Raw genomic sequence first — 45,139 nt, 5'->3', positions numbered from 1 at the left:
CAAACAGCTATGGTGAATGGCAAGAACAGCCAGACTTCTCCGAGCCCCCTCTGGCATTGAGCGGTGCGGCAGCTCACTGGAACGCGCGAGAGGACGACAGTGATTACTATACCCAGCCGGGCAAACTATTTCGTTTGATGAGTAAGGAACAACAGGAGGCCCTGTTCGGCAACACCGCCCGTGCAATGGACGATGCTCCGGAGATGATCAAAATCCGTCATATCGGCAACTGCCTGAAAGCCGACCCGGCCTATGGTGAAGGGGTGGCCAAGGCACTGAGCATTTCGTTGGATAAAGTTCCACGATAGATAAACATCAGCGATCAACCGCATCTATTCGGACTGGTAAAAGCTGCACCGACTAACTATGTAGCTTTTACCAGTCAATTTGTGAAGCGGAAAGGGGAATATTCAATCAATACCAGGAAAAGTTGACTGAGCCTTTATGGTATTTAAGAACTCCCAAGCCTTTCTTAAAAGGGCGTTGGCTACTTTTGTTATTGGTGACCTATATCAAAAATGTGGCGGAGCAAATCAAGGGTTTGCGGTGAAGACTACCCTTCGGCCAGGCTCCATTTTCCAGTCGGACAATGCCCCCCAGACTTTTCTTAATCTTCTGTCAGAATTTTTAAAAGGATGTGTTTGTGTTGACCCTGAACAGGTTTGTTGGTAAACAGCGACAATAATGAATAGGGCATTTTTTGTGTGTTGCCTCAAAAAACTTAGGGTCTTTTTTGTGGATCTTGCCGATTATCGAAAACCGAATGAATTATGATTTCAAAATCTTCAATCGTATAAAAAATCGAAAAGGGGAAACGCCGAATCGGGCAGCCTCGAAAATTTGAATACCTTTTTTGATACATCTTTGGATTTTTCGAAATGTTTTTTACAGCAGCTTCAATACAATCCAGAAACTCTGACCCCAGACCTCTTTTTTGCTCTTCGTACCATAAAATTCCCAGGTCGATTTCAGTCAACGCACGGTCAGTATAGCGGGTGATCATTTGAATCCGTACTTTGCCCTTAACTCATCGTGAACTGCTTGGCAGTCATAGGTTTTTAGTTTGCCTGCTTTGTATTCGGCATATCTTTTGTCAAGTTCTTGTTTTTGCCATTCCGGTAACGGTTGCTTTCCAGTCTCTTGAGCGATGGAATCCCATATATCGCCCACCAGTAGCAGTTTTTCAGAAAAATTGAGTTTGTTAATTTCCTGTCTTATTTTTTCCTGACCCATTAATATTTCCCTCTCATTAGAAGAACTTGTTAATTATACCGTTCAAGCGGTTATTTTGGCAACAACACATTTTCCATAGCCACAGAGACCTTTTGCTGAGATCCATAAGAAGAGGCTACAAAGTGATCCAGACCCGTCAATTCAAGGTAAAGACATATTGGTCGGATTCCGCATGGGCTGCATAAAGAAAATGAAAAATGAGCCCCCAAAACCAATCGATGAAGAAACGCCGTACCGACTGGGCTTTCAAAAAATTCTATTACCTCAGGTGCAGCGTCTATGGCATTTTTTCGTTTTAACCAATGCCGTGGCGTTGATCGGGGAATGCCGAGTTTTTCAACAATTTTACGCTGACTGTCAAGCGGATTATTTTCCAGGGGTATGGCTATTTTTCAGGTCAGGGTAATGCCTGTTATTTTTGCGACATAATTTTTAGTCTCCGTCGGCATCTGGCTTTGCCGGGAGTCCAGGTTCCCCATCCCCCAGTTGTAGGCGGCCAGGGCAAGGGGGGTGCTTCCTTCGTACCGGTCCAGCAACTGCTTCAGGTACCGTGTTCCTCCCATTACATTCTCAGTAGGGTTCAAAGGGTCTTTTACCCCAAGTTCCCTTGCGGTATCCGGCATGAGCTGCATCAGGCCCATGGCCCCTTTGGGAGAAACCGCATCGGGATTAAAGCTGCTTTCCGCTTGGATAACCGCCTTGATAAGACCGGAATCCACCCCAAATGTTTCAGCGGCTTTCTGGATGATTCCTTCAATGTCAGGGCTGTCAGCCTGTTTGGCCTCTTGGGTTGTTGCGGTAACAGTTCCATGGGTTTCAATTTCCTGAAAGCCGTTTTCTGACGGTGCCTGTCGGATCTCTGACAGAATTTCCCGACCAACCGCCTGGTTGGAAAGCATCTGTCCAAACCCGTCCATGAAAGGGTCACAAAAAGGCTGATCGTCCCCGTCTTCGGACAGTATCCCCAGAAGGCTTTCATTTATCTGCATCATCATATTCTGGGATAATACCAGGGACATCCCTGCGTCCAGGGAATCTGCGGCCGGGTCCGGTCCTGCTGCCTGGGTGCGGTCTGTCACCTGTTTGAGAAGATCTGAAAAAAATGCTGATCCGCAACTCGCATTGTTTTGCAGCCCTGTTGTTCCCCATGCCTCCCTGGAAACCGGGTTTAACCCGGGGGAGCCCATTAAAGCGTCAAATGTTGTGTCAAATTGGGTCGTCATGATTTTTTCACCTGTAAATTGTTCCGGCCTGATTCGTCATTGAACGCCGGGCGTCTTTCAAACCTGTTACCTCTCGGAGAATAGCAAGAAGCATACCTTTAATCCAGGCAGGGGGGATTAGCCCAGAAATTATGAATTTGACCCGCACACAATTGTGCGGTGCCCACCCTAGCGGCTGGGCTTTCTTTGAATTTTTACAGGCCATACTTGATAACCACAATTAAAAAATTGCTTTTCACCGACACTGGATCAGGCGTACACTCCATATGTTTTTTACCACTATGGAACAAGTTGTAAAAAACATTGGGAGATGCTTTAATGCGCTATCCATAGAGAAACTTAAACCACCTTGATATGGGAGGATATCATGTCCGGATCAGCAGTTGAAAATTTAGGAGAACAACTTAAACAGCTTCTCGGTGAGTCCGTTCCCGTCCAGGCCGTCTATCATATTAATGCAGCCATGGAACTTGCCGGGATGCTTGAAACAAAAGGATTTACGTTTCAATTAAAAGATATGTGCCCCAAAAGCCTGACTGAAACCAACTGGCGTGCGACATTTTCAAAGGAAGGTGAGGCATTTTCAGCCGAAAACCCACAATCAGCCGTGGCCGTGTGCATGGCAGCCGTTGATGCGCTTGGTCCTTTGTCCGGAAATAAAAACTAAAAATGAACTTTCAGGATCTTTCCAGATCCAGAAGGGCCTGCTTGATATCAAGGCCGCCGGCAAATCCGGTTAATTTCCCGTTTTTGCCGATCACACGGTGGCAGGGAATGATGATGGGTATGGGGTTGCACCTGTTGGCAAGGCCCACGGCCCGGAAGGCTTTTGGGTTGTGAATCTGTTCCGCAATCTCACCATAGGTGACCGTGGCCCCGTAAGGAACAGTTAAAAGTGCCTGCCAGACTCGCCTCTGGAAATCCGTTCCCTGGGGCTGCAGATCAAGGTCAAATTGTTTTAACCGGCCTTCAAAATATTGCACCAGCTGGGATACAGCATCGGGAAAGATGGTGTTGTCCTCTACCCAGCCTTTCCCGGGCGCTTTTCCTTCACCTTTGACCGGGAAACGGATCTGTTCAAGCGCTGTGTTGCCGGCCAGCATCAAAGGACCGATCTTTGAATGAATATATCTGTATTTCATTCGATCAATTCCCGGGCCTTGATTGCCAGGTTTTCCCTGAAAATTTTGGAGTTGTGCCGGATATCCACCGGAAATTTATACTCAATAAAAATATATTCAATGTCAGCGGTCAAAGGATTTCTACGGGCCAGGTCAGACAATTCCCGGATAAATTGTTTTTCATCGGATATTTTCTCAAAAGGCTCCACAAACACCACCGGAATCTGGCGGTTTTTAGGGCCGACGCCTGTGAGCGCACTGCGGTAGACCTTTTCATGATTGTTGAATATGGCTTCCACGGGGATGGTGAACAAGGTCTGTTTTCCCGTTTCAACCCGGTGGGCTTTTCTGCCGCAGAACCAGATCCTGCCCTTTGAATCCTTCCAGCCCAGATCCCCCATCCTGTGCCATGCTGTGCCGTCCGGGTCCGGTATTTTTGCCATGAGATCAGCATTGGAATTATTAAAATAATGCTCGGTAACAAGATCTGCTTTTACCGTTATTTCTCCCACCTGACCTTCAGGCACCTCCAGGTTATCCCGGATCTGGGTGATGGGCTCGTCACAAATCTTGATCAATTTTATTTTTGTATCTGCAATGGGCCGGCCCACGCACATGCCAAATCCCTGTTCCGAGAGTTTTCTGGTTTCCGACAAAATCTCATGGGAACCGATGGATATGATGGGAACCGCTTCCGTGGCCCCGTACGGGGTATGGATCTGGGTATCATTGGACAGCATGGATGAAAACTGTTCAATATTGGCCGGACTGACAGGGGCGCCTGCAGACACCACACGGCGCAGGGACGGCAGTTTGATCCCGTTTTCCTGACCGTATTTTCCTACCCGCTTCAAAAGGGCCGGGGAGGCAAACATATTGGTCACACCATGGTTCTCAATGGCCTCGATAATTTTTACGGGGTCCACCAGGGCAGGTTTTGTGGGATCCATATCCGGGATCACTGCGGTCATGCCCAGGGCAGGATCAAACAAAGCAAACAAAGGAAAGGTGGGCAGGTCTATCTCATCAGGCGCAATTTTAAAATGTGACCGGATCTGACGGATCTGGGCTTCAAAATTTCCATGGGTGTATATCACGCCCTTGGCAGGCCCTGTGGAGCCCGTGGTAAATACAATGGCAGCTGTCTCGCTCTCCGTGGTCTGGGCCGGTTTGAAAGGAGCGGCCGGGAATTTGTTCATCAGCTGGTTCAAGGTGTACCCGCCCCAGAACCATTTTCTGCCCACAGTCACCCATCGTTTCACTGTTTTAAAAAATCCGGGACGCAAGGTTCGAAGCACATGGGCCTTTTCAATGCCGATAAAGGCCTTGGGCCGGCTTTGGGCAAGGCATTGCAGCATCCGGCCAATCCCCATGCCAGGATCCACCACCACGGGCACCGCCCCGACCTTAAACATGGCAAACACCGTAAGAAAAAATTCCATGCCCGGGGGTACCATTAAAATGGTGCGGGTTCCCCGGCCAATGCCGATGCTGGTAAGCCCGGCTGCAAGGCTGTCGGACTGCTGGTCAAGCTGGCGAAAGGTCATCTGGCTGTAAAGAACCCGCCCGGCATTATCCCGTGAGGCAGGGTAGACCACGGCCTGTTTGAACGGATAGATTTGTGCGGATTGTTTCAGGCTTTGGGCAATATTTGTATGGCGTGTCATAAAAACATCTTTTTTATTTTATACAAGGTTCCCTTGACCAGGCCTTCGGGGGCCTTGGGCATGGCTTTCTTTAGCGGGGCTGTCTGTTCCTGGGCTTTTCCCAGGGCTTCCTTGGCAGTCCGGAGCATCTCTTCTGCAGTCTGATCAATCTTTTCCTGGCCTGCAGTCGGGTTGACCTGGAACAGCACAAAGGTTTCTTTAATGGGTTTTTCCAATTTTTCAAAGGATTTTTTTAAAGACTGCATTTCCTTATCCCATACCTTTTTCTGGCCGTCGGCAATCCTCTCCTGGTCCGGGTACTTGGTTCCCACAGCATCAATGCGGGCAATTTCAGCCTCAAACAAATCCATTTCCCCATCATAGGCCACCAGGGCATCGTAAAGTTCAGGCATGCGGGCAAAACAAAAGGCGAGCATCTCCTGGGGCAACGTGACATGGGAAAGGGTGACGGGAAGGTAAACCCGGCTGTCTTTGGTACCGGAACCTGAAAAAAATTTGGTGTATGCAAAAAATCCGCCCCCGCCAAGGATACCCGGAATGAGCAGAAGAATAATCAGCTTTTTGAACAAAGATTTCTTCTTGGGGACGGCTTTATCCGATTCGGTGTCGTCGTCTCCCTTGTCCTGGACCTGAACCGGTTTTACCTGGGCGGCCGGTTCCTTGGGTTCATCCTTTTTTTTTTTTGTAAATAGTCCCATAACACCCCTATTTATCTGTAATGGACCTGAAAGTCAAAATCCAAAAGAAAATGTCAGGACAGAAATTTTTGAATCAGTTCAAGGGTGGGACCGGGCTTATCTTCGAACAGATAATGGCCGGCATCCTCAAATACATGGGCAGGGGTCCGGGGAAATCTGTTTTTAAATTCCTCAAGAAAATGAATGTCAAAAACAAAATCCCGGGTTCCCCATAAAAACATGAGCTGGGCCGGGTCAAGAGCAGAAAGGTTTTGATCCACCTTCTGAACCCTGACATAACTTCTGTCTTTTGCTGTAACCGGTATATCCTGGACAAATTTTAAGGTGGCAATGCGATTTGCCCAACTGTTGTATGGGGCAACAAGACCCTTTTTCACAGATTGGGGCAGCCGGGTTTTCGGGGCAAGATACAGGGCCCCCCGGGCAAATATGTTGGCACCTAAAACAGCAGGCACGGCAAAGGGTGCAAGATATTTAACAGCCCACAGCGCTGCCGGAAAGCGTTTGGATGCCGGCAGAAGAAAGCCCGAGGTGTTGGTGATTACAATTTTATCCACACGATCCAGGTTGTCCAGGGCCCAGGCAAGCCCGATCATCCCGCCCCAGTCATGCACGATCAACGACATTTTTTCATTAATATCCAGTCGGCGGATAAGGGCATCCAGGTCTGCCACCCGTTGATCCAGGGTGTAATCATAGTCTTTTGCCGACGGCTTGTCTGAAAAACCGCACCCGATGTGATCCAATGCAATTGTCCTGAAACCATGGGACAGGCCTGTGATCAGATGACGAAAATAAAAGGACCAGGTGGGGTTGCCGTGTACCATGAGCACAGGCGCGCCTTTGCCCTGATCCACATAATGCATTTGGTTCCCGTTGATCCGGGCATAATGGGATTCAAAGGGATAAAGGTTTTCAAAACCTCTGGTGGAAGTCATCTGCCCGTTTATTATTCTTGTTACCATTCCACCCCCAGAAAATAGCAGTTAAGTCCGGAACCCACCCCTAGAAAGGCCACAAAATCGCCGGGAACAAGAAATCCGCGTTCGTCGGCAATGGCTGCGGAAATGGGCAGGGACACAGATCCCACATTGCCCAGAAAAGGAAAGGTGATAAAATCCTTTTTCCGGTCAATTTTCATGGCAGAGTAAAATTTATGGTGATGTCCCTCCCCCACCTGGTGGGCAACAAATTTATCCGGCTTATCCGGGGGAAGATTGAGCTCTGTGCGGAATAACTTATAGGTTTCCATGGCCAGCTCTGTGCCGTGGTCAAGCACTTTCTGGGCATTGGTGCGCATGATCACCCTTGAATCCGTGGGCATGCCCTGATGTTCAAATCCCCAGTAACAAAGGTCCCAGTGACGGATGGAATTGTTCACCACCCCGCCTTTGACGGCATGGCGCGGGGTTTGGGGCCTGCCCAGGGTCCCGTCGGTGAGCAGAATGGCTGCGGACCCGGAGCCGCCGGTCATGGTGGCTACAGCCTGTCTGTAAAATTCAATGCTCTTGTGGGTGTTGATCTCTTCAATGGTGGCGTCCACAATCTGCCGGGCTGACTCGCAGGAGACCACAAGTCCGGCCTTAATATGCCCGAGCTGAATCTCATTGGCCACATGAACCATGCCTGTGATCATGCCAAGACAGGCGGATTTCACATCATATACATGGGCCCTTGGCCCCACCCCGATCGTGTCTGCCACGGCACAGGATGTGGCCGGTTCAAACCCGTCCTGGCACACCCCGCAAAAACACAGGGCACCCAGCTCCTTGGGACTGATGCCTGCTTCGTCCAGGGCCCGCTGGCCTGCCACGGCCGCATGCTCAGCCAGGGTGTGGTCTTCATCCCAGTACCGGCGTTCCCGGATCCCGGTCAATGCCTCAAGCTGGCCCGGCACAAATCCCACAGTCTCAAAAAAAGGGGATAGTCTTTCATCAATTTCCCGGCTGGTCACGATGTGGGGTGCCAGCTCATATCCAAAGGATTCAATAAACACCTTGTCGTACTTCATTATCTTCTCCAGTATGCCTCAAGATCCTGGCGGGTCACCCCTTCCAGTTTCATTCCCATATCCTTGTAGAACACAATCTCAAGGTCATCGGAAAACATATGGGCATCCGCCGTCACAAAAGGTTGGGGTTCATACCCGATTGTTTTTATTTCAATGTCGTAAAGGGCTTTTTTCGTAGCCCGGGTCACAGGTCCCCGGCACTTCAGATCACTTTCGTTTTTCTCCAGCACATCATAGCAGATGCCGTCATGGGGCAGAACCCAGCCCATGCGCTGGACAAAGACCCGCAGGGTATGGGCACAGCATTCATACATCAGGGTGCCCGGCATCACCATGTCATCAATAAAATGGCAGGTCAGAAACCAGTCATCGGGATGGATATCTGCCTGGGCAATGATCCGGCCCATGCCGAACCGCCCGCCGGCTGGGTCCAGGTCAAGAACCCGGTGGATCAGCCCCATGGGCCCGCCGGGCAGCCATTGATTTCTTCCGGTGCGCTTTCCTTTAAAATCTGCTCCAAACGCGGTTTCAAGATCCCCTGTGCGAAGGGCATCCACCTGTTCATCATTCAGGCCCAGCCGTTTCACCGGGGCAAACCAGGCCGGCGGCGGTCCCTGGACAGCCATGTCCTTATCTTCTTTTTTCAGGATAATGCCCCCGGAATTTTCCACCTCCTGTTCGGTGAAAAACCCTGCGCACCCATCGCGCATGGAGATAAAGGGCAGCTGATTAATATATCCCTGGTAATGGAAAAAGAAAAGATAGATCTCCCCCTGCCTTAAAAACCGGTCTATCTCAATGTGGTATTCAATGGTTTCACCCGGCACGGGCAGGCTGCGGTGGAAGGTCACCCTGGCGTCAAGCAGCCGGTATTTGCGTTTTCCTTTGACCACATGGTCAATGCCCAGCCAGGAGCAAAGGAAAAGATCGGCCTGGCCCGCTTCAATAGAGATGGAGACCGGGGCTTTGCCGCCGTCCAGGTACCAGGCATTATCATGCACATCATGCTGGGTGACCACTTTCCCGGAAGTCAGGGACAGTTTTTCCCCGTGCACGGATACAATCCGGTCCACCAGCATCAACGGTTCAGCCGGCAACCGTACCCGGACCGGGTAGGTGTCAATAATATCGAAATCAGGCCCCAGCACGTTTCCGGCTTTTCCCACGGCAAATTCAAGGCATTGGTCCCGGTCCATGAATGGTTCGGGCTTCTGTGCAATATCCCGGGGCAAACAGACCGGTTCCGGACCGGTTGACCCATGCCACCCCTTTGGCACTGCGCCGGCAATGGCGGCAAGCTGTTCGGCCATGGCCCGGGTGTTTTGGGCGGATAATTCCAGGAAACGTTCGTGGGCCCTGGCCGTCACTTCCTGGGTATGGGCCAGCAGTCCCGGGAGCGTGTCACAGGGAAAGGCAAGTGGCGTATTGGGTGGTTCGGGACAACGATCAAAAAAATTTTCCTGCGGGAATGGTTCAAACGCTTCTTTGGCAATCAAAGCCCGGGGAAACGGCGGGCGGGTCAGAGGAATCCGGATGCAGGTGGATGACTGCCCGCTTTTCTCCGGGGCGGGCGCAACTTTTGGAAACGCCCCGCCCTGCCCTGAATGATGAAAGCCTGACAATACAACATGTCCTGCAATGCCATCCCGGGTCAGGCATCCTGCCACAGCGGTTTTGGGGGCGCCGGGATAATTGTGCAACGGCCCTGGAAACCTTTGGGCGTAAAGGCACAATGCCGCGGCTGTAACGGTAAAAAGGCCTGCGGCAGCCCCGGTATGACCGGATAAAGCAGATGGGCAGAAAACCGGCAACGCATTGGGTTCAAACCCAGACACCTCCCCTGCCCCCAGAAAGTGAGACCCGCTGTGCGTCACTGCGCCAAGCCCGATATCATTTAAATCCATACCCGCGTGATCCAGGGCCTTTTGTAAAGAAGTCCGGACAACTGTTGACCGCGAGGCTTGTGCCTGATCACCGGTTTCCCCGGCAAGGGCCGCACCGCCGGCACGTCCCACGCCATTGACCACGGCATAAATCCGGTCATTGTCCCGCTGGGCTGCATCCAGGGGTTTGAGCACCAGGGCCACAGCCCCTTCCGAAGGCAGGGCCATGGGGTCCGCACCGGTCAGGACCAGGTCCCGGGTAAAGCTTCTGATGTCAGCGGCAAGATCCACGGCTGCACATAAGAAGGTGTCGGTCTCCCCTGCGGACAGGGATTTAACGGCAATATCAATGGCTGTCAGCCCCGACGCTTCGTCCGCAGACAGGGTAAAGCAGGGGCCGCCCAGTTTAAATGCCCGGGCCAGGCGGGACGCCACAATACCGCCCAAAGCCCCCAGTGTTGAATCAAAATTTAATGACGGCCCGATGGTATCCAGCAAGTCTTCAGGGACATTGCTTCCCTGGCCTTGCCCCTGAATCTGGACCTGCCACCTTAAATGATAGTCCGTGGCCCCGAAATCAAATTCAATGCCCACGGCACACCCCATGTTTACCCGGGGCGAGTGCGACTCATCCGGTTTCAAGGAGATACCGGCATCTGCCATGGCTGCCATGGCTGCTTTTAGCATAATCAGATGCTGGGGCAGAATTTGGTTCATCTGGTTGGGGGGGATATTAAAATCTTTGAGATCAATATTCAAATCATCCATGAACAGAGTTAAAGCGCCGCAGATATCAGGGGGAAGATGGTCAAACCTGCGCCACCGGGTTTCTCCGGAGCGGCCCACAATTGTTTTCTCCCCGGAAATGAGATGGGAAAAATCCCCAAGGCAGTCAGCGCCACCCGATATCAGGCCCATACCCACAATGGCGCAGGGCACACTTTTTTCGGCCGGGACCGGCGCAACACCCTTGGCATGGCTGCGTGATCCGGCCGTAAAAGACTCCACAAGGATCTGGGCATTGATGCCGCCAAACCCAAAGGCAGATACCGCTGCCCGCAAAGGCTGGCCCTCGCCGGCAGATACCCAGGCACAAGGCTGATCCTGGACCCTGACACCCGTGCCATTTAACGGGGAGTCGTCGGGCAGGGCATTGAAATTGTTTGATGGGGGCAGCAGGCCCTGGTTCATGGCCATGACCGTTTTGATGAATCCGGCAGCACCCGCACCGGTCAGCAGATGGCCGATGTTGGACTTCACCGAACCCATGGACAGGGCCGTGTCCATGCACTGGTATGTTTCAAGCATCTTCATGATACTCTGGACTTCCACCTGGTCCCCCTTGGGGGTTCCGGAACCGTGGCACTCCATGTACTGGATGTCACCAAAGGACCAGCCAGCCATGCCAAAGGCACTGGACATGGCCCTAACCTGGCCTTCACTGGCCGGGGCCACAAGGTTGCCTTCAATATCGTTGCTCACCCCCCATCCTTTGATCACGGCGTGGATGGTGTCTCCGCAGGCCAGGGCATGGTCCAGGCGTTTGAGCAGAACCAGGCCGGCGCCCTCCCCCACCACCAGGCCATCGGCATCCCGGTCAAAGGGGGCGCACCGGCCCGTGGGTGACAGGGCCTGGAGCTGGGTAAATCCCACCTGGGTGTAAAGGGACTGGGGCCGGGATACCCCGCCGGCCACCATGGCATCCACCCGTCCTGAGAGCAGTTGTTCGCAGGCAAGCTTTATGGAGAACAGGGAAGAGGCACAGGCGGCATCCAGGGTGAAACTGCCGCCGGTCAATCCCAATACCCTTGCCAGAATCGATGCAGGTGCCGACAGCATGCCGGCACCCCAGGCCTGTTGCCAGGAGGGCATGTCAGGATTTGGAGACAAAAAAAGATCCCGGGTCAGCCGGGATGCCCCCGGCGTGGGCAGGGCAATGGCAGCAAGCACAACCCCTGTGCGCTCCCGGTTTTCTTTGGAAAGCCGGGCATTGGCCATAAGCTCAAGGCCGGCGGCAAGGGCCAAATGATGCACCGGGTCCAGGGCGTGGAAAAAATCACGATCCAGACCATGCCCGGCCATGTCCCCACCGGAAAAGTCAACATTGGACGGATTGAATACGGATTGGGAAATAAGCCCGGCAAACCGGCTGCGGGCCCGGTCCGGCAACGGGGTTCCGGCGCGGTTGTCCACCATGATGTCAGGCAGCCCCCCCCACCGGTCCCGGGGGACCGGGATCACACTGGATTTTTTCGCCATGACATTGGCAATGAACTGCCGGGTATCACAGGCCCCGGGAAAAATACCGGACATGCCGACCACGGCTATATCTGCGCGTTTCAAAATCATGGAGCCCATATAGTTGACCCGGGAAAAGATTGCAAGACAGCTTTGTAAAATTTGTGTAAAAAGCCCTATTTCAGCATCAGTTCCATACCGTTGAAAACCGAACGAAACAGAAGAAAACAGGTAAACACGGACAGCCCTGCGCAAACCAGAATATCGATTTTTCCTGATGTGCGGCGCTCCTCATACCCGAGGAGAAATGCCAGGATAAAGCCTGCGGCAAACCCGCCGCCATGGCCCCAGTTGTTGATGTTGGGCAGGATCAGTCCAATAATCACCAGGCTTAAAATCCAGGACTTGGTCTGATCAAAAACCATCTTTCCCCAGATACCGCCCCGGGACCAGCCAAAATAAAGCAAGGCGCCGATCAGTCCGCAAAGGCCGGCAGAGGCCCCGATGGTCAAAGGCACACCGCCCAGGCAGGAGAGAAAAAAACCGCCGGCACCGGAAAGGATATAGATGGACAGCATCCGGTAAAGCCCGAATTCCTTTGCCGTAAGCGGAGCAAGGGTGTGAAGCGCCATCATGTTGAAAAGAATGTGCAACAGGCTGCCGTGCAGCCAGTTTGCGGTGAAAATGCTGTACCAGTCATGAAAATAGGCCAGGGGAACGGTCCCGGAGGCACCAAGGAAAACCAGGGCATCACTGGACGGTGCCAGGGCGTTTAAGGGATTCAGGGTAAAATGAAGCCCTTGGGAGAACAGCAGGGACACGGCATACATGATCACGTTGATCCAGATCATCGCCTGGATCGTAAATTTTATCCGCTTATCTGTCATAGCAAAAAAAGTGTCTGTTTTGGGGGATCAGTGAATGGTGATATCCTTTATCTTCACGGCAGCCAGATACTCTTTGACCGCCCCCAGGGTCAGGGCAAACATCTTGGTTCCGGCAAGGATAACCACGGGGTCATCCGGGGCCCCGCAGGCATTGGCAAACACAGGCCCCATGACATCGGTGGGATCGGTTTTTTCGGCCTGGTGTTCCTGCATCTGCTGCACAAAGGTATCCAGGCGCTCCTTGAGTATGGCAAAATAATCAATGCGATTGCCTGTGGTGGTTTCCGTCAGGGTTGACACATTATTGGCAATCTGGCGGATCTGTTCCCAGAATGTCTGGGTCAAAGGGGCTTTGTTCATATCTGTTGCCGGCATGAAAAAGGCAAGCCCCCACCCCACACTCAGGATTTTAAGAATGGCCAGTTCATATTCCAGACGGGTCAGGTCAGTGGGGTGTCCTTCGGGGATTGAACCTAAAAGCGATTTAATGTCAGCCCTGTCAATGGCAAAGGCTGAAAGATTTTCAGCCACCTGGTCCACGGTAAGGGTTCCTGCCGGGTGATTCTGCCTTGTAAAAGATCGTCCGCTGTCTGCATTCATCTGTGTTTTGATTTACCTTTACGCCATATCAAAATTTAGTTATCTTTAACCGTTAAAAAAATAAAATAACAATCCCCGGGTAAAGTGTAAACCCCAGAAGGGAATGATATGTCATGAATATTTATCAAGAAGCGGCCAAACACATCATTGATTCCCGCTACTGTGTGGCCTTTACCGGTGCCGGCATTTCCGTTGAAAGCGGCATCCCGCCGTTCAGGGGCAGAAACGGGCTGTGGAATAAATATGATCCCAGATCCTTTGAAATTGATTATTTTCTCCAGAACTCGGCCAGGTCCTGGGAGATCATCAGGGATATTTTTTATGACCTGTTCGGCCAGGTACACCCCAATACCGCCCACTATGCCCTGGCTGAGATGGAGAAGCGGGGCCTGTTAAAATCGGTCATCACCCAGAATATTGACAATCTGCACAAGGATGCCGGCAACAAAGAAGTTTACGAATTTCACGGGTCATTAAAAGAGATTATCTGCCTTGGCTGCGAACAAAAAGTCAATGTGGCCCAGGTGGACATGAATCGTCTGCCCCCCACCTGCCTCATGTGCGGTGGCCTGATGAAGCCGGATGTGGTATTTTTCGGGGAAGCCATTCCCAAGCATGCGGCTTCCAGGTCCATTGATGCGGCCCAGAAAGCGGACTGCATGATACTCATCGGCACCACAGGCACGGTGGCCCCGGCAAATATGATTCCCTCCCGGGCCAAGGCCGGTGGCACGACCATTATAGAGATCAACCCGGACCCGTCGGAATATACCAACCGGATAACGGATATATTCATCCGGGACAACGCCACAAAGGCCATGGAACATCTCATGGACGCCATTAATGAACTTAATTGATAAACTTGATTGATGAATTTGATTGATGCCTGTTTGAATTAAAATATAGAATGTGGAGAAAAACATGCCTGACAACTGTCTGTTCTGTAAAATTGCAGCCCATGAACTTCCCAGCGACATGCTGTACGAAGACAATGATTATGTGGTGTTCAGGGATATCCACCCCAAGGCCCCTGTCCACCTGCTGGTCGTACCCAAAACCCATATCCGCAGCGTCAACGACATTGAACCTGGGCACACCGGACTTGTGGGGAGGCTTTTCACCCTGGCCGCAAAGATGGCCCAAAAAGAGGGGATAAACAAATCCGGATACAAACTGCTCTTTAATGTGGAAAAAGGCGGGGGGCAGGAAATTTTCCACCTGCATCTTCATCTGTTTGGCGGCTGGGAAAAATGAGCAGGTTTTTCTGATCGGACAAATCAAAATCCGGGCTTGATCATAACGTGGGCCACCTTGTGGTGTAATTTCAGCATTTAAAAATAAACATTGTCATTACAGAAAGTTGAAATAGACCGGGATCTATCTCCCATATCGTGGCCCATTTTATGATCACCCCCCCCAAAATTTATGAATAAATTTAAAATCACAACGGAAATTCCACCTCTGATACTCATTGGAACAATCATTGTTCTTTTTCCAATTTTTGCCTTTATGACGATGGATAGGATCAACAAGCAGAAAACGCAGAGTATTCGGCTGCTGTTTGAAAAAAGCACTGCGTTAATCAGAGCATTTGAGGCAGGAACGTACACTGGAATGATGAATATGCAATGGTCCACTGTCGCAATGGAGAACTTGTTGTCAGAAACAGCAACCCTGCCTGATATTTTATACCTGTTTATTGTCAATCAAGAAGGGAAAATACTGGTCCACAGCCAGAAAGAAAAAATCGGAGGCCGCTATGGTCAGGATCTGGATCTTAAAGCCGTAATTGATGAAAATAAAACCGGATGGCGTATTATTGAAGATCAAAAAAAACATAACGTGTTTGAAGTGCATAAAAAATTTTCTCCGATAAATACCGGCAGATCAAAAGGTTCAAATCCAATGATGCCAATGCATATAAGAATTCATGGTAATACGTTCAAAGGAATTGATTCATATGAGGATACCATAATATTTGTCGGTCTTGATATGGCGTTGATTTCAAATGCGGATCGGAATGATACCCAGCATGCCATAATGATGGGCGTTATCTTGGCATTGATCGGGTTTACCGGATTTTTATTGGTATTTATAGTGCAACGATATGGCCAGACCAGATCAACGCTTTCGCGTATACAGATTTTTTCTGACAACCTTGTGGAAAATATGCCGATAGGGTTGGTTGCCGCCGACAATAACAACCAAATTATTTCAATCAATCCTGCCGCATTCACGATTTTGAATATCCCAACGGATATGAATACACAGCGTATTGGGGCATTGCTTCCCAATGAAGCAAGAAACTTGTTGGATACGGTCCCTGGTAAAAAAAATTTGATTGAAAAAGAAATCAGGCTTAAAAAAGACGGTAAACCGGAAATCACGCTGGACGCAATTGCCAGTCCGTTATTTGACAAAGAAGGACAATCGCTGGGTACGCTGTTGATCCTGAGGGACAAAACAGAACTTCATCGGCTTAGAACTGAAATGGAGCAAAATAAGCGGCTGGCTGCAATCGGTCGGCTGGCCGCTGGTGTAGCCCATGAAATAAGGAATCCATTAAGTTCATTAAAGGGATATGCTACCTTTTTTAAAGAAATTTTTGATCGTAACTCCGAAAATTTCACAATAGCCGATACAATGACCAAAGAGGTAGACAGGCTTAATCGCGTCGTTGGCGAACTCGTCGAGATTGCCAAACCCATTGCCGTTTCAGGAATCCCTGTTGATTTGGAGGCGCTTATTTCAGAGTGCCTGCAGTTGATTGCATATGAACCTGATGCGGAACACATTGAAATAAAAACAGATATCGAACCAGGTCTGCCTCAGATCCATGCAGATGAAGACCGGCTGAAACAGGTGTTGTTGAACCTTTGTCTCAATGCGCTGCAGGCAATGGAACACTCAGGTGTATTGACTTTAAAAATGTATAATGATGATTCTGATAAAAACATTATTATTGAAGTATCTGATACGGGATGCGGAATAAACCAGGAAGATCTTTCTGATATATTTGAACCTTATTTTACGACAAAATTATCCGGTACAGGCCTTGGGCTGGCCATCGTACAGAATATCGTAAAAGCGCATAAAGGGCGGATAGAGGCCCTGAGCAATCCGGGGCAAGGTACTGTATTTAGAATCTTTCTACCTAAAAGGATATCCTGAGTATGATGAAAAATAAAAGTACAATTTTGGTTGTTGATGATGATCGGACACATCGGGATATGCTCAAGACGTTATTGACAAAATGGGGATATTTAATTGAGGAGGCAGATGACGGACAAGTTGCTATCGATCTGGTCGAAACAAAACCCTACGATCTTATTCTTATGGATATTAAAATGATAAAAATATCCGGACTGGTTGCCTTGGCTGAAATAAAGAAAATCAATCCAGCCATACCTGTAATCATCATGACGGCTTTTTCTTCTGTTCAGACAGCGGTTGATGCGTTGAAAAAAGGAGCTTACGACTATCTGACCAAGCCGTTTGATTTTGATAAACTGAAACTGACGATTCAACGTTCTCTTGAACACACCCAACTGAAAAAAGAAAATATACAGCTGAGGGAAAGCCTTGGAAAAAATTTTGACTGCACAAATATAATCGGTAAGCATGCGTCCATGCAAAAACTGATTCAAACCGTCTCCCAGGTGGCCCAGACCGATGCGACTGTATTAATAAATGGCGAATCAGGCACTGGAAAGGAACTGATTGCCGGGGCAATCCATTACAACAGTCATCGAAAGGAAGGGCCTTTTATCAAAATCAATTGTGCGGCCATTACTGAGACACTATTGGAATCAGAGTTGTTCGGCCATGAAAAAGGCGCTTTTACAGGTGCGACCCGGCGTAAAGAGGGTAAGTTTCAACTGGCAAACAACGGGAGCCTTTTTTTAGATGAAATCAGTGAAACCTCTATGTCCATGCAGGTAAAACTGCTTCGGGCACTGCAGGAAAGAGAAATTACGCCGGTGGGCGGAGAAAAGCCAATCCAGATTGACACAAGGATAATTGCAGCGACCAACAAGAATCTTGTTAATTTGATTGCCAGTGATGATTTCAGAGAGGATTTGTATTACCGCTTGAATGTCATCAATCTCAGGGTTCCCCCCTTAAGGGAAAGAACAGGTGACATACAGCTTCTTGCACAACATTTTTTAAAAATTTATTGCAAAAAAAATAACCGGTCAATTAAAGGATTCACACCGGACGGAATAGGTAAGTTGACGTATCACAACTGGCCTGGAAATGTCCGGGAGCTAATGAATACGATCGAAAGAAGTGTTATCCTTTCAACACAGGATTATCTGGGGGATGATGAAATCCAAATCGAAGACAAAAACCTTGGTGCCTTAAGCACGGCAGATAAAGGGCGTGATATGATCGAATTAGGAAATAAGCCTCTGCAGGAGATCGAAAAAATCGCTATATTAAAAATGCTGGATAAAACTGAAAATAATAAGAGCGAAACAGCCAGGCGTTTAGGTATAGCCAGAAGGACTCTTCACCTTAAACTCAAAGAATACGGCGTCATGGATTAATTGAGAGATCGTGATTGAGACCCTTGACACCATCCGGCAAAGAATATTCTTGAATACAGGTCCAGACTCGGATGGATAGATTTTATCCAAATCAGTGACTAAAAATTATCCACTCGTTTTCAATCAAATAAAAACCATTAAGCAGAATACTCAATTATATCTTCTAGTTCAGATGCTTGAATGAAAAAAGGTAAGATGGTACGTGTCTTGCTGTTTATCTTATCAAAGGTAATTATAAATATAAGGAGGTTATCATGACACGTTCACAAGCCCAAAAATCAAGGATACAAAAAGACCTGGTCTGCGGGATGGCTGTCGTCTCTGAGAACGCTCGATATACGTTTGAAATGGAAGGCAAAACCTACTACTTCTGTGCAGACACATGCAGAAAAAAATTTATTGAATCGCCCCAAACCTATCTCAAGCAGAGTTCTTTTTTCCTGGGCAGATGGTGGAATAACTATCTGGAAAGACTCAACAAGGTCACCAACGGGAAAGCCCAATGTTGCAATCATCATTGAAAAATAAAATGGCGCGTGGATGTCCAAGAATCTCTTTGATTAAAGGAGCAAATTATGTCTTCACAAACGATTACATTGCCGATTTCAGGGATGAGCTGCGTTAACTGTGCTGCAAATATTGATAAAGCATTAAACAAACTGGATGGCGTTGAGACAGCAAATGTGAATTTCGCGGCTGAGCAGGCCAGTATTTCATACGATCTGGACAGACTTTCCATTGCCCGGATCAAAAAGGCCGTTACGGATTCAGGATATCGTATTCCTGCTGCGAAAAAAGAATTTCCCGTCACAGGCATGACCTGTACCAATTGCGCAGCCAATATTGAAAAGACTTTAAACAATAAGGTAGCGGGAGTTTTAAACGCCACTGTAAACTTTGCCTCAGAACGCCTGTCCGTTGAGTTCATCCCGTCTGAAATTTCCGTTGAGGATATTGCAAGGGAGGTCGAAAAAATCGGCTATCAGCTGGTTCTGGCAGAAGACAATGACGAAGCGGACAGTGAGCAAATCGCCAGGAATGCGGAAATTAGAGATCAGACCGCCAAGTTCGTGGTCGGGCTTATATTTGCGCTGCCGCTGTTTACGTTAAGTATGCTTCGGGATTTCAGCCTTGTGGGACAGTGGAGCCATGCGTCATGGGTAAACTGGTTTTTTCTTTTTCTGGCGACACCAGTCCAGTTTTATACCGGTCTGGACTATTATACCGGAGCATTCAAAAGTCTTCGGAACAAAAGCGCCAATATGGATGTCCTCATTGCTCTCGGATCTTCGGTCGCATATTTCTATTCCCTTGCGGTTTTAACGCTTCCTGGGCTTAGCGGACACGTTTATTTTGAAACATCTGCTGTTATTATTACCCTTATCAAGCTGGGAAAACTGCTTGAAGCCAGGACCAAAGGCAAAACCGGAGGGGCCATTAAAAAATTGATTGGACTGGTACCGAAAACCGCGGTAATTCTCTATCAAAAAAAGGAAAAAGAGATTCCGATCTCACAGGTTAAAGAAGATGATATTGTTATTATCCGGCCCGGTGAACGTATTCCGGTGGACGGCATCGTCCTTGAAGGCAAATCGTCTGTAGATGAATCCATGCTGACAGGAGAGCCCCTGCCCGTCGATAAAAAACAGGGAGATGCCGTTACCGGCGGGACCATCAACGGTCAGGGCCTGATCCGGTTCCGGGCGACCCGGGTCGGTAAAGACACGGCACTTTCGCAAATTATCCGGCTGGTTCAGGAAGCCCAGGGAAGCAAGGCCCCCATCCAGGCGCTGGCGGATAAAGTGGCATCCTTTTTTGTTCCGGGGGTAATTCTGATTGCTGTGATGACCTTTTTCATCTGGTGGGGCATGACAGGAGAATTTGTGCCGGCCATGATCCGCATGGTGGCTGTCCTTGTGATTGCCTGCCCCTGTGCCCTGGGACTTGCAACGCCAACGGCGATTATGGCAGGGACAGGCAAAGGTGCTGAAAACGGTATTCTGTTTAAACGGAGTCAGGCCCTGGAAAATGCTGCCCGTCTTAAAACCATTGTACTGGACAAAACCGGAACCATCACCATGGGCAAACCATCTGTGGTGGATATTGTTCCGCTTTATCCTGATATCACCAGGGAATTTATACTGGCCCATGCTGCCTCCCTGGAAAAAGGTTCTGAACATCCCATTGGCCGGTCTATTCTGGCACACACTGAAAAACTGGGGATAAAGCTGATGGAACCGCTTAATTTTGAAGCTGTCCCAGGATCCGGGGTTGTGGCGGATATCAATGGCGAATGTTTCAAATTCGGAAAACCTAAATGGTTTGTCCAGGAAGGATATGATGTTGAAACGTCAATGGAAATGATTTCTTCCCTCCAGGATGAGGGGAAAACGGTAATGATTCTGGCGGATGAAGAAAATGTCCTTGGGCTTATATCCGTATCCGACACCCTGAAGCCTGAATCCGCAAAAGCCATTGAAGCCTTGCATAAAGAGAAACTGAAAGTCGTGATGCTGACCGGCGATAACGTTCAGACTGCAAATGCCATTGCCAGACAGGTGAACGTGGATGAAGTGATCGCTGAAGTCAAACCTGAAGAAAAAGCAGAACAGATCACAAAGCTCCAGCAGAACCGTGAATGGGTCGGCATGGTGGGAGACGGTATCAATGATGCGCCCGCACTGGCGCAGGCCGATATCGGCATGGCCATCGGAACCGGTACGGATGTGGCCATCGAAGCCGGAGACATCATCTTGTCCAGCGGCAGCCTGGAAGGTATCCCACGGGCCATAAAAATCAGCCGGAAAACCCTTGGAACAATTCGGCAGAACTTGTTTCTGGCTTTTGCATATAACACCATATTGATTCCGGTAGCAGCCGGAATTCTGGCTCCCTTTGACATGTTCCCGGAATTTTTAAGGCAGTTGCATCCTATTCTTGCAGCCCTTGCCATGGCAGCAAGCAGCATATCCGTGGTCACAAACAGTTTAAGGCTGTACAACGCAAAAATATGATACCAAACAAGCTCTCAAACCAGGGACTGGTGCCGGAAACTACAGAGCGCGTCTCTTCCGGTTCCAGTAACCTCCTGGTAAAAAGAGATTTTTTTCATTCATCAAATCCATGTCCCGGTTGCCGGTTATGAAAGGCGTATCAAAACCACTGTGATATCATCATTTCCCTTGGCATGCTGTGTTTTGCGGATTAAATGATCACATTTTTCTTTCAGACTTTCGTCACTGTTTAGAATCGATTGGATGGGACTGGTGCCAAGGGGTTTATGAAGACCATCAGACGACATCAGAATCAGATCGTTTTGTTCAAGATGGATGACACCTGTTTCCGGATTGATTTCGCCCTGCCCCATACACTGTTCAAGAATGTGCTGGGAATAATGCGTTTTTTCCTGCTCCGGTGTTATTTCTCCTTCGCCCAGCAGGAATTTTGCAAAGGTATGGTCTGAGGTGACCTGAATCAGTTTATTGTGCCTAAATAGATAGATCCGGGTATCTCCGACATGGGTCCAATAGGCGGATTGGCCGCTGATATAGAGTGCGGTCAGGGTTGTCCCCATATTTTCAGCGTCATGGTCTGTTTCTGAAGCAGCCAAAATCTGTTGATCAATTTCATGGAATATCTTTACCAAAAAATTGATTTCTTGGTTCTCCGTGATCTGTTTAACGGCGCTGATACCGGATACCGCAAGTGCTGATGCCTTTTCTCCACCCGGTTCGCCGCCCATGCCGTCTGCCAAGGCTGCCACAATTCCGTCTTTAAGCTCGTCTATAATGAAACGGTCCTGATTTAATTTCCGTTTTATGCCTTTTTCAGACAGGCCCGCCACCTCTATCCGGAACCTTTTTGAGGAATACGTGTTATAAAAGCGATTAGGGGAATCTGTTTGTGACATGAACCTGTCCTTCATGGTTTGTTTTGGCTTTGGGTTGGGCTTTGATGTTGATAGACCAGGTCAGCCCATGGCTGTTATTGAATTTGAATCTTGGTCCTGAACCCCACATCAGGAAAACCTTCCCATCTCTGTAATGGAGCTGATTTCATTTCTTTTTCGATATCCTTTGCCTCAATTACGCCAGGAAAAAAGCTTTCCCGGGATGTTGTTTCGGAGCTTTCATCATCCGGAACCCGGACCCATTCTTTGATATCCCCCCCCATTGCTCCGGGGGATTTTGTCTGCTCGGGCTGCAATTGTTCTGATGGCCGGCTGTGGTGCATTGAACCCTCCTGTGGCTCAGAGGTGTTTGTCTCCGATTGAGGATGATTTTTCAGATATTGCCCGTGCAGCTGGGTATAGGCATATTTCCATTCAGATTCCGTTAATAACGCCCGGGCATAATAGGCGGCGTACGCCCTGGCGCCGTGATAGGTGACACGGGTAATCGGCCGGCTTCCGATTTCCTGATCTTTTAGATGGAAACGATTGTGCTTATAAAGGACATGGTCTTCCTCACGGTCCCCGGCCCCAATATATAAGAGGATATTTTCATTGTGTTTGACAATGCCTTTATCAACGCGGACCTGGTCCTTGATGGCGTTGAGGAACTCAACATATAAAAAATTACTGATGGATTTTTCATCCATGTAAAATATTTTCCGGGCTGGTCCGTCAGTTTTACCTGGATTATCCGCCTGACGAATCAGTATCATATTGGACCCGTCTGTTGCGATGACGTGTTCTTTGAGATCTGCATTGTTATCCGGTAATACGAGGCCTGCCTTTTGCGGATCAATCGTTTTTTCTTCTGTTACCAAGGAGGAAAGTTGGGACGGTTTGTTCAGGAGGTGCCAGGCGGTCATCCCGGCAATGGATATAAGGGCCAGCACAATCCCAACCCACACGGCCTTATCGTTTCTCTGAACGAATGTTGCAGTTTTTGACTTCAGACCTTGTTTTTCTTCCGGTGTTTTTTCCAGATATAGAGCTTTGACCAGATCGCTACGCAGTTCAGCCACGGTCTGAAATCGCTCGGACTTATTCTCTGCAGTGGCTTTGTGAATAATCCGGTTCATTTCCTTTAAAAAAGAGATATTCATATCCGCTTTTTTTTCGATACTCACGGCCTTCATGGGGAGGGTCTTATTGTCAAGTTTTCCATCAAATGCCTCAAACAATATTTTTCCCAAAGCATATATATCAGCAGTCTGGTCTGCGTATCGAAAATCGGAAAACTGCTCCGGTGCCATGTAAAAGAGTGTTCCCTGCATTTCCATGGAATTTGAAACCGCTTTGAGCTTTTGGGAACGGGCCAGGCCAAAATCTGCAATTTTCGGGATATCCCCGTCCATAAATATATTTTCCGGCTTCAAGTCCCGGTGAAAGATATTATGCCGATGCATGGCTTCCACACCATCCAGAACTGGAAAAAAATAGGTTTTGATCCAGTCGCAGTAGAGTCCGGGTTCATCGTCCAACCCTTCCTCAGACATAGTGAACCTGAAGGAATTACCGGGAATGTACTCCATGACGATGTACTCAAGCGCATCATCGGATTGCCCCGTGTTCACTTCGGCCTTCCGATGGGTACCGTAGTCGAAAATATTCAATATATTCGGGTGGCGCAGCTGGGCCATGGTCTGAACTTCTCTGCGGAAACGATTCACCGCAATTTCAATATCTTCCGGGTCGTTTTCAAGCTCGTTGAGCATCTCTTTTGAAATGGTCTTTACGGCCACATCCCTTCTCAAATTGACCTGGTGAGCCCGGTACACTTCTCCCATAGCCCCTTTGCCGATCAACTCAATAATAATCCATTTATCATCAATGATTATCCCGGACTGGAAGAATGTGTCGCTGTTCTGGTTCATTTTCGTTTCCTATGTAAGCTTCGACGATATGATTGAATGGAATACAGATAGCTTTTATTCTGGCAGTGGGAGCTGTAATAATCAAGAGATAATCATAAAAATTTGCTTTTTTCTTTAAACTCTTCGATGTCAATTTCACCATTTGCCAGACGTTTTTTCAATATATCCAGCGCGGTCTGAGGGGCATTGTTTGACTGGCCCATCTTAATGGCCCACCGGACAACAAAGACGAATATAACCAGAAGGATTATCCAGAAAAAAATCATCGACCAGCCCATATATCCGCCCCCCATCATGTGACCGTTTGGATAGAAGGCCTGAGCTTCATCCCACCCGGCAATGGAAACGCCTGTAAACACTGATAATATGACCAATACCCGTATACCAATTGAAATTATATTTTTCATTATCTTCACCTGCTTTCCTTTTAATATTGAGGCTCTCCTAGGGCGACTTGACCAAAAACTAAATGCCGGGGTAAAGTCAATCGTATACCCCGGCATTGTGATCAATATTTAGAAACAGCCGCCGTATCCGTGTCCACTCATGCCCATACCGTAATTGAATCCAGGGGCTTTGTCAGCAAAAAGCGCCTGCATTTTTCTTGTATGGTCAACATGTTTTTTTTCAATCTGTGAGGACAGATCAAACAGGTCTTTTTTTAGAGTGTCTATTTTAGCCTGGTCTTTATCAGACTTTGAATATTCCGTATTCAATTCGACACGTTTCTGGTCATACTGCTCTCTTAATTCCTGGGTGGAAGAAAAAAAATCATTCATCTGATCCTGCATCTTCTGCTGGTCTTCTGCGGACAGATCATTCCACATGTGACCACCGCCGCCCATATGGTATCCATACCCATTCATCATACCGTAGCCGTATCCGTCTCCCATATGGTATCCGCCACCATGTGCAAACGCATAAGCTGCAAATCCGGTTACCAGAAGAATTGTTCCCAAAATGATAAGTTTTTTGATTGAAATTTTAGTCATGTTACACTCTCCTTGTTAAGCGTGGTTATTAAAACAAACACTCAGCGCGTTTGGTATATTTATATTTCAATTGTCGTGCCAGGAATATATCCCACTGATATTAAACGAAAAATATATGATAAACCGTTTTAATAGAAATTAATTGGTTAATTTTTAGTCAGCCACCGGATAATTATTAGCCGTTTGGCATCATGCTTGCCATTCGTGGAGAATGGCTTGTTTTCAAACGAAGAAAGAATATTGAATCACACACATAAATTTGCAACATACTGAAATTTCAAAAGTCCCAGTCCACAGGAATGCGGACATGGTGGCCGGCCTTGTTTTTAAAAAGCAAAAATCCATTATCTCGGCCATATTTGTATAATTCATGGGTAACATGCACATCCTGGGTGCAATACGCCACAATCAGATCCAGACGCCCTTCCTGCCACCATTTCAAGGCCAGGAGGCCGTCTGCGCTTTTTTCAAGGCCCAGGGTCTGACAGGACAAATGGTCCAGTGACAGCCGATAGCCCAGGCGCTCATGGACCTTTGCCAGGATATCCAGGGTGGGAAGGCTGTGAAAATCAAACCGGCTCAGCCCGGAGAGCACTTTGTAATCAAACCGGATAATGTTAAACCCGATAACCAGGTCCATCTGCCCGAGGCGCGCCACAAGTTTTTCCATATCATCCTGGTAATAAACCAGAAAATCATTTTCAAAGGAATCGTAGAGCACTGCGCAGGACACCCCCATGCGTTCGGCTTTGTGCCATCCGCCCACCTGTTTGGCAGACCGCCGGGTTTCAATGTCAAGCACGGCGTATCTTTGGGGAGATACCAACCCAGGCTTCTTTTTATGCGCCGCTTTTTTTAAGACGGCAACATCCGGAAAAACAGGCGGTGGTGTGGCGGGTGCCAACACGAATTCCCCCTGCCCTGCCTTTTGTTCAAGGAGCATCCCAAGAATCTGCTTTGCCGCTTCCTTATCTATGGGACGATTTGCTGACCCGCATTTGGGCGAATGTACACAGGCCGGACACCCGGTGTCGCAGGGGCAGTCCCGGATCGCCTCATAGGTTCTTTGCATAAGGGTCTCTGCGTTGTCAAAGGCCTGTAACGTCAGCCCTAGACCGCCGGGCACACCGTCGTAGACAAAGACAGCCGCCGTTTCAACCTGGGGATGAAAGGGAATGGATATTCCGCCAAGATCATTTCTGTCGGTCATCACCAGAAGCGGCATCATGCCGATGGCTGCATGTTCTAAAGCGTGAATCCCGCCCATGAAATGCAGATGATCCCCTTCGATGCGCTGCCTGATCCACTCTGGAATCTCAATCCACAGCCCCTGGGTCTCATAGGTCAGTTCCGGCAGATCCAAGGGCACAATGCCAAGGGATTTTTGGCCGGACACGGATTTCATTTCATAGCCTGTCACCTGTTCACGAATTTTCAGTTTGCCAAATCCCACCCGGGTGCCTTTGACCTGACAGGTTTGTTCAACATCTATAATTTCAGTGTTTTTTGAAGATCTTGCCCGGGTGTAGTAGCCGACCTTTTCCTTTCTTGCCCGGACCACGCCCTTAAGATGGTCAAAAAGCGTCACCACAAAGGTTTGTCCACGGTGCAGGTAAACCGCGCCTTCATGGGTTTCGAAATAGGATCTGTGCCAGTCGATTTCACCTAAACTTTGCCGGGTGTCCTCCTTGAATATGGGAATGGTATGCCCGGATCCCCTTAAACTGACCTCCCTGTGGGGGCGTTTGCGGGCGGAAAACCAGGTATTCCCGTCCCGGCTTAACAGCAGCCTGCCTTTGCGTCCCAGGGCCTGGACCCTTGCTTGCACAACCGGCGGTTTTAACATGGGATCATTGGCATCCAGGCTGAGTTCGGCTGCCGCACAATCCAGATGGCGGTCAAGAATCTGGGGGTTTTCAGGATTGATCCGGGCGGTTTCCGGGGGCATGGTAAAAAAGATGTCCGGATGATTCATGAAATACTGGTCCAGGGCGTCTTCATGGGCAATGAGAATCATGGCAGAGTCGTTCCCGTCCCGCCCCACCCGTCCTGCTCTCTGCCAGGTGGACATCATGGTTCCCGGATACCCCACAAGGATGCAAAGGTCCAGATTGCCTATGTCAATGCCAAGCTCAAGGGCCGAGGTTGACACCACGCAAAGCAGTTCGCCTTTGGCCAGTTTTTGTTCAATTTCCCGCCGCTCTTCGGGAAGAAATCCGGCCCGGTATGCACATATCTTATCAGCCATGTTTTTTGCCCGTTGTCCCGCCCATACGGCAATGAGTTCCGTAATTTTTCTGGACTGGGTGTAAACAATGGTGGCCAGATTTCTGTAAACGGCGGCATGAATGAGTGTGATGGCGGTCTGGGCCGCGCCCTCCAGCCCCTTCATCATTAAAATATCTTTTTTCCCGCAGGGAGCGCCTTGCTCATCCACCACGGTCACCGGCAGTCCGGTCAATTCCGATGCAAGCTGTCCGGGGTTGGCAATGGTGGCTGAACAGAAAATAAAACAGGGGGCAGATCCGTAAAATCTGCAAATTCGCAATAACCTTCGAAACACCCAGGCCATGTTTGAACCCATGACCCCTCGATAGGTGTGCACCTCATCCACCACGACATATTTAAGGTTTGCGAAAAAAGAGGCCCATAAATGATGATGGGCCAGCATGGCCAGGTGCAGCATCTCAGGATTGGATAAAAGGATATTGGGGGGATGGCTGCGGATCTTTGTCTTTTGATACCCTGTGATATCCCCGTCATAAACGCCTGCGGTTAAAGGCTGTGAAAAAACAGCATCAGTCCTTGCCAGCATCTTGTCAACGGTGTCAAGCTGGTCCCGGGCAAGGGCTTTGAGGGGAAACAGGTACAGGGCATGAGCACTTGGGTCAGATAGCAGCGCATCCATCACCGGCAGATTATACACCAGACTTTTGCCCGATGCCGTGGGCGTTGCAATCACCGTATGGCATCTGTCAAGGATGAGCGAAATGGCCCGGGCCTGGTGGGTGTACAGATTTTTAATGCCAAGCCCTGCAAGAAGGCGGGACAAGTCATTTTTAAAGCAGGGAAAGGTGTTCGGTGATGCCCAGGCCGCGGGTTGGGCATCAAATGTTTTGTGGCTTACAATATCGCCTGCAAATCCCTTAAAGGATTTTAATCGGGTAATATATTCATTAAGACCCACGATTAAACAGTAACTAAAGCAGACTTAAGGCTCATGATCAAACGCCTTAAAGAATGCTTTTTCCCAAGGCGGACAGGATCAGTTCCACCGCCAGTTTGCTTGTTTTATTGGCCACGTCAAGGATGGGATTAATCTCCACCAGGTCCATGGAGCCAAGTTTTCCCGAATCCGCAAGCAGCTCCATGAGCAGATGGGCCTCCCGGTAGGAGATGCCGCCGGGTACAGGGGTGCCGACCCCCGGGGCTTCAACCGGGTCCAGGGCATCCATATCCAAACTGAGGTGAAAGCGTTTCAAGTGGGCAAACTGAACCATGATTTTGGCGGCAATGGCGCTGATACCCTGTTCGTCGATGTCGCGCATGGTAAAAATGGTGATGCCGCTGGATCTGATGCGTTTTTTTTCTCCGGGGTCCAGATCCCGCTGCCCGATCATGACCACGTTATCCATGGCAATTTTTGCGCCGGGATGCCCGGCATCCACAAGGCATGGATAGCCATCTCCCGTAAGAACGGCCAGGGGCATGCCGTGGATGTTTCCCGACGGTGATGTCCGGGGGGTATTGAAATCGGCATGGGCATCCACCCAGATAAGGCCCACAGGCCCTTTAACCGCCACCGAGGCCACGGCACCAATGGCAATGGCATGGTCACCGCCCAGAAAAACCGGCATACGGCCCTGGCCCATGACCTGGCATCCGGTTTTATAAATATCCTGGCTGATCCGGGTGATTTCTTTGACATACCGGTCAGTCATTCCTTCCATGGCAGGATCGTCATCACGCACAGGGATGGGGATATCCCCTTCGTCTTTAACATCATGTCCAAGCCGGCGAAGCCTTGGAATCAATCCCGTATACCTCAACGCTGCAGGACCCATGTCCACGCCACGGAGCATCTGCCCGAAATCCATGGGAACTCCGATAATGCTGATGGATTTTGCCATAGTCACATCCTTTAACAATCGTTTAAAGCCTGGATCAGGCGGTTGCTATAAAAATGGCCCTGACCGGTGCCGGATACCCCTCTACAGTCTTTGACGGATCTTGGGGATCCAGAAAATCTTCAAGGGATTCCGTTTGAATCCATTGGGTTTTGCGCTGCTCTTCAAAGGTGGTGTCTGTTATATCCACGCATCTGATATCCGAAAATCCGGCCCGGGCAAGCCAGGCTGCCATGGCAGACAGGTCCGGGATAAAAAACACATTGCGCATTTTAGCGTACCGGTCAAAGGGAAACAGACAATAATTGTTCTCCCCTTTGATCACCAGATTTTCCACAACTACCCGGCCGCCCGGCACAAGGCTGTCATGGATCTGTTTAAGCATTTTCACCGGGGATTTGCGGTGGTACAAAACCCCCATGCACAGCACCAGATCAAAAAAACGATCCATGGCCGGCAGTTCATTGTAGGCGGCAGGCAGACAGAATACATTTTTCAGATTCAAATATTTTTGAGCCGCACAATACTGGTAATAAAAATAACTTTGGGGTTCAAGACCTAGGGCAAACATGGGTTCTGACGCAGCCATTTTAAACATGTAATATCCATTGCTTGAACCGATATCCAGAATTTTTCCGTTTTTAAGATGGGGCAGATGGGGCACCAGACGTTCCCATTTCATCCAGGACTGCCACTCGGAATCAACGTGAATCCCAAAGAAGTTAAAGGGACCCTTGCGCCAGGGACTCAGATTAACAAGGCCGTTGTAAAGCCTGTCCTTTTCATCGGGTACAAGCTGGTCTGCCTGTCCGATGCTGACAGCCCTGGAGGACAGATCAACGGTGTGGGGAAAAATCCCTGGCAGATCTTTAACCACGTATTTAAGTTTTTCAAAACTGCCCCTGGCAGAATCAAGAAAGGTTCTTTTTTCTTTGACCAGCTTTTCCAGGGCGTCATACCATTGATTCCATCCCAGGTGACCAAAATTTTCTAAAAATTGTTCCATTCTATTTCACAGCAATCATGGATATAAAATTAAACCACTTAAGCCAGGCGTTGAATGAGGCGAATCCTGCTTTTTGAATACGGTTTTCATGTTCCGTCACGGTCTCGGGAACCAGCACCCGTTCCAGAGCATCCCGTTTCTGGCTGATTTCAAGGTCTGTATATCCGTTCTCTCTTTTAAACTGGTAGTAATATTCCTGCTCAAGGGCGTTCATTTGTGGATCTGGATGAACGGTTTTTTCTGTGAGCAGCAATATGCCGCCTTTACAAAGCCCCTCAAAGGCGGATTGAATCAGGCAATCCCGCTTTTCAGCATCCAGAAACTGCAAGGTCAAGTTGATCACCACAACCGATGCGTTTGAAATCTCGATATTTTCAATGCAGGCACAGGCAAGGTCGATACTGCCGTGGCTGTCATGAACGCAAAGTCTCTTTTTAAACCGCTGGATCATGGGCCAGGAACTGTCAACACCAATCATTTTAAATGCTGTTTCACCAAAGCCGTCAAGGAGCAGAATACCAAGGTTGCCATGGGAACAACCCAGATCAAAAATCCGTGTACCGCTTTGATAAAACTGACGAGCAATCCTTGCCTGCTGTTTCAGTACTTCCCCGTACAGCGGTACTGATCTGACCAGCATATCGTCAAATACCCGTGCTACTTTTTCGTTGAACCTGAAAGGTGTGATCGTGGTCAATCTTTCTGCAAATACCCTGTCTTTATTCATAATACCGTCCATTTTAATCCGGGCATCTATACATCATTTGCAGGCTTTGTGCAAGCGGTTGGGAAAACCTTAACAAACCGTTTCATTCCTTGACTGATAACAATGACAGTGGTATTTTTGCCATGAAAAAATTCCAAAACTGTTCACAACGTATCTAAACAGATTGCATCAGGGCGGATTGCATCAGGAGGTCAGAACATGGAAATTATCGGCATAGATGTGGGGTTTGGTTTTACAAAGGCATATAGCGGGCAAAATTCCGTAATTTTCAAATCCCTGATCGGCGATGCAGCGGATATCCAGTTTACGTCATCCATGGGCGATGCCGAACCAACGGACAGCCTGCATATCACCCTGGACAATAAAACCTATTTTTTAGGATCCTATGCCGAACGTCAATCCAGCCTGACCGAATACACCCTTGACCAGGAAAAAATGGTGGAAGAATTCATCAAAATACTGGCCCTTGCGGCGGCAGGCATATGCGCCCAGGCCCATGGTCCTGTCAATGTGGTAACCGGCCTGCCTGTGGCGTACCTGAAACGGGATACCCGGCGGCTTAAACAGATTATACAGGGTGAGCATGAAATCATCTATCATCACCAGGACGCCCCCGACGAACACAGAAAACTGATCATTGACAAGGTGCATGTCATACCCCAGCCCATTGGTTCAATCTTCAACCTGATTTTTGACGATCACGGAAAAATCTGCAACAGGGATCTTGCGGCGTCCAAGCTCGGGGTGGTGGATATTGGTTTTAAAACAACGGATTTTTCCATTTTTGACCATCTCCAGTACATAGAAAGGGGCTCGTCAACCATGGACACAGGAGTGTCCAGATGCTTTTCCGTAATCGCTGATAAGCTGCGCCAGGAAAGTGGCATCAATATTGAACCATACAAAGTTTTTAAATTCATTGAATCCGGCGTGGTTAAAATCCGGGGCAAGGAGTACAATGTGATAAATCTTAAAAAACGCGTGTATACACATGCTGCCTCGACCATTGCCTCTGATTTGAACCGGCTGTGGAAAAATGACTGGGATATCGACTCTATTATCGTATCCGGCGGTGGATCTATCCCTTTGGCCGAATTTCTGATACCATCCGTTGAAGGCACTGTGATCCCCATTCCCGAGAGCACTGACGCACGGTTCAATAATGTTCAGGGGTATTGCAAGTTCGGTCATTACAAGTGGGGCAAAGATAAGAATACGCATTCCCGGCAGGCAGAACCAGCCCCTAAAGAAAAGCCTTCAGCCCGGGAAGAGGCCCCTTCTTCGGAAGAAACAGATAAAGCAGGGAAAGGACTTGCCTGGCTGAAAAGGCAAAACGCTTAGATGCGATATGAACATTGATACATTAACAAAAATTCTTTCCATGGTGGCTGACGGCGAACTTCCCGTTGGACAGGCGGCAGATCAATTAAAACATTTCTCGTTCGAAGACATCGGCTGCGCCCATGTGGATCATCACAGAGCCCTTCGCAAAGGATTTCCCGAGGTGATTTTCGGGCAGGGCAAAACATCAGCACAGATTATTGCCATTCTTGAAAAACTGGAAATATCGGAAAATATTGTGCTTGTAACCCGCATTGACCAGGAGAAGGCAACCACGGTTCTCTCACGGTTTCCCCATGCACAATACTTTGATGACGCACACCTGTTAAAAATAGAAAAACAGCCCCCTGCCATTACAGGCCAGGGTACGATCCTCATTGTCAGTGCAGGGACTTCAGATATTCCGGTGGCCATGGAAGCCTTTTTAACGGCAAAGGCCATGGGAAACCAGGTCGAAACACTTTTTGATGTCGGGGTTGCAGGCATTCATCGCCTTTTCGCACATCAGGAAGATCTTGAAAACGCCTCTGTCATTATTGTTGCCGCAGGCATGGAAGGGGCACTTCCCTCGGTGGTGGGCGGCCTTGTCAAGGCACCTGTCATTGCAGTTCCCACAAGCGTGGGTTACGGCACAAACTTCAACGGTATGACTGCCCTTCTGGGCATGCTTAATTCCTGCAGTTCAAATATTGCAGTGGTCAATATCGACAATGGCTTTGGGGCAGGTTATATGGCCTCCACCATTAATCATGTGGGCGGTGGGCGTTAGACTCTCTGGCGCAGTTTCAGGGCATCCTTGTTTGTCGGGTCAATTCTCAAAATGCGGTTCAGATAGTCGTCGGCCTGGAGAATACGGTTATTGTTGAAATGAATCCGGGCGAGATGAAGTTTGGTTTTAATATCTCCACGCCTGTTGTCATCAACAGTGACAAAGCATTCCAGGGCTTTTTCCTGGTCACCGATTTCAAGGTAAATGGTGCCGGCCTTATACAAAAGATCAAGGTTGCCAGGATTGTCTTTGACCGCCTGGGCAACCATCTCGGTCACAAACCCATATTCCTGATTCTCCAGGAAGATATCAATGATTCTTTCCTGAAGCACCCTGTTGGAGCGGCTTTTTGACATGATACGTGAAAAAAGCGTTCTTGCCTCATTTTTAAATCCATTAATCAAAAGTGTTTCACCTAGGTGAACACCTGAATCAAAATACCTGGTGCTGAGAGATAGAATTTCCATGTAAAGCTGGGCAGCCTGTTTAAAGGCGCGCTTATTAATACACAACTGGGCTAGATGACCCCGTGAAATTGTATCCTGAGGGTTTACAGCAACGGCTTTTTGAAGACATTTTTCACCAATTTCCACTTTTTGGGCCTCAAGGTATAACAGCCCTAATTTTCTTAAAATCCGTGACGCATTGGGTTTGAGCGCTAAGGCTTTTCGGACTTCGTCTATGGCGCCTTCTATATTACCGGTCTCTTCATATGTCCTTGCCTCGAGCATGTGAAGCTTTGCCGGTTCCGGATGGTTGACAGCTTCAACAACACTTTTTATTTTTGTATCCAGCGAGGCCAGGGTTAATGGTTTAAGAAGATATCCCTCCACTTCGTGTTCTGCCGCTTCGGCCACAATGTCGCGTTCGTTTTCGGCTGTGACCATAATAACAGGGATATCCCTGATATTGTTGTCCTTGCGCATGTGGGCCAACATCTGGCTACCGTTCATTTCCGGCATGTTCCAGTCAACAATGAGCAAGTCGCAGGAAGATTTTTTCAGCACATTTAAGCCTGATTTCCCATTATCAGCAAACAGCAACTCTTTGCCTATTTCAAGATTGCGCAGCATTTTACGCAGGGTTAGACGCATGCTTTTCATATCATCCACAACCAGTATGGTCATGGTTTTCAGATCAATCATAAACGGGCTTCTCTGTTAAACCGGTTCAAGTATTCAGTCATCATTTCGGATACATCCAATATATTCGGCTGAATAGTATTGCCGGTTTGGGTTTCAATGTCAAGGGCGGCAAGCCTTAACTGCTCTGCATTTACATTGGCGGCAGCGCCTTTTAATGCATGGGCACAGGTCCTGAGATATTCAGGATCAAAGGGTTCTTTTTTAACAGCCGACACAAGGTTATCAACAAGCTCCTCAACTTCCTGGAAAAATGACTCGAGAATTTCTGCAGCAAGCTCCTCGTCATTGCCAAATCGTTCAAGAAATCCGGTCCGGTCAAATACAGGCACGGGCGCATTGTTATTTTCCAAATCAGCGGGGACCCGTTCTTGTGTTTCAACGTCATGAACATCAAGATCGGGCATGTCACAATTGGGGGTTTCAAACGCCACCGAAGTCACGGTTCCGGGCGTATATGCTTCGATCAGTTCAATTAAATTCCGGGGATTGACCGGTTTTGAAATGAAATCATTCATGCCGGCCTCTTTACATGCGTGCCGGTCCTGTTCAAAGGCGTTTCCGGTCATGGCTATGATGGGCGTCACAGCAAGGTTTTCCAAGGCTTCATATGCCCGGATCTGACGGCTGGCTTCATAGCCGTCCATTTCCGGCATCTGACAGTCCATGAATATCAAATCGTATTTATTCTTTTTTACCTTTTCGACAGCCTGGAGGCCGTTGGATACCGAATCGGTCTGGTATCCTTGTTTGCTTATAAATTCCTTTACAGTCAGAACATTGGTTTCAAGGTCATCTACGATTAAAATTTTAAACCCTCTTTTCCTGCGTTCTGCAAGGGTATACCGGGTAATAATGGACTGGCTGCTTTTCTGGTAGGCAGGTGAAAGCACTGTGCGGATGGCATCCTGAAGAATGGTCCCGTCCAAAGGAAAGCTTAAAAATGCCGAGAAGCCCAAGTCTTCAAATTCCCTTGCATCCCCTTTCTTACCCACGGCAGTGACGACAATACACGCAAGGCTGTTCAACTCAGGATCCTGGCTGAATTTGCGGCCAATGGCCCTTGCATACTGGTCTGATTCACTGACCTCCATAATGACCGCATGAAAGGGGGTTGAACTTGTGTTGGCAAGGCGGATAAGTTCAATGACCTGGCCGTGTTCGCAAGTCTTATAATTAAATCCGATCCGGTCAAGCACTCTTGTCAGCCGGGTGCTGGGTTCTGGTTCGTCAGATATGGCAACCACCCTGATTTTATTCATGGAAATGGCAGACAGGTCTTGGACAATCTCCCCGGGCTGCTGTTTTTCAAAGGGGACTTCAAACCAGAACGTGGAGCCTATCATTTCAATGCTGTCCGCACCCACCTGACCGCCCATGAGTTCAATGAACAGTTTTGAGATGGATAAACCAAGGCCGGTACCGCCATATTTTTTGGTAATAGACGCATCAGCCTGAACAAAGGGCGAAAAAAGACCTTTGAGTACGTCCTCGCTGATACCGATCCCTGTATCATCCACACTGAAATGGATGAGCGCGTGTTCTTCTTTATCCGCTTTGAGTGTCACATTCAGGGTAACAGTCCCGGATTCGGTAAATTTGATGGCATTGCCTGTAAAATTTAAGATCACCTGGCGTATTCTGCCGATATCGCCTTTGAGCAGTCTTGGCACATCCGTATCAATATTATAGATAAACTCAAGTCCTTTTTGCCTGGCCTGGAGTTCCGGTAAAGAGACAATATCCTTGATGGCGATTTCAAGATCAAAGGGGCGGATATCAAGCTCAATTTTGCCGGCCTCGATCTTGGACAGATCAAGGATATCATTGACAATACTTAACAGGGCCTTGGCGCTGTTATAGGCAATGTCTGCATGGCGTCTTTGTTTGGCGTCAAGCTTAGAATCAAGAAGAACATGGATCATTCCTAACACCCCGTTCATGGGATTTCGTATTTCATGGCTCATGTTGGCCAAAAACCTGTCCTTAATCTCAATGGCATTTTGGGCATCTTCCCGGACCTTTTCAGAAAGTTCCATGGCTGCTTGCCTGTCCCGGATTAAGCCTTGTTGTTCTTTGATTAAACTCAGATGTTTTATGAGCAGCAAAAACAGAGCAGATCCAATCCCTGAAAATAAAATAACAAGAAAAGCAAAACGAAATTCATTGAGATTCAATGCACCCGGACCCCGGAAAGGACCAAAATAGAAAAAGGCAAGCAGTGCTGCGCAAAGGCCGCATGTCATTAAAAAGCCAAGGAGATCATCGAAGAGCACAGCGCCGGCCATGACCAAGATGAAAAAAAATTGACCCGGGCTGAAAATGCCGCCGGTAAGGGAGACAAACCAGGCAATATATGCCGTAAAAATCAGCAGTATACTGCGACCCGCAATCACGGGTCTTGGACTTAAAACGTTGCAGGCTGCCCATATCAGGCAGACCGCAGCTATGGAGGGCGCAATGAAAGCAAGCGTGTTGGCATACAGACCAAGCCCTGCCAGGCAGAATACGATTGCTGTCATTATGAATGACAGGCGGATTGATGGATGTTTGTCAGTGATCATGTTGTTTTGTATCAATTTAAATTTAAGGCATTAAGAGCGGATGTGAAAATAATATAACTATCTGCCTGTTTGAATGTCAAACCCTAATTCGTTTATATTGACTGTCTGTCATGTGGAAATTTTAATTGGGTGACGGTTTTATTTTTTCTTGACATTAATGTTATTTATATATAATTAATCTTTATTAATTAAGAGTAAATATTATGATCAATACAAATATTATTAACAGCCTGGTGGTCCTTATTATCGTGGAGGTGATTATTGTCACCTCCTGGCGAAGGGGCGATTAGTGGCTTAAATAAGATTAATGAAAAAAAGCCGTTACCAGCCCCGAAGGGGGGCAGGTAACGGCTTTTTTGCTTTTAGGAGACTTTTAAAAAAATGAGAAGAAGCTGCATTGCAACACAGGGCGTGGCAAGGGCACCCCACCGGGGCCTGCTGAAAGCCTTGGGATACACAGACATTGAACTTGACCGGCCCCTGATCGGGATTGCCAATTCCGCCAATGAACTGATCCCGGGCCACATGCACTTGGACAGCATTGTCAAAGCCGTCAAGGCCGGTATCTCCATGGCCGGCGGCACGCCCATGGAGTTTTCCACCATCGGCGTATGTGACGGTATTGCCATGAACCATATCGGCATGCACTATTCACTGGCATCAAGGGAACTCATTGCCGACAGCATTGAAGTGGTTGCCACGGCCCACCCCTTTGACGGTATTGTCATGGTGCCCAATTGCGATAAAATTGTTCCGGGCATGCTGATGGCCGCAGCACGGCTCAACATTCCGGCCATTTTTGTCAGCGGCGGCCCCATGCTGGCAGGCCGCCACCCCCATGACCGGTCAAAGAAAATCGACCTGATCACCATATTCGAGGCTGTAGGTGCAGTCCAAAGCGGCAAAATGACCGAAGAAGAGCTTTTGGAAATGGAAAACGGGGGCTGCCCAACCTGCGGGTCCTGTTCAGGCATGTTCACGGCCAACTCCATGAACTGCCTTACCGAAGCCATCGGCATGGGGCTGCCCGGCAACGGCACCATTCCGGCGCCCATGTCCAGCCGGCTGCGCCTGGCAAAGGCTGCCGGCATGCAGATTCTCTCTTTGGTGGAAAACAACATTACCCCGGACAAAATCATGACCAGACAGGCATTTATGAATGCCCTGGCCGTGGATATGGCATTGGGCTGCTCCACCAATACAGTCCTGCATCTCAAAGCGGTTGCTGCCGAGGCAGGTGTGGATATCCCGCTGGATTTGATTAATGAAGTGAGTAAAAAAACCCCCCATTTATGCTCCTTAAGCCCCGGCGGGAAAGACCATATTGAAGACCTTGACGCTGCCGGCGGTATCCAGGCCGTGATGAAGGAACTTAGTGACAACAACATGATCGACACAGGCCTTGTGACAGCCACAGGCAAAACCATTAAAGAAAACCTTGAAAACGTCCGGGTGAAATACCCTGATGTTATCCGGCCGGTGAACGACCCCTATCATAAGGAAGGCGGACTTGCTGTATTGTTTGGCAACATTGCACCCGAAGGCTGCGTGGTCAAACAATCTGCGGTTCTGCCTGAAATGATGACCCACCAGGGTCCTGCACGGGTATTTGATTGTGAAGAAGATGCCACCACCGCGATCATGGCGCGGCAGATCAATCCGGGCGATGTCATCGTGATCCGGTACGAGGGACCGGCCGGCGGTCCGGGCATGCGCGAGATGCTCACCCCCACATCAGCCATTGCAGGCATGGGGCTTGATGACCGGTGTGCCCTGATCACAGACGGCCGGTTTTCCGGCGGCACCAAAGGCGCCAGCATCGGCCATGTATCTCCGGAAGCCGCCCAGGGAGGACTGATTGCCCTTGTTCTTGAAGGCGATCAGATCCGCATTGATATTCCAAACAAAGCCATTGAACTGCTGGTGTCTGAAGATGAACAGGCATTGCGAAAAGCAGACTGGAAAAAACCTGAACCTAAAATCAAAAAAGGTTATATGGCCCGTTATGCCAGGATGGTGACATCTGCCGGCAACGGTGCCGTATTTAAATAAAGGAGTGCATGATGAAACTCACAGGGGCTCAGATCCTCATTCATATGATAAAGGCACAGGGTGTTGACACTATTTTTGGATATCCCGGCGGTGCCACCATTGATATCCATGATGAAATTCTTAAACATGATGACCTGCGCCATGTTCTGGTGCGCCACGAACAGGGCGCTGTTCACATGGCCGATGCCTATGCAAGGACGCATAAAACCACAGGCGTCGCACTTGTAACCTCGGGACCCGGTGCCACAAATGCTGTAACAGGACTGGCATCGGCCCATTGCGACTCCATTCCCATCGTGGTCTTTACAGGCCAGGTGCCCACAGGCCTTATCGGCAACGATGCCTTCCAGGAAGTGGACATTGTCGGCATCACCCGCCCCTGCACCAAACACAACTACCTGGTCAAGGATCCAAGCAAGCTTGCGGAGATCATCCAGGAAGCCTTTTTCATTGCCGGGTCCGGACGTCCCGGCCCGGTGCTGGTGGATCTGCCCAAGGATGTTGTCCAGGCAATAATTGATTTTCAGATGCCGGGCCCTGTGAAAATGAATACCTACAAGCCCAATTACAAGCCCAATAAAAAACAGATGACAACGGCTGTAAAAATGATCAAAGAAGCCCGCAGGCCTGTAATGTTTGCCGGCGGCGGCGTTATTTTATCCGGGGCAAGCCAGGAATTTACCCGGATTGCAAAATTTGCCAACCTCCCTGTTACGGCATCCCTGATGGGACTTGGGGCCTTTCCCGGATCTGATGCCAATTGGCTTGGCATGCTAGGCATGCACGGCACCTACCGGGCCAACATGAGCATTGGCCACAGTGACCTGATTTTTGCGGCGGGTGTCCGGTTTGATGACCGTGTAACCGGTAACCTTGAAAAATTTGCCCCTGACGCAAAAGTCATTCAGATCGACATTGACCCCACATCCATCCACAAGAATGTTGAAGTTGACTGCCCCATTGTAGGGGACTGCAAAATGGCTCTGGCAGATATTGCCGGACTTATGGAAAAAGAAGCACCTGAAAATTTTATGAAGGACCGGGAAGCATGGCTTAACCGCATCAACGAGTGGAAACAGCTGACACCCTTAAAATACGACCAGTCCTTTGATACCATCAAGCCGCAATATGTGGTTGAAAAACTGTATGAGATCACCAAAGGCAACGCCATTGTCACCACGGAAGTGGGGCAGAACCAGATGTGGGCTGCCCAGTATTATCATTTTGAGAAACCCAACCATTTTATAACATCCGGCGGTCTTGGTGTTATGGGGTTTGGTCTTCCCGCAGCCATAGGTGCCAAGGCAGGAGCCCCTGACAAATTAGTTGTCTGTGTGGCAGGTGACGGCTCAATCCAGATGAATTCCCAGGAACTGATGACGGCTGTAGCTGAAAAACTGGATGTAAAAATTGTCATTTTAAACAACCGGTATCTTGGAATGGTGCGCCAGTGGCAGGAACTTTTCTACAATAAAGTATATGCAGACACCAATATGGAGGCCCAGCCCGATTTTGTGAAACTTGCCGATGCATACGGGGCAACGGGTTTCAGGTGCGATGATCCGGCCAAGGTGACCCAGACCCTTGAAATGGGCTTGAATACACCGGGTACCGTGATCATGGAATTTATTGTCGAACGTGAAGAATCGGTCTATCCCATGGTTCCGGCTGGCGGGGCCATCACTGACATGCTTCTGGTTTAAAAAGGATAATTGATATGGAAACAAACAGATACATTTTATCAATTCTTGTGGACAATGAACCGGGTGTGCTGTCCCGGATTTCAGGACTGTTCTCCGGCCGCGGGTTTAACATTGATTCTTTAAGCGTGGCAAAAACAGCAGATCCCCGGGTTTCCGTTATCACCATGGTCACCTTCTGCGACGCGCACATCATCGAACAGATCAAAAAGCAGCTGCATAAGTTGATCAATGTCATAACGGTTAACGATTTAACGCAAAAAGAATATGTGGAACGTGAGCTTGCGCTGATCAAGGTTCATGCAAAAACTGAAAAACGGGCTGAAATTATGCGTATGGTTGATATTTTCAGATCCAAGATCGTTGATGTAGGTGCCTCACACTTTATCGTGGAAGTATCAGGTGATTCCGGCAAAATCAATGCGTTTGTTGAGCTGATGAAGCCCATGGGAATTGTTGAAATTGCCTCCACAGGCACCATTGCCCTGGGCAGGGAGAACGGAAAATGAATGCAGTAAAAGCAAAGAAAAAAGTCCTGCTCTACGACACAACCTTGCGTGACGGGATGCAGGGGGAGAATATTTTTTTTTCCCCCGGGGACAAGCTTAAAATCGCCATGCGCCTGGATGATGCCGGGATCCACTACATTGAAGGGGGGTGGCCCGGCTCCAATCCAGGGGCCCAGGCTTTTTTCGATCTGGTCAGGGACACACCGTTCAAACAGGCCAAAATCTGCGCATTCGGATCCACAAGAAGACAAAATTCAACCTGTGAAAAAGACAGCAACATCAAAGCGCTGATTGATTCAGGTGCGCCTGTGGTTACAATTTTCGGCAAATCCTGGGACCTGCATGTAAGTGACATCATGAACAATACCCGGGAAGAAAATCTTGCCATGATTACCGAAAGCGTATCCTATCTCAAGGCCCGGGGCCGTGAAGTGCTTTATGATGCCGAACATTTTTACGACGGTTATAAAGCCAATCCCGGTTTTGCGTTGGAAACGCTGGGCGCGGCTTTAAAAGGAGGGACCCGCTGTCTGGTGCTTTGCGACACCAACGGCGGCTGCCTCCCCTGTGATATTGACACCATCACCCGGGAAACCATTGCGCATTTCAAAGATTATGAAGATGTTATCTTCGGGGTGCATACCCATAATGACTGTGCCATGGCTGTTGCCAATGCCATCAACGCGGTTCATGCCGGTGCGATCATGGTACAGGGCACTGTGAACGGATATGGAGAGCGCTGCGGAAATGCCGATCTCACAGCGCTTATCCCCATCCTGGCACTAAAAATGAACAGGGCGTGTATCAGTGAAAAAAACCTGGCCAAGCTGCAGAATCTGTCCAGGTTTGTATCGGAGACAGCCAATATGCCGCCCGTGGCAAGCCGACCCTTTGTGGGGCGCTCTGCATTCACGCATAAAGGCGGGGTTCATGTGTCGGCCATCATGAAAAACCCCAGAGCCTATGAACACATGAGCCCGGAATTTGTGGGAAATCGCCGCCGGGTACTGGTATCCGAGCAGTCCGGCAAGAGCAACATTACCTACAAGGCCAAGGAACTTGGGGTTGATCTGGGCAGTGACGAATCCAAAAAATCCTTGATTGTCAACAACATCAAGGAGATGGAGAATTACGGGTATGAGTTTGATACGGCGGAAGGGTCCCTTAAGCTGATCATGGAAAGACTCACCGAGCAGTACCAGTCCCATTTTGATCTGGAATCCTTCAGGGTGGTGGTGGAGAAAGACAAGGAACGGCCCTGTTATTCCCATGCCATGATCAAGATCCGGGTTGGGAACGAAACCGAAATCACTTCAGCCGAAGGCGACGGTCCGGTATCGGCCCTTGATAATGCCCTGAGAAAGGCATTGACGGCCATGTATCCGGGTGTCAAAGACCTTCACCTGGTGGATTTTAAGGTTCGTGTTATTGATGGATCCGACGGCACTGATGCCAGAGTAAGGGTATTAATTGAGTCACGGGATAGGGACAATATCTTTTCAACCGTTGGTGTTTCCGCGGATATCATCGAAGCCTCCTGGCAGGCTCTGGCGGACAGTTTTCAGTATAAACTGGCGCTGGACCACGCAGGGGAAGGAAATTATGCAAGATTAAATGACAAAGGGTGTTGATACTACCCGGACAAGAAAAGGTTCGGGAGCCCATTTACGTTGGTTGCAACTGATGGACCATATACACGGGATACATCTGGAGGTGCAATAATTTCGTTTTTAGTCAGTTTTTTTCTTGCCAAAAACACCTGTATTTGTTAAAAGACTTTTCTGTTGCGCCCGTAGCTCAGCTGGATAGAGCAACGGACTTCTAATCCGTAGGCCACAGGTTCGAATCCTGTCGGGCGCGCCACTGATAACAAGGCTCTTGGGGTTTTTGCCCTAAGAGCTTTTTTAGTTTGTGTGAGAATCCATGTGAGAAAATTCGGAAAAACTCTCATCCAAACAATTCTGGCAGAACATATGAACGTAATTTCAATAAAAAGAATAAAAAATTCCACTTGGAATATAGGCAACCAGCTTGATACTTTGAGGTGTCTTAAGTCAACGGCATTGAGAGGGGCGTTACACTATTTTAATCCGAACATTCATGTAAATATTGCAACCAGATTTCTTTGTATAGCGCTATGCCGATGAATTTTCGGGATTTACCGTCTTCTAGTTGCAAAGTTCAAATTGTTATTGAACACTGAATTGAAGGGCTATTTGGGGGCTCTAAAAAGTCTTAAAAAAATAAGTGCTTAGGATGCAGGTACCCGTTCATAACCGGCAAAGGTGGTGGCCGTACTCGCCGGCGATAACACTCAGAAATCGTGTTCTGTTCTTTAATCACCTCAACCGCAACTTTTGCTTTGAACTTTCCGCTGTAATTCTTTCTCATGGACCTCCTTTGTCTGGTGAAAATCGAACCGGGCTTTTAGCACGTCAAGTGTCTCTTAGCAACCGGTTCAGATTTCGGGGTCCATTATGGGGATTTTTGCCCATCCCCCCGAAATCTGCAACAAGCCATTTAGTTGAACAACAAATTAGCCTTCAATTCCGCAATTCCAAGTCCGCTGATCGAATCAATTATTTTCTCTAAGTCCAAACGATGCTTCTGTTTTTTAAACTGATATCGGCCACGGAGGTTAATATGCTGCCAGGCCACAGGAGACACCCTCTTGATTAGGTCAGCCTCATCGTGCTGCCCATTTCTCTCTTTAATGCTCAGTAAGATAGATAATAGGTTTGCGTTATAGAAGATAATACAGTTTGCAATAAGCCTAGCGCATTCATTCCAGATTTGCTGTTCCAACTCTGTCCTCGCTTTTAGTCTTCCAAAATTGGCAAGGGATATTGCCCTTCGGAGTTGGTGGTACGCCTCGCCACGGTTAAGCACTCGTTGTACGTTACGCCGAACTGAGATGTTATCAATAAAATATAGCATATATAGACTCCTGACAATGCTATCAAGTTCCCACATAGCCTTTTTGGTTCTGTTTTTTCTCTCATATGAACTGAGTTTACGGATAATAATACTTTGAGTAGTTTCTTTGAGGGCGAGGGATGCCATTATTCTTTGAATATTCGGCCATTCAGTGATGACTAAGGATTCCTTCACTTTGCGGTTTGGTTTCAATAAAAAATCTTGGTAATGACTGGTTGAGTTAAATCCGATGAGACCGTTATCAGAACGCCCTTTCAGGTCTTTATAACGAGGAGCAAATTGATAGCCAAAGGCATAAAGGGTCCAAAAATTTACATTATTCACACCATGTGTATCTGTTGAATGAATCTCAGGTTCTATGTCTGTAGTATTGTTGTGCAACAGATCAAAAACAAAGTGGCTTTCATGTTCATTGGCTCCGATAATTTTTGTGTTCACAGGGACGTGGTTTGCAACAAGGGAACAAGCGGTGATTCCCTTTCGGAATCCAAAATATTTCGAAGAATACCTGGAGTTGATGGTGTGAACTTGGGTTTCAAACTTCTGTCCATCGCTACTTGAGTGCACCGCATCCTCCTCAATATTGTAATGTTTGAATATCGGCAACAAAGCAGTTTCATTGCTTATTAAGTCATTAGCATTTCTGAGTGTTTCTATGCGGAGGAAATTATTTAGGGTCGTATGCAGCGTATTGAAGTTTAAATCTGAGATGTCAGACATTATAGACAGGCTGAGGTTTGTCGCTAAAGCAATAATACAGGCTGAAATTACAGAGTCGTCTGCCTCACTCTTTACATATCTATCGAGGGTGTGCGTGAAAGTACCCATGAAACCCGTTTTGTTGTTTACAAACTGCATCAAGTCAGTGATTCCAACCTGAGTCAGTTGTTCATAAATTGGGTTATTGACCTTTTCCTCTGCCTTTTTATATGGCAAACTCCAGTGGGCTTTCTCTCCTTTTCCGGTTATTTTAATATGCTTGTTTTCTCCTGTCTGTTGTAGATTCCACCGTTTGAGTACCTGAGATTCGGCAAAAATTCTCACTTACAGTTACATTTCACGGGAAAAAAACTTTCTCGTAAGATGGGAATTTTAAGATAGCAGGAACCGCCCATGCCTTGGCATCCTCCTCCCCCCTTTGGGGGGGATAAGGGGGGGGGGGCTACGATTCTTTATTTAAGATACCTAAATTTTTTTTATTTTGAAAAAGATATTTTTTTGTAAAATAACTTGGGACGCATTTAAATTCATTTTGATAACAGGATGTTACGCCAAGTTTTAAAAGTGAGATTTTTTTTCTCATGGCCGATACCTTTTCAAATTTAATCAAAGTACATTC

At 48.4% G+C, this 45,139-nt stretch carries 36 protein-coding genes and 1 tRNA gene; 15 read left to right on the top strand and 22 right to left on the bottom strand.

The window, feature by feature from the left end:
- Window positions 1-308: catalase-related domain-containing protein (locus Q366_RS16115; RefSeq protein ID WP_035240793.1), on the top strand; the 308-nt coding region annotated here is incomplete at its 5' end.
- Window positions 309-721: 413 nt separating this feature from the next.
- On the opposite strand, the gene Q366_RS16105 is transcribed toward Q366_RS16115, so the two are convergent.
- From Q366_RS16105 to Q366_RS20470, 3 genes are all read right to left on the bottom strand, one after another.
- Window positions 722-1,003 (bottom strand): type II toxin-antitoxin system RelE/ParE family toxin, encoded by a 282-nt coding sequence (locus tag Q366_RS16105; protein ID WP_035240790.1) that lies wholly within the window; start codon window positions 1,001-1,003, stop codon window positions 722-724.
- Window positions 1,000-1,233, bottom strand: a complete 234-nt coding sequence (locus Q366_RS16100) for an addiction module protein (RefSeq protein ID WP_035240788.1) — start codon at window positions 1,231-1,233, stop codon at window positions 1,000-1,002. Before Q366_RS16100 ends, Q366_RS16105 begins: the two co-directional genes overlap by 4 nt.
- Window positions 1,234-1,625: 392 nt before the next feature.
- Complete coding sequence (locus Q366_RS20470; RefSeq protein ID WP_051958108.1) at window positions 1,626-2,456, bottom strand: lytic transglycosylase domain-containing protein; 831 nt, start codon at window positions 2,454-2,456, stop codon at window positions 1,626-1,628.
- Window positions 2,457-2,823: 367 nt separating this feature from the next.
- Here Q366_RS20470 and Q366_RS16085 point away from each other — a divergent pair, with 367 nt between their 5' ends.
- Window positions 2,824-3,123 (top strand): hypothetical protein, encoded by a 300-nt coding sequence (locus tag Q366_RS16085; RefSeq protein WP_035240785.1) that lies wholly within the window; start codon window positions 2,824-2,826, stop codon window positions 3,121-3,123.
- A 10-nt stretch (window positions 3,124-3,133) separates the two neighbouring features.
- Here the strand turns inward: Q366_RS16085 and Q366_RS16080 are convergent, their stop codons facing one another.
- Genes Q366_RS16080 through Q366_RS16045 form a run of 8 tightly spaced genes read right to left on the bottom strand, consistent with a single transcriptional unit; the run spans window position 3,134 to window position 13,561 of the window.
- Complete coding sequence (locus tag Q366_RS16080) at window positions 3,134-3,598, bottom strand: methylated-DNA--[protein]-cysteine S-methyltransferase (RefSeq protein ID WP_035240783.1); 465 nt, start codon at window positions 3,596-3,598, stop codon at window positions 3,134-3,136.
- Complete coding sequence (locus Q366_RS16075) at window positions 3,595-5,244, bottom strand: fatty acid CoA ligase family protein (RefSeq protein WP_035240781.1); 1,650 nt, start codon at window positions 5,242-5,244, stop codon at window positions 3,595-3,597. The genes Q366_RS16080 and Q366_RS16075 overlap by 4 nt, the downstream gene beginning before the upstream one ends.
- On the bottom strand, window positions 5,241-5,942 hold the full coding sequence (locus Q366_RS16070; protein ID WP_035240779.1) for a hypothetical protein: 702 nt from the start codon (window positions 5,940-5,942) through the stop codon (window positions 5,241-5,243). Before Q366_RS16070 ends, Q366_RS16075 begins: the two co-directional genes overlap by 4 nt.
- Window positions 5,943-5,995: 53 nt before the next feature.
- Window positions 5,996-6,907: an alpha/beta fold hydrolase gene (locus Q366_RS16065; protein ID WP_035240777.1), complete on the bottom strand. Its 912-nt coding sequence runs from the start codon at window positions 6,905-6,907 to the stop codon at window positions 5,996-5,998.
- Window positions 6,901-7,953 (bottom strand): 3-oxoacyl-ACP synthase III, encoded by a 1,053-nt coding sequence (locus Q366_RS16060; RefSeq protein ID WP_035240775.1) that lies wholly within the window; start codon window positions 7,951-7,953, stop codon window positions 6,901-6,903. Before Q366_RS16060 ends, Q366_RS16065 begins: the two co-directional genes overlap by 7 nt.
- Window positions 7,953-12,194, bottom strand: coding sequence for a hotdog fold thioesterase (locus tag Q366_RS16055; RefSeq protein WP_035240773.1), 4,242 nt, complete (start codon window positions 12,192-12,194; stop codon window positions 7,953-7,955). The genes Q366_RS16060 and Q366_RS16055 overlap by 1 nt, the downstream gene beginning before the upstream one ends.
- A 56-nt stretch (window positions 12,195-12,250) precedes the next feature.
- A complete protein-coding gene (locus Q366_RS16050) occupies window positions 12,251-12,961 on the bottom strand; it encodes a rhomboid family intramembrane serine protease (protein ID WP_035240770.1) in 711 nt (236 codons plus the stop codon).
- A 27-nt stretch (window positions 12,962-12,988) separates the two neighbouring features.
- On the bottom strand, window positions 12,989-13,561 hold the full coding sequence (locus Q366_RS16045; RefSeq protein ID WP_035240767.1) for a hypothetical protein: 573 nt from the start codon (window positions 13,559-13,561) through the stop codon (window positions 12,989-12,991).
- Window positions 13,562-13,674: 113 nt separating this feature from the next.
- Here Q366_RS16045 and Q366_RS16040 point away from each other — a divergent pair, with 113 nt between their 5' ends.
- From Q366_RS16040 to Q366_RS16015, 6 genes are all read left to right on the top strand, one after another.
- A complete protein-coding gene (locus Q366_RS16040) occupies window positions 13,675-14,418 on the top strand; it encodes an NAD-dependent deacylase (protein ID WP_051958107.1) in 744 nt (247 codons plus the stop codon).
- Window positions 14,419-14,482: 64 nt separating this feature from the next.
- On the top strand, window positions 14,483-14,815 hold the full coding sequence (locus Q366_RS16035; protein WP_035240766.1) for a histidine triad nucleotide-binding protein: 333 nt from the start codon (window positions 14,483-14,485) through the stop codon (window positions 14,813-14,815).
- A gap of 171 nt (window positions 14,816-14,986) precedes the next feature.
- Window positions 14,987-16,732, top strand: a complete 1,746-nt coding sequence (locus Q366_RS16030; protein WP_035240764.1) for an ATP-binding protein — start codon at window positions 14,987-14,989, stop codon at window positions 16,730-16,732.
- Between the two features lie 2 nt (window positions 16,733-16,734).
- Window positions 16,735-18,111 (top strand): sigma-54-dependent transcriptional regulator, encoded by a 1,377-nt coding sequence (locus Q366_RS16025; RefSeq protein ID WP_035240762.1) that lies wholly within the window; start codon window positions 16,735-16,737, stop codon window positions 18,109-18,111.
- A 254-nt stretch (window positions 18,112-18,365) separates the two neighbouring features.
- The gene (locus Q366_RS16020) at window positions 18,366-18,632 is read left to right on the top strand and encodes a YHS domain-containing protein (RefSeq protein ID WP_035240761.1); all 267 of its coding nucleotides are present in this window, start codon (window positions 18,366-18,368) and stop codon (window positions 18,630-18,632) included.
- A gap of 54 nt (window positions 18,633-18,686) precedes the next feature.
- Window positions 18,687-21,125, top strand: coding sequence for a heavy metal translocating P-type ATPase (locus Q366_RS16015; RefSeq protein ID WP_035240760.1), 2,439 nt, complete (start codon window positions 18,687-18,689; stop codon window positions 21,123-21,125).
- 125 nt (window positions 21,126-21,250) lie between these two features.
- Here the strand turns inward: Q366_RS16015 and Q366_RS16010 are convergent, their stop codons facing one another.
- The 8 genes from Q366_RS16010 to cmoA all read right to left on the bottom strand — a co-directional run bounded on the left by Q366_RS16010 (window position 21,251) and on the right by cmoA (window position 30,786).
- Entirely contained in the window at window positions 21,251-22,021 is a 771-nt protein-coding gene (locus Q366_RS16010; protein WP_051958106.1) for a PP2C family protein-serine/threonine phosphatase, read from the bottom strand.
- 74 nt (window positions 22,022-22,095) lie between these two features.
- The gene (locus Q366_RS16005) at window positions 22,096-23,934 is read right to left on the bottom strand and encodes a serine/threonine-protein kinase (protein WP_035240759.1); all 1,839 of its coding nucleotides are present in this window, start codon (window positions 23,932-23,934) and stop codon (window positions 22,096-22,098) included.
- 92 nt (window positions 23,935-24,026) lie between these two features.
- Window positions 24,027-24,446, bottom strand: a complete 420-nt coding sequence (locus Q366_RS20465; RefSeq protein WP_245619987.1) for an SHOCT domain-containing protein — start codon at window positions 24,444-24,446, stop codon at window positions 24,027-24,029.
- A 3-nt stretch (window positions 24,447-24,449) separates the two neighbouring features.
- Entirely contained in the window at window positions 24,450-24,926 is a 477-nt protein-coding gene (locus Q366_RS15995) for a periplasmic heavy metal sensor (RefSeq protein WP_035240758.1), read from the bottom strand.
- A 277-nt stretch (window positions 24,927-25,203) separates the two neighbouring features.
- Entirely contained in the window at window positions 25,204-28,113 is a 2,910-nt protein-coding gene (locus tag Q366_RS15990) for a DEAD/DEAH box helicase (RefSeq protein ID WP_035240757.1), read from the bottom strand.
- A 46-nt stretch (window positions 28,114-28,159) separates the two neighbouring features.
- A complete protein-coding gene (gene rocF, locus Q366_RS15985; protein ID WP_035240756.1) occupies window positions 28,160-29,056 on the bottom strand; it encodes an arginase in 897 nt (298 codons plus the stop codon).
- 34 nt (window positions 29,057-29,090) lie between these two features.
- Window positions 29,091-30,059 (bottom strand): tRNA 5-methoxyuridine(34)/uridine 5-oxyacetic acid(34) synthase CmoB, encoded by a 969-nt coding sequence (gene cmoB, locus Q366_RS15980; RefSeq protein WP_035240755.1) that lies wholly within the window; start codon window positions 30,057-30,059, stop codon window positions 29,091-29,093.
- A gap of 1 nt (window position 30,060) precedes the next feature.
- Window positions 30,061-30,786 (bottom strand): carboxy-S-adenosyl-L-methionine synthase CmoA, encoded by a 726-nt coding sequence (cmoA, locus tag Q366_RS15975; RefSeq protein WP_245619986.1) that lies wholly within the window; start codon window positions 30,784-30,786, stop codon window positions 30,061-30,063.
- A gap of 198 nt (window positions 30,787-30,984) precedes the next feature.
- On the opposite strand from cmoA, the gene Q366_RS15970 reads away from it, so the two are divergent.
- A complete protein-coding gene (locus tag Q366_RS15970) occupies window positions 30,985-32,127 on the top strand; it encodes a ParM/StbA family protein (protein WP_035240753.1) in 1,143 nt (380 codons plus the stop codon).
- A 7-nt stretch (window positions 32,128-32,134) separates the two neighbouring features.
- Complete coding sequence (larB, locus tag Q366_RS15965; protein ID WP_035240752.1) at window positions 32,135-32,896, top strand: nickel pincer cofactor biosynthesis protein LarB; 762 nt, start codon at window positions 32,135-32,137, stop codon at window positions 32,894-32,896.
- Here the strand turns inward: larB and Q366_RS15960 are convergent.
- Complete coding sequence (locus Q366_RS15960; protein WP_035240751.1) at window positions 32,893-34,041, bottom strand: response regulator; 1,149 nt, start codon at window positions 34,039-34,041, stop codon at window positions 32,893-32,895. The genes larB and Q366_RS15960 overlap by 4 nt on opposite strands.
- On the bottom strand, window positions 34,038-36,560 hold the full coding sequence (locus tag Q366_RS15955; RefSeq protein ID WP_169742980.1) for a response regulator: 2,523 nt from the start codon (window positions 36,558-36,560) through the stop codon (window positions 34,038-34,040). The genes Q366_RS15960 and Q366_RS15955 overlap by 4 nt, the downstream gene beginning before the upstream one ends.
- 423 nt (window positions 36,561-36,983) lie before the next feature.
- Here Q366_RS15955 and ilvD point away from each other — a divergent pair, with 423 nt between their 5' ends.
- From ilvD to Q366_RS15930, 5 genes are all read left to right on the top strand, one after another.
- On the top strand, window positions 36,984-38,654 hold the full coding sequence (ilvD, locus tag Q366_RS15950; protein WP_035240749.1) for a dihydroxy-acid dehydratase: 1,671 nt from the start codon (window positions 36,984-36,986) through the stop codon (window positions 38,652-38,654).
- 11 nt (window positions 38,655-38,665) lie between these two features.
- On the top strand, window positions 38,666-40,357 hold the full coding sequence (gene ilvB, locus Q366_RS15945; protein WP_035240748.1) for a biosynthetic-type acetolactate synthase large subunit: 1,692 nt from the start codon (window positions 38,666-38,668) through the stop codon (window positions 40,355-40,357).
- Between the two features lie 14 nt (window positions 40,358-40,371).
- The gene (gene ilvN / locus Q366_RS15940; protein WP_035240747.1) at window positions 40,372-40,863 is read left to right on the top strand and encodes an acetolactate synthase small subunit; all 492 of its coding nucleotides are present in this window, start codon (window positions 40,372-40,374) and stop codon (window positions 40,861-40,863) included.
- Window positions 40,860-42,494, top strand: coding sequence for a citramalate synthase (cimA, locus tag Q366_RS15935; RefSeq protein WP_035240746.1), 1,635 nt, complete (start codon window positions 40,860-40,862; stop codon window positions 42,492-42,494). Before ilvN ends, cimA begins: the two co-directional genes overlap by 4 nt.
- 155 nt (window positions 42,495-42,649) lie before the next feature.
- Window positions 42,650-42,726, top strand: a tRNA-Arg gene (locus Q366_RS15930).
- A gap of 657 nt (window positions 42,727-43,383) precedes the next feature.
- On the opposite strand, the gene Q366_RS15925 is transcribed toward Q366_RS15930, so the two are convergent.
- Window positions 43,384-44,844: a Tn3 family transposase gene (locus Q366_RS15925; protein WP_051958103.1), complete on the bottom strand. Its 1,461-nt coding sequence runs from the start codon at window positions 44,842-44,844 to the stop codon at window positions 43,384-43,386.
- Between the last annotated feature and the right edge of the window lie 295 nt (window positions 44,845-45,139).

This window comes from Desulfobacter vibrioformis DSM 8776 (genome assembly GCF_000745975.1).
GTDB lineage: Bacteria > Desulfobacterota > Desulfobacteria > Desulfobacterales > Desulfobacteraceae > Desulfobacter > Desulfobacter vibrioformis.
This window is presented reverse-complemented; position numbering and strand designations above follow the sequence as displayed.

Coding starts and splice junctions, on each gene's coding strand:
- Q366_RS16080 (WP_035240783.1), bottom strand. CDS start 3,598: ATGAAATACAGATATATTCATTCAAAGATCGGTCCTTTGATGCTGGCC.
- Q366_RS16035 (WP_035240766.1), top strand. CDS start 14,483: ATGCCTGACAACTGTCTGTTCTGTAAAATTGCAGCCCATGAACTTCCC.
- Q366_RS16025 (WP_035240762.1), top strand. CDS start 16,735: ATGATGAAAAATAAAAGTACAATTTTGGTTGTTGATGATGATCGGACA.
- Q366_RS16060 (WP_035240775.1), bottom strand. CDS start 7,953: ATGAAGTACGACAAGGTGTTTATTGAATCCTTTGGATATGAGCTGGCA.
- Q366_RS16010 (WP_051958106.1), bottom strand. CDS start 22,021: ATGTCACAAACAGATTCCCCTAATCGCTTTTATAACACGTATTCCTCA.
- Q366_RS16040 (WP_051958107.1), top strand. CDS start 13,675: ATGAATATTTATCAAGAAGCGGCCAAACACATCATTGATTCCCGCTAC.
- cmoA (WP_245619986.1), bottom strand. CDS start 30,786: ATGAATAAAGACAGGGTATTTGCAGAAAGATTGACCACGATCACACCT.
- ilvN (WP_035240747.1), top strand. CDS start 40,372: ATGGAAACAAACAGATACATTTTATCAATTCTTGTGGACAATGAACCG.
- Q366_RS16085 (WP_035240785.1), top strand. CDS start 2,824: ATGTCCGGATCAGCAGTTGAAAATTTAGGAGAACAACTTAAACAGCTT.
- Q366_RS20470 (WP_051958108.1), bottom strand. CDS start 2,456: ATGACGACCCAATTTGACACAACATTTGACGCTTTAATGGGCTCCCCC.
- Q366_RS15995 (WP_035240758.1), bottom strand. CDS start 24,926: ATGACTAAAATTTCAATCAAAAAACTTATCATTTTGGGAACAATTCTT.
- Q366_RS16055 (WP_035240773.1), bottom strand. CDS start 12,194: ATGGGCTCCATGATTTTGAAACGCGCAGATATAGCCGTGGTCGGCATG.
- rocF (WP_035240756.1), bottom strand. CDS start 29,056: ATGGCAAAATCCATCAGCATTATCGGAGTTCCCATGGATTTCGGGCAG.
- Q366_RS16015 (WP_035240760.1), top strand. CDS start 18,687: ATGTCTTCACAAACGATTACATTGCCGATTTCAGGGATGAGCTGCGTT.
- Q366_RS16045 (WP_035240767.1), bottom strand. CDS start 13,561: ATGAATGCAGACAGCGGACGATCTTTTACAAGGCAGAATCACCCGGCA.
- Q366_RS16100 (WP_035240788.1), bottom strand. CDS start 1,233: ATGGGTCAGGAAAAAATAAGACAGGAAATTAACAAACTCAATTTTTCT.
- Q366_RS16075 (WP_035240781.1), bottom strand. CDS start 5,244: ATGACACGCCATACAAATATTGCCCAAAGCCTGAAACAATCCGCACAA.
- Q366_RS16105 (WP_035240790.1), bottom strand. CDS start 1,003: ATGATCACCCGCTATACTGACCGTGCGTTGACTGAAATCGACCTGGGA.
- Q366_RS16030 (WP_035240764.1), top strand. CDS start 14,987: ATGAATAAATTTAAAATCACAACGGAAATTCCACCTCTGATACTCATT.
- ilvD (WP_035240749.1), top strand. CDS start 36,984: ATGAGAAGAAGCTGCATTGCAACACAGGGCGTGGCAAGGGCACCCCAC.
- Q366_RS16050 (WP_035240770.1), bottom strand. CDS start 12,961: ATGACAGATAAGCGGATAAAATTTACGATCCAGGCGATGATCTGGATC.
- Q366_RS16005 (WP_035240759.1), bottom strand. CDS start 23,934: ATGAACCAGAACAGCGACACATTCTTCCAGTCCGGGATAATCATTGAT.
- cmoB (WP_035240755.1), bottom strand. CDS start 30,059: ATGGAACAATTTTTAGAAAATTTTGGTCACCTGGGATGGAATCAATGG.
- Q366_RS15960 (WP_035240751.1), bottom strand. CDS start 34,041: ATGATTGATCTGAAAACCATGACCATACTGGTTGTGGATGATATGAAA.
- Q366_RS15970 (WP_035240753.1), top strand. CDS start 30,985: ATGGAAATTATCGGCATAGATGTGGGGTTTGGTTTTACAAAGGCATAT.
- Q366_RS16065 (WP_035240777.1), bottom strand. CDS start 6,907: ATGGTAACAAGAATAATAAACGGGCAGATGACTTCCACCAGAGGTTTT.
- Q366_RS16070 (WP_035240779.1), bottom strand. CDS start 5,942: ATGGGACTATTTACAAAAAAAAAAAAGGATGAACCCAAGGAACCGGCC.
- larB (WP_035240752.1), top strand. CDS start 32,135: ATGAACATTGATACATTAACAAAAATTCTTTCCATGGTGGCTGACGGC.
- Q366_RS15955 (WP_169742980.1), bottom strand. CDS start 36,560: ATGACAGCAATCGTATTCTGCCTGGCAGGGCTTGGTCTGTATGCCAAC.
- cimA (WP_035240746.1), top strand. CDS start 40,860: ATGAATGCAGTAAAAGCAAAGAAAAAAGTCCTGCTCTACGACACAACC.
- ilvB (WP_035240748.1), top strand. CDS start 38,666: ATGAAACTCACAGGGGCTCAGATCCTCATTCATATGATAAAGGCACAG.
- Q366_RS16020 (WP_035240761.1), top strand. CDS start 18,366: ATGACACGTTCACAAGCCCAAAAATCAAGGATACAAAAAGACCTGGTC.